Origin of the sequence: Arsenicibacter rosenii, assembly GCF_001870735.1 — a bacterium.
GTDB lineage: Bacteria > Bacteroidota > Bacteroidia > Cytophagales > Spirosomataceae > Arsenicibacter > Arsenicibacter rosenii.
Map to the genome: position 1 here is coordinate 1 of NZ_MORL01000017.1, position 57,671 is coordinate 57,671.

The following is a 57,671-nucleotide window of genomic DNA, read 5'->3' on the forward strand; positions in this document are numbered from 1 at the left end:
TCGTGTCCGGATTTTTAGGACCATATCAGCAGGCGCAGGTACGGCCGCTGCGGACCAATGTCCCACTCGATTCGATTGTGCTGAGCGATCCGGCTATCCTGGCCGACCGGCCGACCAATACGTACTACATGACCGGCACCGGTGGCCTGCTCTGGAAAAGCAAAAACCTCAGCCGGTGGGATGGGCCGTATAAGGTGACCCAAACCGACCCCGCTTCGTGGATGGGCCCGAATCCGATGATCTGGGCGGCCGAACTCCATGCCTACAAAAACAAGTATTATTACTTTGCCACGTTTACCAACCGCGCCGTAAAAATCGACACCGTCAAGGGGCGTGAAATCGAACGGCGGGCCAGCCATGTCCTCGTCAGCGATACACCCGACGGGCCGTATGTGCCGATGCAGGAGGCCACGTACCTGCCCGCGGATATACCGACGCTCGACGGCACGTTCTGGGTCGACAAGGACGGGAAACCATATATGGTCTATTGCTACGAATGGTTGCAGAACCTGAACGGCACCATCGAAAAAATCGAACTGAAACCCGACCTGAGCGGCTCTGTCGGCAAAGGTAAGGTCCTGTTCCGCGCCAGTGACTCGCCCTGGAGCCGCGAAAAAGACGAGGCCGGGAAGGACAAACCCAACAAGGTGACGGATGGGCCGTATCTGTTCAACACCGGCACCGGCCGGCTGGGCATGATCTGGACCAGCTGGATCTATGACGTCTATACGCAGGGGGTAGCCTACTCCGCCAGCGGGACGCTGGACGGACCGTGGCTACAGGACCCCGACCCGATTACACTCCCGAATTTCGGGCATGGCATGCTGTTCCGCACCTTCGGCGGCAAGTTGCTGATGTCGGTGCACAGCCATAAAAGCGTCAACGGCCGGACGGTCCGGGTGCCACACCTGTTCGAGGCCGATCTCTCCGGGGACAAACTGGTGATCGGTAAGCCGTATGTGCCGGTGGAGTAGGAGTTACCCCTTTATCCCCTCCGTCTGATAATACCGCTCGCGGTAAAAAAGCGTATAACCACCCACGAGTGCCAGCGTTCCGATTTCGGCCAGGGAGCGGGAGAGCCAGACGCCGGTCAGGCCCAGCCGGTCGGGCAATATCAGCAGACACAGACTGATCAGGACAATGCCTTTCAGCAGATTGATGAGGGTGGACACCGTTGAGTGGCCGGTACTCTGGAGGTAAGCCGCCAGCAGGTAATTGGGTCCCGCGGCCAGAAACAGCAGAAAATACAGCGAGATGGCCTGCGTGGCTACGTCACGGAAGGACGTCGTCTGGTCGCCGGAGAAAAGCCTGATGAACAGGTCTGGTATCAAAAAGCCAGCCAGGGTAATGACAACACCGAGCACGACCGTGAAGCTGATGGCAAACCGCAGTGTTTCCAGTACCCGCGCCGGTTGGTTGGCGCCGAGGTTGAACGACATAATGGGCATACTGGCAATCATGGCGGCAGTAAACAACCGGATCAGGATAAAACTCAGGTAGTTGACCAGTCCGAACGCCGACACGGCCAGCGGACCATAGCCGACGAGGGTACGGTTGATGAGCAGGAGACCCGTCGAAAAGGCCAGTTCGGAGGCGAATGACGGAATGCCGATGCGGAGGAGTTCTTTCCATGCGGCGAACCGGAGCGTAAACCGGAAGCCGGTAAGGCTGTAACGGGTTTTCCCGCGCAGCATGTAGCCAAAGAGATAGGCCGGGCCTGAAAACAGGGCGATACCCGTTGCAATGGCCGCGCCTGTAACGCCCATGTGCAGCCCGACAATGAGGACCAGATCAAGCACGATATTGACGGCCACGGCCAGCAATGATGCATTCCGCGATACGGTTGGTGCATTGTCGGCCCGTACAAAATTGCCCCAGATCATACCCAGAAAGAAAAAGGGCAGGCTCAGCAGTTGCCAGAATGCATACCCCGCCGTAAGCTGAACGAGGCGTGGATTGGCATCGCCCGCCAGAAAACGGGCTAATGGCTGGTGTATAAACGGGGCAGAGGCGGCAATGATCCCGCCGGTCAGCAGCACAAGCGTGGTGGCGAACTGAAATACCTGTTGGGCTTTGGCGGTATTATCCGCGCCGAAACTTTTGCCGATCAACACGCCGCCCCCGATCATGACCGGCAACGCCAGCGAAACAAAGACGATCAATACCGGGCCGTAGAGGCCGACGGCGGCCAGCCCTTCTTTCCCGACCTGCTGGCCCAGAATAAGGCCATTGATGATCTGATGCACTGCCGACGATAAAATGCTGATCAGAGCAGGGCCGTAATACCGGAAAAACAAAGACTTGATCGGGGCTTCACCCAATTGATTTGCAGCAGGCATAAGGAGGTGTATTTTGCGAAAGGGGCGCAAAAATAGGCTGAATATCTGAAACTTACAATAAATAAACAGAAATCGGTTTTATAGATACTAGTTGTACGGAAAATGCATACCTTCCTGTATCAATACAACCTGTTCCCTCCAACACGTTATGTTTCTGCATTATACCAGAATCGTTTTCCGGAATATCATCCGGCATAAAAGTTATACAGGCATTGTCGTCAGCGGGCTGGCCATTGCCATGACAGCGTATCTGCTCATCAGCGGTTATGTCGACGGGCAGCGGAGCTTTGACCGGATGCATGCGGATGGCGACCGGATGTACCGCGTCGAAACACTGTTCCGGAAAAACGGCGAAATCACCGAAAACTGGCCGACCAGTACAAACGGGATGGCACCGGCCATCAAAGCTACGTTCCCCGAATTGGAAGACTATACCCGGATCAACTGGCGGGGCTCCACACGGGTAGTACGCTACGAAGACGTGAAATTCCGGGAAGAACACGTCTGCTTTGCCGACTCAAACTTCTTTACGTTTTTCAGCTATCCGGTGATGAAAGGTGACCGGAACACGTTCCTGAAAGCACCGAATACCGTCGTTATTTCCGAAGCAGCGGCACAGCGCTACTTCAAAGGCGCTGACCCGATGGGCAAAATGCTGCACATCACCGCCGGTAGCCGGCAACTGGATTGCGAAGTGACCGGAGTATTTGCCAACCTGCCTGCCAACTCAACCATGCAGTTCGACATGCTGATGTCGTGGACAACGTCGAACAAACAGGTATGGGACTTCTGGTACCAGCACGAAAGCTACACCTTTGTCCGCCTGCATCCGTCGGCCGATCCGCATAAGATTGAAGCGCAGTTTCCGGCACTGGCCGAGAAGTACAAAACCGCCGAAACCATGCGCGACCACGAATGGGGCATTGAACTGGTACCACTGCATGACATTCACCTGAATCCGGCCAAGCCAAACGAAGTCGAAGTTAAAGGCAACCGGCAGGCTGTTACGTGGTTGTCGGCTATGGCGCTGGTGATTTTGCTGATGGGCTGGTTCAACTACATCAACCTGTCGACGGCCCGGGCGATGGACCGTACGCGGGAAATCGGGGTGCGGAAAGCGGTCGGAGCCGAAAAAAGTTATCTGCTCATTCAATTCCTGACCGAATCGCTGGTACTTAATGCCCTGGCCCTGGTGATTGCGCTGGCCGTAGCGGCCGTTGCCAGCTATACCTTACCGGCCTACCTGGACATATCCCTGCCGCTGATCGACTGGACCGATCCGGTGCGCTGGCTGACGATGCTGGCCATACTGCTGGTCGGTGTGCTGGTGTCGGGGCTGTATCCGGCGTTGGTGTTATCGAACGTAAAACCCGTGTTGGCGCTCAAAGGCCGGTACCGCTTCTCATCAACGGGCAGTTATTTGCGCCAGGGGCTGGTGGTGCTGCAATTCTGTGCGTCCATGATTCTGCTGGTCGGTACGGTGGTGGCTTATCGCCAGCTCTCGTTTATGACCAGCCAGAAACTGGGTGTTAATACCGATCAGATTCTGGTGCTCCACGCGCCGGTCAGTACGACGGGGAGTGCCGGAAAACTGGAAAGCTTCCGGAACGAAGTAAAGCGGCTGCCTGGTGTCGAGGCCGTAACCGGCTCTGGCTCCGTGCCGGGGCTGGAAGTGGGGCAAATGCTGGCCAACCGGCGCTTCGGGGCAAACGCCGGTACCAGCCGGTTGTATGAATCACTGACGGTCGATTACGACTTTATGTCGCTTTTCGGCCTGCAGCTGGTGGCCGGCCGAAATTTTGACCGGGGGCGTGCCGCCGATGTTTACGGACTGGTGCTGAACGAGGCGGCCGTTGCGCAGTTTGGCTTTAAATCTCCGCAGGAGGCTATCGGACAGCGGATTGCGCTGGAAGTGACCACCGACCGGCCGAACGAAATCATCGGTGTCGTTAAAAATTACCACCAGCAGGGGCTGCAGCGGTCGTTTACGCCCATTATCATGCTGATGGACCCCGATTATAAATGGCTGCCCACGGATTTTTATTCGGTAAAGGTATCGACAAAGGATGTTGACAAGGTTGTAAAAGGTGTGCAGGCTAACTGGACGGCCTTCTTTCCGGAATCGCCGATGAACTACTTCTTTCTGGATGAATTTTTTAATAACCAATACAAGCAGGATCAGCAGTTTGGCCGCAGTTTTATGTTGTTTGCGTCGCTGGCGATTCTGATTGCCTGTCTCGGTTTATTCGGCCTGACATCGTACAGTACGGCCCGCCGGACCAAGGAAATCGGCGTGCGGAAGTCGCTGGGAGCGTCGGTCAACAGCATTCTGGCGCTGCTGGCGTGGGATACGCTACGGTTAGTGCTGGTGGCAAGTGTACTGGCGGTGCCGTTGTCGTGGTATCTGGTTAATAAGTGGCTGGAAACCTACGCCTTCCGGATCGGCCTGGATATACTGGTCTGGTTTATTCCGATTCTGGTACTGGTACTCATTGCCCTGCTGACGATTGGTTATCAAACAACCAAAGCCGCGCTCGCCAATCCGGTGAAGGCGTTGAAATCGGAGTAGCGATTTACTACGGCGTTACCCGGATAGCTTTTCCGGGTAACGCCGTAGTAAATCGCTGGACAGCCCTTTCGTTGCTGAAGTGCGACGCTACAAATTCTCAGAAAAGACGCCTAACTAAACCAAGCCAGAATAGGCGGCCCCCAGTAGATTTTGGTGAAATAATAGGTGCCGAGACCGATGAAAAACGTTGCAAACAGGATGGCTAAGGTGGCTGTCAGCCGGAGGGCAGCTGATGTTTCAGGCTTACGGGCTCTGGCCAGTAATTCAACAACGAGCAGATTCGGAACGTAGAAGAAGAAGGCCATAAACTGGTCAAACGGGCCGGAAAAAGTCTGGTTATGTCCGGCCGCATCGGTCAGCATCACCCAGAAACCGTAATCCATGCGATAGAGCCAGGAGCCGATGGCCAGTGCATACAGCCGCAGGGCCCAGATCCGGTGGGTTTCCAGCCGGCCGGCTCTCGCGTGGCGGAACGTCTCCACCGCCGCAACGCCCATCAGTAGCCCGTAAAGGCCAAACCCGATGTTCATCACCGTACCGCCAATGGTGCCCTGTAACAGGATGAACGTCAGACCACCGATGGCTGCCGAAAGACATGCCAGCACATAAAATCGCCCGATCCACCGGTGCAGGGCCGGGTAGCGGAGCCGTACGCTGTCCAGTAGCTGAATACTGCCCAGAATCAGAATAATGCCGCCCGCTGCGAAGTGCAGACCCATACTGCCATTCGATGTTGATTCGCCCGGGGTGTAGAGCCGGGGGAGTACACCATTCCATCGCTGCATATCGTTCTGTAACAATGCGGTTGCATAGAAGGCAAGGATGTACAGGCCAAACAGGGCTGAACTGACCCAGACGCTGGTGCCGAGGATGGTCGTTGACCACTGTAAAAGTCTGGCGCTCCAGACAGAGAAAGAAGACGGTCGTCGGGTTACGGAAGGAGAATCGCTGATCATGTATATTTTTGACGGCTGACTTGTCAGGTTTTTACCTTTGTTATCAAAGATGTGAAACTTCTCGGAATATTAGTAACTTTTGTTTGCTCTATCTGCCATAATTTTGGCCTTTGTTTTACTGAACTAAACGTATTGGTTTGCTTGTAGAAAGGGTATGAGAGCACGCATCCGAAGACAGTACCGCATTGTCAGGTATGTCCTGTATCGGGAAACGATTGTATCACCGGCCGATCATTTCTGGACGTTTGCGGGGACGTTCATCGCTATTGCATCAATTGGCCTGTTGCAGCAGGCTGGTTTTACGCAGCAGGACGGTGTGTTTCTGATCGGGTCATTCGGCGCATCCTGCGTGTTGCTATTCGGGGCGACAAACAGTCCGCTGGCGCAGCCGAGGAATCTGATTGGCGGGCATGTGCTGGCTTCTTTAATCGGTGTGGCCGTGCACAAACTCCTGCCCGATCAGTTGTGGCTGGCGTCTGCACTGGCGGTCTCCACATCGATTGTGTGCATGCAGATTACGCGGACTATGCATCCACCGGCGGGAGCAACGGCGCTGATTGCCAATATCGGTTCTGCTAAAATACTCGGTCTGGGTTTCTGGTACACACTCACGCCGGTTCTTAGCGGGGTACTGATTTTATTCCTTACGGCGCTCGTTGTAAACAACATACCTGCCGGGCGGTCTTATCCGGTCAAACCGTTGGTATGGCCCCGGCAACTACGGGCTCGCGTGATCCGGTTTGTCCGGTTACGTTAACTGTTTTGAGGGCAGTACCGCTGCCTTTTAGCGCAAAACTATTTGGACGCGACATGGTTATGCTAGTAAAACCAGCAACGAATCATGATCATGGATAAAAAACAGACCACCGCGGTTGGCATTGCGTTAGGCGCAGCCGCCTTGCTTGCCGGAGCCGGCTACGGTATTTATACATACATCAAAAACAAGCGCCGTCAGGCCAACAGCGCGGGTATAGAGAGTAAAGAGGGGGGAGCAGGGACTATCGGGTTTGCCGGGCCTTTTGCCGGTGGATTTATCGGAAACAGCCTGGTAAAACACACGAATCTGTACGCTACCGGCGAAAATGGCCTTATTGGCGGCGGATTGACCCGGTCGGGTGTTCAGCTGGCGGGGTAGGGTATTTTATCGGTTAGTTATCGGTAAGCCCTGTATGGGGCTTTTTTTATGGATTATAAAATCCCGGTTGCCGTAAAAAGCAAAAAGTCAAACCCGGAAGAGTTTGACTTTTAAGTGCCGAAGGCGAGACTCGAACTCGCATGTCCGCGAAGACACACGCCCCTGAAACGTGCGTGTCTACCAATTTCACCACTTCGGCAGAACGTTTCCCCTGTGTTGGGAATGCAAATATACGGCGGCAAAAACGGCTTTTGCAAGCCCTGACACCATTTTTTTGATATTTTTTTTCGGCCCAACACAGGAAACGCCCCTATAAAGTTACCTTCTCGCGCATGTCGGGAATGGTAACATTTTTAAAACCAGCGGCTTCCAGCTTCTCTTTCCAGACCAGCTGCTCATCGTAATCGCCGTGTACCAGAAAAACTTTTTTGACCAGTTTAGGGTCCTGGCACCCTAAATAGTCGAGCATTTCGGCGTAATCGGCATGGGCACTGAATGAGTCCATAACGGCAATCCTGGCTTTTACCTCGTAGGTCTCGCCGAAAATCCGGACTTGCCTGTCGCCGCGTTTTAGAGCACCCCCTAAACTATTGGGCGAGCAGTAGCCTACGATCAGAATCGTATTCCGGTTGTCGTCGATATTGTTCTTGATGTGGTGTTTGATGCGCCCCGCTTCGGCCATACCCGACGACGAAATGATGATACACGGCCCCCGCCAGTTGTTGATGTCTTTCGATTCCTGTACGTCTGAAACGTAGTGCAGGTTCTTAAAATTAAAGGCATCGCCGTCTTTTTTGATATAAGCCAGGATCTCGGGGTTGAAACAGTCTTCGTTCTGCCGCATAACGTTGGTTGCCTTAACCGCCAGCGGGCTGTCGACAAAAACAGGAATAACCGGCAACCGGCCTTCGCTTTCGAGCTGGTCAAGGGCATAAATCAGCTCCTGCGTCCGGTCAACGGCAAAGGCAGGAATGATGACCTTGCCCTGCCGGCGTACACAGGTTTCTTCCACAATCCGGAGCAGGTGCGACCGCATGTCGGGCTCAGGCTCGTGCAACTGATTGCCGTAGGTCGATTCGCAGATGATGTAGTCGGCCTGCGGGAACGGCATCGGCATCGGCAGAATTTTGTCGTTTGGCCGGCCGATATCGCCGCTGAAAAAGACCTTTTTCGGCCCTTCTTTTTCGTGAATTGTCAGGTTGATGGCGGCGCTGCCCAGCAGGTGGGCTGTATCCGTAAACTGTACCTCAATTTCATCGGTAAGCCAGAAAATTTCGTTATAGCCAACAGTCTTGAAGCGGCTCAGCGTTTCCTGTACATCGTCGGCGTCGTAGAGCATATCCAGCTCCGCGCGTCCCTGCCGGTGTCGCCGTTCGTTGATACGTTCAAGGTCTTTTTGCTGGATGTGCGCACTGTCCATGAGCATGATTTCGCAGAGGTCGGCGGTGGCCGGTGTGCAGTAAATCGGTCCGGCAAACCCCTGACGAATCAGCCGTGGCACCAGCCCGGTATGGTCGATGTGGGCGTGAGACAGGATCAGATAATCGATGCTGGCTGGTTCAAAGCCAAATTCCTGGTTAAGTTCGTCGGTATTAATCCCCTGAAACAAACCGCAATCGAGCAGTATCCGGGTGCCTTTTTCGGTAGTGATGAGGTGTTTACTGCCCGTTACAGTGCGGGCAGCCCCAAAAAATTGTATGGTCATTTGTATGCCGGGTTTAGAAAAATACTCCGCCAACGCGTAGATTGGACCTTCTACGAAAAACGTCTCTACGGCAGGGGAGTTTCAGATACGTATTGATTTTGAGCGATTGGAGCGAATATTGGAAAAAATAATCAGCATCACCAAAAAACTGTGGCAACGGAAAATGGTTCGGCTGCTGCTGGCGGGTCTGTTGCTGGCAGTCATACTGGACCGGGTATTTCCGCCGGAAACCAATGTACCTTATTCAACCCTCATTACGGCACATGACGGGACGATTCTGCACGCCTTTCTGGCGCGGGACGACCGCTGGCGTATGCCGGCAACACTGGAGGAAATTACGCCGGCTTTACAGAAAACCATCCTGTTTAAGGAAGATAAGTACTTCTATTACCACCCTGGCGTGAATCCGGTAGCCTTGTTGCGTGCCTTCGCGCGGAATCTGCTGGCAGGCCGCCGGACGTCGGGAGCATCGACCATTACCATGCAGGTTGTCCGGTTGCTGGAACCCCGCGAGCGGACTTATGGCAGTAAACTGGTAGAATTGCTGCGGGCGGTTCAGCTGGAACTGCATTATTCAAAGGCCGAAATTCTGCAATTATACCTGAACCTGATTCCATACGGCAGTAATATCGAGGGACTCAAATCAGCGTCGCTCCTGTATTTCAACAAACCGCCCAAACTTCTGAGTCTGGCTGAAATTACAACCCTGACCATTATCCCGAACCGGCCGTCGAGTCTGCGGCTGGGGCGCAACAATACCTACATTTTGCAGGAGCGCAACCGATGGCTTACACGGCTGGAAAAGGCGGGCTTGTTTGACGCCGATGTGGTGGCCGATGCCGTGGGGGAACCCCTGACTGTGCGGCGTCGGGAAGCTCCTCAACAAGTCCCGCACCTGAGCCTGCGCCTGCGTTCTGAACAACCGGCAACGCCCATTATCCGGACTACCATCCGGCCGGCCATCCAGACAGCGGTTGAGCAATTGGCGGGAAATTACACCAACCGTGTACGGGCGGTTGGTGTTCAGAATGCGGCAGTGCTGGTCGTGGATAACCAGACCATGCAGGTGATGGCCTATGTCGGGTCGGCCGACTTCCGGAATACGCTGGATGGTGGTCAGGTCGATGGCGTTCGGGCGGTCCGGTCGCCGGGGAGTGCGCTGAAGCCGTTTTTATATGCTCTGGCCTTCGACGCGGGTCTGGTTACGCCGAAAAGTAAGCTCAATGACGTGCCGACAAACTTCGGCGGCTATGAGCCCGAAAATTATGACCGGCGGTTCAACGGAGCCGTAACCGTCGATTATGCCCTGGCCAATTCACTCAACATTCCGGCGGTGAAGCTGCTGAAAGACATCGGTACGCCGACATTTGTGCGAGCCCTGCAAAAAGCCGGATTTGCTACCATCCGCAAGCAGGCCAGGGACTTAGGGCTGTCTATGATTTTGGGTGGTTGCGGGGTGACGCTCGAAGAAATGACCCGGCTTTATACCGCATTGGCTAATCAGGGGAAAATCAAACCGCTGGTCTGGCAAACCGGCGTTCCCGCCGGAACCGGCAGCGACCTGATGTCGCCCGAGGCCGCTTTTCTGACCACCAATATCCTCACGCAGATTACGCGCCCCGACCTGCCGAACAATTTTGACAACAGCTACCACCTGCCCCGGATTGCCTGGAAAACCGGAACGTCGTACGGGCGGCGGGATGCCTGGAGCATTGGCTATAACCGCCGGTTTACGGTCGGGGTCTGGGTCGGTAACTTTTCGGGTGTCGGGGTGCCTGAACTTAGCGGGGCGAATACGGCCACTCCGTTGCTGTTCCAGATTTTTAATGCCATTGATTATAATTCGGGTAAGGGCTGGTTCAAGGCGCCGAAAGGGAATCTGGCGCTCCGGCAGATTTGCCCCGAGAGCGGGGATGTCCCGAATGAATTCTGCCATAGCCGGGCGGTTGATTATTACATTATGGGTGTGTCGCGCGCACAGCGTTGCCAGCATCTGAAACCGGTCTATACTAACCTCGCCGGCACCATTTCCTATTGTGTGCATTGCCTGCCCGAACCACGCGATTCGGTGCCGGGTTATGTGAAGCGTTTTTATCCTGCCTTATCGCCTGAGCTTATTGCCCACTATGAAAACCGGCACATTCCCTATGATCGTATTCCGCCCCACAATCCGGCCTGTGAGCGGGTGTTTGCCGCCGACGCAGCAGCCAATGCCTTGTTAATCAGTAGCCCGAACGATGGTAGTGAGTATTTTATTGATTCTGAAAATCCGTCCGATCTGCAACTGGCCTGTCAGGCTCCGAACGATGTGCAGGCGGTATATTGGTACCTGAATGATAAGTTGTACCGGAAGGCGAAACCTACTGAAGCGGTATTTTTTAAGCCGCGTCCCGGCGTCTGGAATATTGCCTGTGCCGATGATCGCGGGCGAAGTACAACGATCCGGATTATTGTTAAAAACCAGTAGGCTGCGGTGTCCTGAACCGGCTTCAGTACGGGGACGTACGTCCGCTGTACAACGTATATTGCCACTGGTGTATAATACCGGCGCGACGCCGGGACAAGCCATTATCTTACAGGGCATTGAGAACCATTTAACCGTTTACATAAAGGCTTATGTTTGGTAAGAAAACGATCGTGGCTGAAAAAAAGTCCCGTGCCCGCAAATCGCCGCTGCGCGAATGGGTTGATTCTGTACTGTTTGCCGTCATCGCGGCGACCCTGATCCGGTTTCTGGTCATGGAAGCATTTGCGATTCCGACGCCATCGATGGAAAGCAACCTGATGGTGGGCGACTATTTATTTGTCAGTAAACTGCATTACGGAAGCCGGACACCGCAGACACCGTTACAACTGCCGCTGACTCACCAGAAAATCTGGGGAACCAACATTCCGTCGTTTAGTACCGCCATTCAACTGCCAACCTTCCGGCTTCCTGGTTTTACCCACGTAAAAAACGGCGATGTGGTGGTATTTAACTACCCGCCCCTGCGTCCGAATGAGCCGGATTATCCGAAAGACCTCCGGACCAACTACATCAAGCGGTGTATCGGTATTGCGGGCGATGTGGTGCAGATTAAGCAGGAGCAGGTCTTCATCAACGGAAAAGCAACGGCCTTGCCGGAGCGGGCGCAAACCACCTGGTTTATCAAAACCACCGAAGTACTGGATGACCGTTTTTTCCGGCAGTATGACATTGTCAACGATTTTAACTCGCCGGAAGGGCCGTTTATCAACTGGCAGCCGGTCGAAGTGCAGAACGCAGCCACCAACGCCTCTGAGCTGATCGGTTACCGGATTAATACAACCCGCGCGATGCTGGATAAAATTAAGGCGCTCGACTGGGTAAAAGGCGTTGAACCGCTGACCGAACCGGCGGGACAGACCGGCCCCGGCATTTACGGCAGTTCCGTCTACGCCTGGAATCAGGATAATTTCGGGCCGCTGACCGTACCGAAAAAAGGCATGACGGTGCCGGTAAACCGGGAGACGATTGCCGTGTACGGGCCTGTCATCAGCCGCTATGAAGATAATGCCCGGGTTGTACAGACGCCTACAAGTATCACTATCGACGGCAAACCGGTGACGGAATATACCTTTAAGCAGGACTATTATTTTATGATGGGCGATAACCGCCACAACTCCGAAGATTCCCGTTATTGGGGTTTTGTACCGGAAGACCACGTGGTTGGTAAGGCAGTATTTGTCTGGATGTCAGCCGATCCGGCTCCCGAAAATATCTGGCACAAAATCCGCTGGAACCGGTTGTTCCGTGTGATCAATTAGTAATTATGCTGGCTGATTAAATAATATATTTTTAATATTTAATTGTTATTTTTTTTGATAAAATTGCCGGCCATAATTTATAAACCGTTTCATGAGATGAAAAAAGTAGTCTTTACAGCATTCGTTTTGGGGCTGGTCAATGTAGCATTCGGGCAAAGCAATGCGGCGAATAAATCCGTACCGGAGACAATGACAAATGTATTCTTTAAAGCCTTACAGGATGAGGATACCGGTACGATGAGTAAAATTCTGGCCAATAATTTTCAGATAACCAACGCTGATGGCCAGTCTGCCGATAAAGATCTGATTGGACAGGCATTAAGCGGAGGTCATTTAGTAGTTGATGCTGCCACAACGAGTGATGTCCAAAGCCGGCTTGTGGGCGCGAATACGGGCCTGGTAACCGGGAAGGTTAAATTCAAAGGGACGTTACAAAACCAGTCCTTTGATAACACGTTGGTTTTTACATTAATCTCTATTCAGGAAGGTGAATCCTGGAAGGTCTCGGATGTTCGTCTGATCAGTGCAAAGTAAGTTCAGATACGCTGTCAACTGCTTCATAATTTGCGCCCACCCCGGCAACGGGGTGGGCTTTTCTTTGGGAGTTTGCGTATTTTGCACAGCTATTGACGAAAATGATTCATGCGGCAGCAGATTACCTGGTTTCTGGTTATTGCTTTTGTAGTGTCTGGTTTCAGGGCCGTATATGCCCAGAATCAGCCCATTGGCCGTTTCCTGCAGGACACGGTCGTCATTGGTGAACCTTTTCAGTATGCGGTCAGCTACCGGCATACGCAGGCTCAGGATATAGTATTTCCGGACACCGCCCGCGCGTTTTCGCCGTTTGTTGTAAGGGGTATCAGTATTTTTCCTACCCGGACCGATCAGGGAACAAGCCGCGACAGTGCCGTCTATACCCTGGTTACGTTTGAAACGCAGCCGGCTCAGACCCTCCAGGTACCTGTGCTGATCATTGGCGAAACGGATAGTACGGCGCTCTACAGTGATCCGGATACTGTTTACCTGCGGTCGAGCCTACAGACAACCCGTCCTGATACGCTGGCATTAGCCACCGAAACCCGGATTTTGCCAGTCCGGCAGCAATTCAATTACCCGGCACTGCTGATGGTAATCGGTACCTTACTGGTGATTAGCGGAGCCGTATACCTGCTCTTCGGCAAAAGTATCCGGCGTCAGCTGCGGCTGTACCGGCTTCACCAGCGGCACCTTCGTTTTTTGCAGGAATACAATCGCCTGATTCGCAGTATTGACGCTGACAGCACGACCGACAACGCCAATAAAGCGATTGTGCAGTGGAAAATGTATCTGGAAAGCCTTCAGGGAGACCCGTTTACCTCGATGACGACGCGGGAGATTGCGGAGCGGATTACGGAGAACCAACTGGGCCGGATACGTCAGGGAACTGCCGAGCTGGTTGATGCCCTCAAACAGACCGACCGTATGATTTACGGAGGGGTATTCAGCCCGCAGTCGGCAGCCGCGCTGCGGTTATTGCGGGATGTCGCGATTCAGGTATATGACCGTCGGCGGGCGGCGATTCAGTATGTGTAGTCAATCAACGCGCTCACTACAGACAGATCGTGTGAGCTAAAGAAACGTAAATGGTAAGCCGTCCTTCATAAGCCGGCGTAGTAGTATATGGAGCCTTGGTATTCAATAGATTGGTTTACAATCGGGCAGTGGCAGCAGTTTCGCTTTGCCAACAGCTGGATCCTGTATACCATTCCGGCACTGCCATTGCTGTTTTTGTTTCGCTACTTACTGAGCCAGGGCCGTTCTCAAAAGCTAAACGTATCGACTGGTACCTATCTGTATGTGAATAGCTTACTTGGGTGGCTGCGGTTTATTACACCAATCGCTTTTTTTACCGGAATCAGCCTGATTCTGGTTGCACTGGCCCGTCCGCAGATTGTTAAAGAACAACGCATCGAACAATCAGATGGCATCGACATTATGCTGGCACTCGATGTTTCATCGTCCATGACGGAGACCGATCTGGCCCCGAACCGGCTGGCTGCTGCCCGTCAAATGGCACAGATGTTTGTGAAAGGACGCAAAAACGACCGGATCGGACTGGTTGTGTTTGCCGGAGAAGCCTTTTCGCTTTGCCCGCTCACAACCGATTATGCCCTGCTGGATCAGTACATTGCCGATCTGCGCGAAAATATGATTCCGACAACCGGGACGGCCATTGGCGACGCACTGGCGCGCTGTATCAACCGGATGCGGGAAACGGAGATGCCCGCCCTGGCTGATACAGCCAGTAAAAAGCGGACTAAAGTAGTGATCCTGCTCAGCGACGGAGAAAATACCGCCGGTAATCTGGATCCGGTAACGGCGGCAAAACTGGGTAGGGCGTTCGGGATCCGGATTTATACAATTGCGGTTGGTAAAGTGGAGCCGGTGGCTGCTGCCCGGCGCGATAGCTTGCCGGACACACCGGCCGTTGCCACGTCGGCGGTTGATGAGGGAGTACTTAAATCCATTGCCCGGATCGGCAACGGGAGTTACTTCCGGGCAACCGATGCCAAACGGCTGGAAACAGTTTTTAAAGAAATCGACCGGCTGGAAAAAGCCCCCGTACGAACGCAGGTATATGAACACGTACAGGATTTTTACCGCATTTATCTTTACTGGGCCATCTGCTTTCTGCTTTTCACGTTGTTTTTGAAAAACACCATTTTAGCCAATATTCTGGAAGATTAACCGACAGACCGGCGTGTGCCGGTACCGTTTTTTACGCATGCTGAGAGCCTTTTATAACGAAAATTATATTGAAGCAGGACTCGACGAAGTCGGGCGTGGGTGCCTGGCAGGACCTGTAGTCGCGGCTGCCGTTATTTTGCCCAAAGAGTATAGCCATCCTGTTTTAAACGATTCAAAGCAAGTGTCGCGCGCGCAGCGCGAACGGCTTCGGCTGGATATTGAACGGGACGCACTGGCGTGGGCCGTAGCCGAAGTATCAAACCAGGAGATCGACCGGATCAATATCCTGAAGGCGAGTTTTCTAGCCATGCACCGTGCCCTCGATACCATTATGGCCACAGCCGACGGCGTTAAGCCCGAACACCTGCTTGTGGACGGTAACCGGTTTATTCCCTACCCGATGATTCCGCACACCTGCATCGTTAAGGGCGATGCAACGTTTATGCCAATTGCAGCTGCTTCTATTCTGGCCAAATGCTACCGCGACGACCTGATGGAGCGCCTGGGCACTTTGTTTCCGCACTATGGCTGGGCCAACAATGCCGGTTATCCGACGCCGGTCCACCGCAAAGCCATTCAGGAGCATGGCCCCTGCGAATGGCACCGCATGAGCTTCCGGCTTATTTGACCCGAAAGTCCGGCCGGATTAATGTTTCGGACGTTTATAGAGCGGAACGGTACTACATGGTTCGCCAAACATCAGTGCCTGTACAACGGGTTTCAGCTTGCGGGTAATTTCGAGATAGGCCGCCGTTGGTACCGCAACTTTTGAGCAACCTTTCACCACAACCCGCAGATCGCGGTAATCGTCCGGATTAATGCCGGCGATGGCGTCGAAATAGAGTTTCTCTTCCAGATCCTGAAGCGAACCGAAAACAATGGTACTGGCATAGGGTTGCAGGTGCAGCGTCAGCAGCATATAGGCCCAGGTCGGGACGATGGCATCCTCCGTGCAGGTGACCGCTACATTTTTGCCTTCGTATTGGGTCCAGTCATGGGTTTTCAGAAATTCCCGATAGTCTTTTTCTTTCAGGATCAGGCCCATAAACAGGTTATCTTTCAGGTCATAGATAACCCGTTCGCCCGGGTGGTAATAGTCTTCGAGATCAAGTGTAATGAGGCCGCTTTTCGCAACCCGGTTAACAATTTCGGTTTCCATTTTTTATTGAGTGATTGAGGGCTGCCGCGCGGTGAATGGTCGGTTCAGAGGTTAGAACCAGACGCCCGGCCATCTACACATGCCCGGACCAACACCACGTAACTACTTTTTGATACAACAGTCGGGCGGGCCGATAAGGTTTCGCCAAAAACAGAAAAGCCCGGTCGGGGGGGACCAGGCTTTGGATTGGTATGCCGGAAAACTAAGCGCTCTGCTTAGCCGACTGATAGCGTTTTTCTGCGGCGTTCCAGTCAACAACATTCCAGAAAGAAGAAATGTAGTCCGGACGACGGTTCTGGTATTTCAGGTAATAAGCGTGTTCCCAAACGTCGAGGCCGATGATCGGGAAGCCTTTTGCGTCGGCGATATCCATTAACGGATTGTCCTGGTTCGGCGTAGACGTCACGGCTACGCTGCCGTCGGCTGTCACAATTAACCATGCCCAGCCAGAGCCGAAACGGGTTGTGGCTGCTTTGGTGAATTCTTCTTTGAATGCGTCAAATGAACCGAATTTCTGGTTAATCGCCTCAGCCAATTCGCCGGTTGGAGCACCGCCGCCATCGCCTGACAAAATGTTCCAGAACAAAGTATGGTTATAATGACCACCCCCGTTGTTACGCACTGCTACCGGATATTTGCTGATGTTAGCCAGCAGATCTTCCAGCGACTGGTTTTCCAGTTCGGTCCCGGCAATTGCGTTGTTCAGATTGGTAACATACGCATTGTGGTGCTTACCATGGTGAATTTCCATAGTCTGCTTGTCGATATGCGGCTCGAGTGCATCGCTCGAGTAGGGTAGTGGTTCTAATACAAAAGCCATTGTTTGTAAGATTTAGGTTGAAATTAATCTCATTCTGGTTAACACGAACTTATTCGTATAAGTTTTTGCTGATATGATTTTTTAAGTTTATTGACTGAAAAGCAAGGATTTAAACTTAAAAAATAGATTGTTTGGCCCGTTGCTTAGCTCCGTAACCGGCGGAAAAAGGCAGTTAATAACTCCTGACAGTCGTCGGCCAGCACGCCGGTAGTCAGCCTGGTTTTTGGGTGTAATAAAGAGGGTTGAAAACGGGCATAGCCTCGTTTTTCGTCAGGAGCACCGATGACAATCCGGCCGATCTGGGCCCAGAATAAAACACCGGCACACATGACGCAGGGTTCCAGGGTCACATACAATGTGCAGTCAGGCAGGTATTTGGAACCCAGGTAATGGGTAGCGGCGGTAACGGCCATCAACTCGGCATGGGCCGTAACATCGGTAAGTTGTTCGGTCAGGTTGTGGGCCTTTGCAATCACGCGGTTTTGACAAACGATGACCGCCCCGACCGGGATTTCGCCCTTGTCAGCGGCTATTTCAGCCTGTTGCAGGGCAAGGTTCATAAAATACTCGTCAGAGAACATGGGGGCCGGGAGCTTAGGGCAGAGGGCTTAGAGCCGGGTGCATAGGGCTTAACACTACGCACCCGGCTCTAAGCCCTGCGCTCCGTTACTGCTTGAGAATCCGGCGGAACGTTTTACGGTCGCCTACCTGAATTTTCAGAATATACATACCGGTTGGCTGACTGCTCAAGTCAAGCTGTGTTTGCCGGTTCCGGGTGGTTTGCTGCACAGCCGTCCGGCCTGTAAGATCAGTCAGTTCAATGACTGCCGGATTTTTCTGCAGCGCCACATCAATATCAATGGTAAGCCCCGAAGCGGTCGGTACCGGATAGGCGTTAACCGATGTCCCTAACAGATCATCCTCAACACCAAGCAACGGCAATACCTGCACGGTAATGGCCGTACCTGAGACCGTGCCCGTACCACAGTTATTGCTGACAGACAATAAGCGGTATGTTGTGGTTTTCAGTGGCCGGATATCAAGCCGGTGCGGGTTTGCATTGGTTTGAATAGTCTGGTTCCGCAGGCTGTCGTTATACACAAACGTCCACGGGCCGTCGCCGGTAAATGTTATGCTCAGGCTACCCGGACTGCCTTCATAGACACTGGTGGTGCCGGTCAGGGATGCTGTTGGGTAAGGACGAACATAGAGTACGGTCGGGCTGTTCTGGCCCAATACCGGGATAGACGGATTGGTACCGATAACGCGTACAAAATATACGCCTCCTGCCTGGGAGGCTGGTATGGTAGCGACAATCGGGCCGATGGTTGTTGCCGCCGAGATATCAACGAACTTCTTAGACGTGGTATCTGCCAGCTGCACTTTAAACGCGTTTCCGGTATTGAACTCGCCGGAGGTAGTGAAGGGTACCGAGAAGCTGAGGCCGGCACAAAGCGTAGTTGTCGTCAGATTGCTGGTTGTGATGGTCGGGATCTTGACCGTCACTGTAGCGGTAGCCGGGTTGCCTGGTAAGCCGCTGCCGCAGACATTAGAGACGCTGGCAACCTGAAAAATAGTTGTTTGCGCCGGGGTCACATTTACCGTCGTAATGGTATCCTGAGCCACCCCGAAAGTGCCGTCAGACAGCGTATAGCTAAACGGTGGTGCACCGGTAAACTTCAGTTGAAGCGGTGCACTGATGCCGAGGTTGACTGTGGTTGAACCCAGCAGCGAAAGCGTCGGGTTCGTGTTGACAATCAGCTTGATCGACGCCCTGGCGCTGGCGCAGCCATTCTGGCCGATCTGATAGACGTAGAATAACCGTCCGCCAGCCGGAGTAGCATTAAGCGTGAACGGGGTCGGTGCTTCGTTCGAAAGCGTGCCGTTCGGATCGATCCAGCGCAGACTGGCACCCGACGCCGCAACGGCTGTTAACGGAACTGCCGCATCATTCCGGCAATAGGTTACTGTCGGAATCGGAATACCCGGAACCGGTGTACTCTGAACGGTGACCTGTAATGTTGCCTTTGAGCTTTCGCAGTTATTCACGGTCTGGGTAACCTGATAGTTGATCACGGCTGCCTGATTAATTGGCGGAGTCGGTGCGTTCGGAAACTGGTTACCGTCGACGTTATACCAGCGCAGGTTAGCCCCTGCTGCACTTACCGGAACTACGCTTTGCGCAGGCTGGTCCTGCTGAATCTGACAATAGGCGACATTCGCGACATTCGGAGCGGGTGGCAACGCAATAATGTTGACCGGTAACGTTGACCGGGGGCTTTCGCAGCCATCCAGAGACTGACTTACCTGGTAGTTAAACGTGCCGACGTTGTTGGTCGGCGGTGCCGGTGAGCCGCTGATGCTATTACCGCTCGGATCAAACCATCTCAGGTTGGTGCCGGAGGCGATTAAAGGCTGCGAAGGAGCGTTGTTACAGATGTTGACCACCGTAACGCCGGGGGCTCCCGGTGTTGGTTTTACCCGGACACTAAGCGAGCCGCGAGCACTCTCACAGCCGTCGAGTGTCTGACTTACGTAGTAGGTATAGGTTACGTTTCCAACGTTGTTGGGCGGTACGGGTGCTGTAGCGGAGGCCGTACCACCTGAAGAGCTGCCGTACCAGTTGATACTTGCATTGGTAACCGGTGTCGCTGTCAGCGTTGGTGCCGGATAGTTCTGGCAGAATGTAGTTTCTGCAATGCCCGGGATACCCGGTGTTGTTTTAACCGTTACCGGGATGGCCAGGCGTGTGCTTTCGCAACCGCTGACGGTTTGGGTAACGTAATAGTTGGTGGTTCCCGGAGTGCCGGTTCCCGGACGGGGCGCCACTGAGCTTGCGGTACCGCCGTTTGCATCTGTACCATACCAACGCAGGTTCTGGCCGTTAGCCGACAGAATGGCCGCCGTTACGCCCTGACAATAAGGCGAAACGGCCGAAGCGGTCGGTGCAGCAGGTACCGCAGAGATATTGATGTTGATGGTAGCTTTCCCGCTCACGCAACCATCCCCGGTTGTTTGCGTGACGTAGTAAGTGATTGTTCCGGTGGTTGCCGTTGGGGGAGTCGGTGCCGCCGTCAGCACGTTATTGGAAGCGTCATACCAGGTGAGATTCTGACCACTGGCCGTCAGTTGCTGGGCAGGTACATTCTGGCAATATTGGGTTGAGCTTGTTACCGAAGGCGCAACCGGCGTGCCGTTCACACGGATGGCATAGAGCGAAGGGGCTCCCAAACACCCGTTGGCACCCACCTGACGGATGTAATAATTGTAGGGGGCCGAACGGGCAATATTCGGTGGGGTTGGCGTTGGTATCTGAATGCTTCCGTCCGGATCAATGTACCAGCGGATGATACTGCTGGTATTCACCGTCAGAGAGCCGGGGCGGTTCGTCTCACAATAAGCGATAGAAACCGGTGCCAGCTGCCCGGGTGATTCCAGCACGGTGTAGGTCATCGTTGCCCGTCCGCTCACACAGCCATTATTATTTTGTTCTACTCTATAGGTTGTAGTACCCGGTGTTGTAGCAGACACGGTAGGGGCCGCGCCGTTATTGGGTAGCAGGTTGTTATTGCCGTCATACCATCTGTAGGAGCTGCCATTAGGAGAAAGAAGCTGATCTGCCGAACCCTGACAAACGGTTTGGGAAGCCGGTGATGGCGTTGAGGGTGTAGTGGTAATGTTTACACTAACCAATGTATTATTGAGGCTAACACAACTACCGACTACCGCCTGGGCGGTATAAGTCCCGGCGGTTTGCGTTTGGAAAGACGGTCCGGAGCCGACTAATGTACTGCCTGAATACCACCGGATAGAAGAACCACTGGTACCAGAGGTTGCCGTCAGCGAAACGGTTTGTCCGCTACAGATCGGGCTGCTCGTCGGGCTGGCAATTCCCGCCGAAGGCTGTGTTGGCCGCGGATTGATAGTCATGACCACTGCACCAACACTACCCGTTATCGCAGGGGTTGTCGACACTACCCGTATCCGATATGCGGTACCCGCCGGCGTATTGAGCGGAATATTACTGCCGATGGCCGTAGTGACAATACTGCTTGTGAAGGTATTCGTGAGTGTACCAATAACGGTAGGTGAAGCGAAGCCTCCGGTTGCATCGGAAAGCTGCGCCTGAAAAACAGTACTGCTGTTGAACGTGCCGGTAAATGAGAAGGGAACCGATAGTGCATCACCTCCGCAAAAACTGTTAGTGCTTACAGATCCTGTGCTGATTGTCTGTGCAAAACTGCTGCCACTGCCGATCCAACACACGAACACAAGCAATCGAAATAACCAGTAAAGCTCTCTTTTTTTCATGTAAAATTACAAGAGGTAGTTTTGGGCTTAAAGTTAGTCAGGTTTTATGATAATCTGCTTTGAACCTACTATATACTATAGCGGATCATGGTCGGAACACCCCTGTTGAGGCGAAGAAATTTCCGGTAACCTGAAGAAAAAGATTTTTTTTTATGGAATGTTCAGGGCTGCTGCATCTGGTAAGTAAAGGCTTCCGGGCAGCCTTATAACAACGCATGGGAGCATTATCGGATGAACCTTAACAATTATTTTATGAACAAAGCACCCCCATAAAATCCAAATTATTTTGTGCTGAAGATACGCTCTTTGACATTTTGTTAAGCTGAAAAACAAGGGCTTATTGTCCAATATGTAACTAGACTAAGGGGCAAAATAAAGTTACTATTGTGCAACAACGGGCTGGCAAAGCAACGTATGAAGTAAAATTTTGACGGAAAGATTTGCATTAGATAATCTCCAAATTGATACTTTTGTAGTAATCTGAAAGGAAACCGCCCAAAATTTTATTTCAGGAATCACAACAAATTTAAAATTTTCACTTTTTTTGCCAGCAAAACCAAGTTTCAATTTAACCCTACAGTAAGTTCAATGAAAACACAAACTCCATCTTCAGCACCCGCCAAAGCAGCAGCTCCTAAGAAGAAATCAGGTGGCTTGAACCCAGCTTTTGTGCTTCCGGTTCTTTTAGCTATCGGTATTTTGACTTACATCTTTGTTTTTGGTGACGGAAGCCACTTCCAGGAAGGTGACAACACGAAAGAACCTCTGCCAGGCGATTACTTCGGTACCGTTTACAAAGGTGGTTTCATCGTACCTATCCTGTTTACGTGCTTCCTGACAGTATTGGTGTTCTCAATTGAGCGTTTCATCACAATCGGCCGTGCTAACGGTTCAGGTTCAATCGATGATTTCGTTCGTAAAGTGAAAAGCCAACTGGACAAAAATGAAGTTGCCGCTGCTATTCAGGAGTGTGACCGTCAGAAAGGTTCAATCGGTAACGTTGTGAAAACAGCCCTGTTGAAGTATCAGCAGCTGTCAACGGATCCTGAGCTGAACAAAGAGCAGAAGCTGGTAGCGCTGCAGAAAGAAGTAGAAGAAGCGACTACACTGGAGCTGCCAATGCTGGAGAAAAACCTGACAATCATCGCGACCCTGGCATCAGTATCTACCCTGATCGCCCTGTTAGGTACCGTACTTGGTATGATCCGTGCCTTCGCGGCTATGGGTGCTACCGGTCAGCCTGACACCGCCGCTCTGTCAACAGGTATCTCTGAGGCCCTTGTAAACACGGCTCTGGGTATCGGTACAGCTGCGATCGCGACGATCATGTACAGCTACTTCACTAGCCGTATCGACGTACTGACGTACAACATCGACGAAATTGGTCTGAGCATCCAGCAAAACTTTGCTGCTCACTATTAATCCTGAGCCTGTAAGGCAAATCAAACCGAAACGAACGCAATATGCCTAAGGTCAAAGTAAAACGCGCCAGTTCCGCGGTAGACATGACGGCGATGTGTGACGTGGCGTTCCTTCTGCTGACATTCTTTATCCTGACGGCCCAGTTCCGGGCACAGGATGCAGCAACGATCGAAACGCCATCATCGATCTCCGGCATTAAAGTGCCTGATAAGGATATCATGACCATTGCTCTTGATAAAGACGGTAAGGTCTACTTCGGTATCGACAATCAGCAACACCGCCTGGCTATGCTCGACAACATCGCTTCAGAAAAAGGAATCTCTTTTTCTGATAATGAGAAGAAAGAATTCATGCTGATGTCAAACTTCGGTTTGCCGATCAACCAGCTGAAATCGTTCCTGTCATTGCCAAAAGAGCAGAAGGCTAAAATCAAGCAGTCGGGTATTCCGACTGATTCGACTGGTGCAGGTCCGTCAAACGAACTGAAAGATTGGGTTTACAACGCCCGTAAAGCCAACAACGATCTCCGGATTGCGTTGAAAGGTGATAACCTGGCGAAGTTCCCGAACTTCAAAAACGTACTGGCAACACTCCAGGCACAGAATATTAATAAGTTTAACCTCATCACCGGTACTGAAGCCCCGCCAGCTGGCTGGAAATCAGACGAGGAATAAAAATTGAAGTCATAAGGTACAGTTTACAAACCTTGTAAGCTGAACACTTTTCGAAACTATGGCAGAAATAGACACCTCCGGTGGTGGTGGTAAGAAGGGTGGTGGTAAAGTCCGCAGTAAAAAGGCGTCAACCCGCGTGGATATGACCCCAATGGTGGACCTTGGCTTTTTGCTTATCACTTTCTTCATTCTTGCTACCACCTTAAGTAAGCCGTCGTCAATGACGCTTAACGTGCCGGACAAGACAAAAGAAGAGAAAACGGAGCCTATCAAGGCCTCCAACGTAATGACGATCTTCCTGGGAGACGATAATAAAGCCTACTCTATTTTCGGAAAAGCAGCCAATGAAGATCCGGAGATAAAGACAACAGGCTACGGCTATGAACTGCGTCAATTGATTCAGAACAATGCCCGTACTGTTCCGGGAGATAAGTTTGTTGTTGTAATTAAACCAACCAAACAGGCCAACTATCGTAACATGGTTGACGTGCTGGATGAAATGGCGATTACAAAAACAAAACGCTATGCACTTGTGGATGAGTTGACGGCAGACGAGAAGACTCTTCTCAAGGATAAAGCAAAATTAGACATCTAACCATGGCAGAAGCAGTAGCAATCGATCCAAAAGCAACGCTTGACGATATAGTCTTTGCGAACCGGAATAAGGCCTATGGTGCGTACTCGTTACGAAAAGAATATCCGAAAATTGTAACCCGTGCCCTCATTATTGGTGGTGTGCTGTTTACACTGGGCGTTCTTTCGCCAACGATCATCAGCGTTCTGACGCCTGAAGCCGAAGAACAAGCAATGGTAGAGGTGGACTTGATGAAGTTACCGCCGCCGCCAATCGATCCGAACGAACCACCACCACCGCCGCCACCGCCGGTAGAATTACCAAAGGTGAACACGGTGAAATTCCTTCCGCCGGAAGTAAAGCCGGATGAAGAGGTTCCGGAAGAAACACCGCCTCCGGCCGTTGAGGAACTGAAAGAAGCCGTTGCTGCGGAAAAAACGCAGGAAGGTGATCCTAACGCCGAAGAGGTGATCGTAGCACCGGAAGAAACCGCTGCCCCTACAAAAGTAGAAGCGGCCGTTGAAGCCCCTGCTCCGAAAGAAGAAGAAGTATTTACGATCGTAGAACAGCAGCCTGAATTCCCGGGCGGGATGAGCGCACTCGGCCAGTTCCTGAGCAAGAACATCCGCTACCCGGCCGCTGCACAGCGGGCTAACATCTCAGGCCGCGTATTCGTAAGCTTCGTTGTTAATACTGACGGTAGTATTCAGGATGTATCCGTGTTAAAGGGTTTAGGTTTCGGTACGGACGAAGAAGCCATGCGCGTTGTTAAGTCAATGCCAAAATGGCGCCCTGGTAAACAATCAGGTCGTGCGGTACGGGTAAAATATAACCTGCCTATCAACTTTACACTGGAATAAGCCGAATCTGATAACGATGAGGATTTTCCTCTGAATCAACAAAAAGGGTGATCGCTGTCATGGTGATCACCCTTTTTAACTCTCTGCCTTTCCGGCAATAAAGACTATGCAGCAAAGAAGCCGTATTCCGGAACGCCTTACCCTGATCATTGCCGTGCTTGCTTCGGTGACTTATCTGGGAACAGGCATTTTTTTGATTGTTACCACAGAGTCCTACTGGATATTACCGCCGCCCGGCGTACTGCGGTATGGCCTGGCGGTATTACTGATTGCCTATGGCGCCTTCCGCGCTTTCAGGGCGTATCAACGATTCCGGGAGGAATTTTAACTACAGAAGATACATTAAACCATTGAGGTATTTTCTGCTCTAACAGATAACATGTATCTAATGAAAAACGGACTTAAAGGTGCTTGCCTGGCACTGTTGATGGGCGGTATTTCGGGGTGTTCAGGCGATAAGCCGCTCGACTCGCCCTCACGCGGGACCATTACCGTAGCAGTTGATGAATCGTTTAAACCATTGGCCATGCAATTGACCGATGCGTATTCCGGAATCTATCCGGATACTCATTTTGAACTGAAATACCGGCCGGAACGGGAATCAATTGCCATGTTGCTCAAAGACAGCGCACGGCTGGCATTTACGACCAGACCCTTGACCAGGCAGGAACAAATTGCCTTTGACCAGCAAAAGATCATAGGCAAAGCCGAAAAGATCGGAACCGACGGCGTCGCACTGATTGTAAGTAAGAACAACCGCGACAGTCTGATTACAATGGCAGAACTGAAGGCTGTTTTCAGCGGGCAGCTTACTCAGTGGCAACAATTGAAAGGAGCTACTGAAACAGGCCCGATCACCCTGGTATTTGACAATAATAATTCAAGTAATCTGGACTTTGTCCTGCGTACATTTTCGATTACTGATGTGAGTAAACTACGGATATTCACGACGCATTCTAACAAAGAAGTCATCGAGTATGTCCGTAAAAATCCGACAGCGCTTGGCTTCATCGGCGTTAACTGGATTAGCGACGGTGACAGCCCTTTGTCAGGCGAATTATCGGCCGATATGCGTGTTCTGGGGGTTTCTGATAAGGATAACCCTACTTCGATTAAAGACTATTATCAGCCGTTCCAACGGAATCTTGGTCTGCAAACGTACCCGCTGCGGCGGCCTGTGTATATCCTGAGCCGGGAGACCCACCCCGGTCTGGGTGGTGGATTGATCAATTATATTGCAAGGGACGCCGGTAGTCTGCTAATCGAAAAATTGGGCCTGTGGCCTGTTAAGCCATATAACCGAGAGGTTTATATCAGAAAGTGAGTAAATTTTTTGGTTTGCCCGCAATTTTTTAGATTTGCTTAATGTTTCTTAGTAACACAACTTTTTTCCCAATTTCTCAACCTGAATTGCATGATGAAAATGCATAAAAAGTCGCTTTTGGCGGCTCTGGTTATTGGTGCTATGTTTACAGCACCCGTGTTTGCGCAGGATGTACAGTCTGGTTTGAAAGACCTGGAATCGGAGCGGTTAGCGAAAGCGGAGCAAACTTTTACCCAACTGGCAACAAGTGCTCCCACTGCTGAAAATCAGTTCTATTTAGGTTATTATTACTTGCGTACTAATCAGCCTGACAAAGCAAAAGCTGCTTTCGAAAAAGGCCTGTCGATTGATCCTAAAAACGAATTAAATAACATTGGTTTAGCCGGTGTTGCGCTTGCCAAAAAGGATGCTCCTGCGGCTATTGCCCTTACTGATAATGCAGTGAAGGCAACGAAAAGCAAAAACATGGACGTTTTGTTCCGCGCCGGAGAAGTTTACACGCTGTTTTATGACGACAATGGCGTAAACGACCCTGCCAAAGCGTTATCTTATCTGGAAACCGCTGCTAAGCTGGACAAGAAGAATACAAATGCCGATATCAAAATGGCGATGGGTGATGCATACTTCATCAAAAATGATGGTGGCAGCGCCGTTAGCCGTTATGAGGATGCGCTGATGATCAGCCCTAACCTGGCAGAAGCAAACTATAAAATCGGTCGTCTGTATCTGCGCGGTAAGCAATACAAACTGGCTCAGGAATATTTTGACAAGGCAATTGCCAATGACCCTGAGTTTGCGCTGACATACCGCTCGCTGGCAGATGCATTAGCCGGTGCCCGTGCCTACAAAGGTGCTGCTAAAAACATGGAACTGTACGTACAGAAAAGTGGTACAACAGATCCGGAATACCTGACCAACGTAGCGAAGTTCTACTTCCTGTCTAACGATTACCTGAAGGCGATCAGCTATCTGGATCAGCTGAAAGGAAAAGTAAATGACCCGATCATTGACCGGATGTATGGCTGGGCTTATTCGGCACTAGGCAAAACAAGCCAGTCGATCGAGGCACTGAACCGCTTTATTGCCGCTGCTCCGAAAAAAGTACTGTATGATGATTATGTGTATCTTGGCCGTGCGTATGGTCAGCAGGGGACACCGGAAGGCGACTCTCTGAGCGTAGTATACTTACTGAAAGCAGCTCCTGAAGATACGGTTGATAACCTGTACCGCGAAGCCGCTCAGAAGCTCTACAGCATGAAGAAGTATGAGAAAGCCGGTAATATGTACCTGAAGTCAATCAGTGCGAATCGGGCTCCGGCAAAAGCCGATTACATCTTCAGTGGTGTATCTTTCTACACAAACGGCCTGCAGGCTGCCCGTGCTTATGCAAGTGACACGGCGATGGCCCGGACAGTACGTAAGCAGAACATGATGCGTACCGACTCCGTGTTTGCGAAACTGTCGGAGATTGACTCGGCTTATGCGTCGTCGTACTACTATCGTGCACAGGCTAACTACTATGCTGCGCCGACATCGGCAGAAGCCCTGAGCAACCGTGCATTCGTTCCGTATGCTGAGAAGTTTATCGCGCTGGCCAACAAAGAAATTGCGGCAGATGCCAGCAAACAGCAGCAGTACTCGAAGAACATTATTGCTTCTTACCGCCTGCTGATCGCAGATGCAATTGCTCAGAAAGACGATGCGAAAGCGAAAAACTACGCAACGGAAATTCTGAAGCTGGACGCTAATGACAAAAATGCAAAGGAACTGGTAGAAGGGCCTGCCGCACCGGCAACGCCTGCTACACCGGGCGCACCTGCTAAGCCGGTTAAGAAAAGCTAAGGGATAACCATTACAGAATGAAATAATGAAGGCAACCTCACAAGGGTTGCTTTCATTGTTTTATCCAATAAATAAAAAGACTAAGGTGATAGGATTGACAACTATTATTTTCGCGCTGGTATCTTAACTTTGCGAAAAAAAAGTTACGGACCTTCACCCACTTTTAGTCTAATGCTCAATCTTGTACTTTTTGGCCCTCCGGGCGCAGGCAAAGGCACCCAAAGCGAAAAGTTAATTGAAAAATACAAGTTAGTACACTTGTCGACCGGTGATTTGCTACGATCACAGATTGCCGCCGGAACGGAATTAGGCCTTAAAGCAAAGTCGCTGATGGATCAGGGAATTTTAGTACCTGATGAAGTTGTTATCGGCATGATTGACAGCAAACTGAACGAAAACCAAGCCGCTGCCGGTTTTATTTTCGACGGTTTCCCTCGGACAGTACCACAGGCAGAAGCACTGGATGTACTGTTAAGCCAGTATAACACAGCTATTACTACCATGGTAGCACTGGTCGTGGAAGAAGAAGAATTAACAAAACGGTTATTGCTGCGCGGGCAGACATCAGGCCGTCCTGATGATCAGAACGAATCGCTGATTCGCCGGCGCGTAACGGAATATAACGAAAAAACAATGCCTGTCGCTGGCTATTACGAGCAGCAAGGTAAGTACGTTGCCATTAATGGTATCGGCGAAATTGAAGCCATCTTCGGCCAGATTTGCGATGCGATTGAAGCGGCAGCGCAGTCATAGGCGAATCGACGGTTAACATAATCGCGTTAATAAAAGGCTTTTGATCCGGCAACCGGGTTAAAAGCCTTTTGTTACTCCATTATAATGCCCTGATAGCGCTGAGGGACAGGCGAAACAGAAAGATGGCATCTTCAAATTTTATTGATTACGTAAAAATAAATTGTCGCTCCGGAGCTGGTGGCGCCGGCTCTGTGCATTTTCGCCGCGAAAAGTACGTTGACAAAGGGGGACCCGATGGTGGTGATGGCGGCCGTGGCGGCCATATTATCCTGAAAGGCAATGCACAGCACTGGACATTGCTACATTTGAAATATCAGAAGCACATTAAGGCCGAATCCGGCTACGGTGGTGAAGGCGGTCGCCGGACCGGCGCTCAGGGTGAGGATGTATTTATAGAGGTTCCTCTGGGAACAATTGCCCGCCATGCCGAAACCAACGAACTCATGGCCGAAATCACTGAAGACGGGCAGGAGGTAATTCTGTTGCCGGGCGGTCGTGGCGGTTTAGGAAACTCCCATTTTAAATCGTCGACAAAGCAGGCTCCTGATTACGCACAACCCGGCGAACCGAAGCAGGAGGCCTGGATTATTCTTGAATTAAAGCTGTTGGCAGATGTCGGGCTTGTCGGCTTTCCTAACGCAGGTAAATCAACCCTGTTGTCTGTTTTGTCGGCAGCACGTCCTGAAATCGGCGATTATCCGTTTACTACCCTTGTTCCTAATCTGGGTGTTGTCTCATACCGCGATTATAAGTCATTCGTGATGGCTGATATTCCGGGTATTATTGAGGGCGCTTCTCAAGGCAAAGGACTTGGCCTGCGCTTCCTGCGGCATATCGAGCGTAATGCCGTTTTGTTGTTTATGATTCCGGCTACAGTCGAAGATATCGCTGCTGAATACAAAATATTGCTGAATGAATTACAGCAGTACAATCCGGAACTAATGTATAAGAAACGTCTGCTGGCCGTTTCAAAAACGGACCTGGTGACAGACGAAGAGATTGCAGCTCTTAAAAAAACGCTCCCGTCTAACCTTACTTGTGTCTTTATTTCAGCGGTTTTACAGCAAGGTTTAACTGAACTGAAAGATGCCCTCTGGCAGACAATTACCGATGTGCCTGAACTATTGCCGACACGGTCTTAGTATAGGTTATTGCTTTTAACTGTTTCAATTTTCCTGGTTTATGATCAAAACCATGCTTGTCTGGCTGGTAGGAGTGCTTGCGGCTGCTCCGTTGCTACTTAACGCTCAACAGATTCAGGTTACTTTCCCAACTACACGCGCTGTATTTCAGCGCAACAACGCCAATGCAGCCACACTGCGTATCGCCGGTTTTTATACCGTTCCAATAACGCGCATTGAAGCAAAGGTGACAGCCCGCGACGGGCAGGGAACAAGTACTGACTGGCGGGTGATTGAAGCAAATCCAGGCAAGGGGGTTTTTACCAATGACCTCCCGGATATCAAAGGAGGCTGGTATAACCTCGAAGTCCGGGGAATGAACAACGACCAGCAAGTGGGCTATACAATCGTCGAACGGGTTGGCGTGGGAGAGGTGTTTGTTGTTTCCGGTCAGTCAAACGGGCAAGGTATCGAAACACAGTTAAAAACAGCCCCAACGGCGGGTGATGATCGTGTAAATTACGTGTCTGCTACTTCAGATAAGCAGGATACGGCAGATCCGGGGTATCCTGAGTTCCGGCAGCTGAATCAGGATAATATCAACGGCCAGCCGTTTATCAGCCCTCGTGGCTATGGTGCCTGGTGTTGGGGTCTTTTAGGAGATCGGCTGGTGCAGCGTCTTGGTGTTCCGGTACTGTTTATGAATACCGCATGGGGGGGGACGTCAATCGGAAACTGGCGGGAAACGGCTGCCGGAGGAATCACTTATAGTATTTATGTAAACGGGTTGCCCTATCCGCAAGGTCAGCCTTATGCCAACCTGCGTATTGCGTTGCAGTTTTATACAAATTTACTGGGGGTTAGGGCGGTATTGTGGCATCAGGGCGAAGCAGATACCTATCTCGGAACCAGTACGGATGAATATGTCAGGAGCCTGCGGTACGTTATTGATAAAAGCCGGCAGGACATCGGAAAAAACCTGGCCTGGGTAGTCTCACGGGCATCTTACGAAAAAGACGGAGGCATACCAGGTGGAAAAACGCGGTCAGAAATTATCAATGCCCAGAATCAGATTATCGCGCAGGGAGGGAATGTATTTGCCGGGCCATTTACCGACAATATTCAGGTCCCCCGCAGCCGCGCACCTTATTTCGACGAAACTCATTTTGATGCGAATGGCCTCGTTGACCTGGCAAATGCCTGGAGCGCTAGTCTGGACGATAATTTCTGGAATAATTCGCAGCCGCAGGCCCCTGGCGGGCTGGCAGGCGTGTCTATTGATTGTGCCGGCAACAACAGCCTTGGTATTACCGTCAATGGCTCATACAGTTCAATTCTTTGGGAGGGGCTGAATGAAAATGGTCAGGTAGTCAGTCTGGATGCCGGTCAGCGGCTGGTAAAAGGGGGCAGCAACATTCGGTATCGGGCGAAGCTAAAAGACGGTCTTGGTAACACAAGCTATTCGGCAGCCGTCCGGATTGCCGCACCGCCCGCAGTGGCCCTCTCAGGACCCGCTACGTTTTGTGAAGGGGGAACGGTTAGCCTTTCTTCCAGCTACAATGCCAACATTGCATGGGTCAACCAGCAGACCAATGCCACGGTTTCGACAGCTCAGGCATTTACGACCAGTACATCCGGTAGTTTTTATGTGCGCTACCGCGATGTCAGCGGCTGCGATTTTACCTCGGATGTGCAGACAATCCGTGTGAATCCGTTACCCGCCGCACCCGCCATTACCAGTGATCGTCCGGCAACATTCTGTCAGGGAGAAAGCACAGCCCTGCGCACAAACACAACCGATGTGCAGTATAACTGGAGTAACGGGGAGCGCAATCAGACGATTGAGGTACGGCAGTCAGGTAATTATTTCCTTACCGTCACCGATCAGAATGGGTGTACGTCCACTCGCTCCAACGGGATTAATGTAGTGGTTAACAACCTGCCTCAGACACCGGTTATTCAGGCCAGTGGTCCGACAACGTTCTGCGCCGATCAACGGGTAACCCTAACCTCAACCGAAGAAAATACCTATCAATGGAGTAACGGACAGTCGAGCCGGAGTATTACCGTAAGCCAGGCAGGAGGCTATTCGTTACGGACCCGGAATGTGTTCAACTGTTTGTCGGCACCATCCAATGAAATTACGGTCAATGTAAATCCGTTGCCGGATGCGCCGGTTATTTCAGCACGTGGCCGCACCACGTTTTGCGACGGCAATCAGGTTGTATTAACCGCTGCCAGCCCGTTGAATGCCATCTGGTCAAGTGGAGTAACTACTCAGGAGCTGACGGTAAAAACAAGCGGAACCTTCACGGCGCGGGTTCAGGATAACAATGGTTGTCTGTCGCCGTTCAGCAATGCGATTGCCGTTGATGTGAAGCCATTACCAGCCACCCCGCAGTTACAACAGACAGGGACTTATACCATTGACGTAATTAATAACGAGCCGAATACAGGCTACAACTGGCGGTACAATACTGATTCCCTGACGGTGAAGACCCCTTCGGTCAAAGCCAACCGCTCCGGTAACTATTCGGCACAGGCCTACCGCGTTTATGCGTCGGATCTGACGTGCTATTCAGCGTACTCGTCGCTGCTGCCGTTTATTCTGATTGAAAACAATCAGGGCCTCAGTATTTACCCGAATCCCAGTACAGACAAGAAAATTACCATTGAGACGTTAACGGATGTAAAGAACGCTAACATCCGGATTTACACATTGGCCGGCCAGGAAGTACAGCTGTACACGGTTACGGATTTCTCCGTACGGCGTCCGTTCGATTTAAGTAATCTGCGTTCCGGCTTTTATATTATTCAGGTACAGGCTGCCGGATTTAATGTAGCAAAGCGGGTCTTCCTCGGTTTTTAGTCAGAACAGATACATGCTTGTCTTTAGGCATGTTACTTGCTGGATTGGTTATTTCAGCGCAAATGGTGAATTTTGCCAAAAGTGTGGCATTACCGAGGTGAGCGGTAGGAAAGGCGAATCAGTATTGTCATCGTAACAAGCATGAAAAACACTACTACCCAGAAGATTACATTTATTTTCGGGCTCCTTTGTGCATGTCTGATCCCGGCGTTCGCACAGACAACTAACCCGGTTGTTAAGATTACCTACCCCGAAACCCGGGCGGTTTATCAGCGGAATAACGATCAGACCAGTACAATTTATGTCTCGGGAAGTTACTATCAACCGATAGACAGCGTACAGGCCAGACTCGTAACTGAGGTGGCCGGTCAGGGCATTGATACCGATTGGCAGACGATTCAGCGGTTACCCTCAGGCGGCGTCTTTCAGGGCCCGGTCAGAGGCCGTACCGGTTGGTATCGGCTGCAACTCCGCGTCATGGCGGGCGGGGCGATTATCGGTCAGGACGAGGTGCGTAAGGTAGGTATCGGCGAGGTATTTATCGTTACAGGCCAATCAAATGCACAGGGGTTTCAGGATCTCGGTGCGGTCGGCGCAACCGATGACCGGGTAAACTGCGTGGCCTACGATAACACCGTGGCCAACTCCCTGGCAGACCCGCCTGCACCCTCGTTTCAGCAACTGACCAGCACCGCCATTATCGGTCCCCGCGGTCAAAGTGCCTGGTGCTGGGGCGCGCTCGGTGATCTGATTGCCAGACAGTATAACTGCCCGGTTCTGTTTATCAACACGGCCTGGTTCGGAACAACCAGCCGCAACTGGCGGGAAAGTGCCGATGGTAAATCAACCGTCTACTGGTTTAATAACTCGTTGGCCCTGCCGGCCGGAATGCCGTATGCTAACCTGATCATCGCGCTCCGTTACTATAACTCGCTGCTGGGCTTACGGGCCATTCTTTGGCAGCAGGGTGAAAACGATAACTATCCGCTGAACATTACCCGTGAAGAATACCGCGACAACATGCAGTATATCATTAACAAAACGCGGGTAGACGTTGGCGCTGGTTTTATCAGTGACCGCTATCCGGCCTGGGTGCTCGCGCGTTCATCGTATAACACCGGCCGGGTGAGTTCGAATGTGATTAATGCCCAGAACGATGTTATCAACACCTATAATAACAACGTACAGCCCGGGCCAGTTACAGATAACATTCAGATTCCGCGGCCGGGTGAGGATGTACACTTTGGCGGGGATGGCCTGCGTCAGCTGGCACAGGCCTGGTATCAGAGCATGAGCCCGACATTTTTTGTGAGCGCCTTGCCGGTATTGCCGCTGCCGCAACCGACCGTTGCTGTGGGTTGCGGACCCAACAACAACAGTGTTACGCTGACGTTGCCGGACGGCTATTCATCGTATGTCTGGAATAACAGTATTTCTGGAAAAACACTTACAGTGAGCTTACCCGGTTCTTACCGTGCCACTATGAAAGACCGCTTCGGCAATACCTTCCTGTCGCCCCTGGTCGAAGTAAAGGCCCCGATACTGCCGGCGGCCCCGGCTATTGCTCTGGCAAAATCAGCGTCTGTGGCAGCAGCAACCGATCAGCAGATCTGTGCTGACTCGGTATTACAGCTAACCGGTATAACAGATGTGGCGAACCGCCTGCAATGGAATGGCGGTCCGGTAACCAAGGTCTTAAATGTGGCTAGTCCCGGGAGTTTCACCCTGCAGGCGCTAAGCCCGTATGGTTGTCGTTCCGCGGCCTCAGCGCCGGTCAACCTGGTTGTCCGGCCGCGCTTGCCGCAACCTACCATCCGTCAGGTTGGCCCATATTCGCTGGAGGCGACGGTTCCGTTCAGCGTAACGGGAACGACGCTGACCTATGACTGGCGGCAGAATAACGCCTCGTTTGTTGCCAATCAGAATCAGTCGGTGGCGAAAGTGGCCATCAGCGGGGTATATACCGCCCGCTCCAAAGGTATTTTTACGCTGTCGAACGGCAATAGCCTGACCTGCGTCTCGAACTATTCGAATTCGGTTGATTATGTGATTGATCCGAATAACCGTGGGCTGGTGGTATACCCGAATCCGGCGACCTCACATCAGATTTCCGTCGAAACCCTGGAGGATCTGAAAAATGCTGATCTTCACATCTATACGCTCGATGGTAAACTGGTCTACTCGGAGCATTTTGATCTGTTCAATGTGCGCCGGACAGTAAACATGCAGGGACTGGCCGGTGGGCAGTATGTGGTACGGGTCAGAGCCCCCGGCTTTAATGTGGCGAAACGCTTTATTCTCACAAATTAAGGCGACAATGCGGAACGCCGGTGTAAGCCATGTTCCGGCTTTCAGTCTAAAAAATGCCCTTCAGACCGAAGGGCATTTTTTGTTTGGCCTTAGGTAGCAACTTCCGGTTTATGGTTGATTAAAGCGTAAAAAAAGGGTATATTTGATAACAATTTTGCCAGGCTAAACCACTGGCAGAACATCTGTCCGTGTTTAAATTATCACTAACTTGCGACGTCTTTCGCAATAAGTTATTATGAACGCATCTTACTTGCCGTCGGATTATCTCCCCGTACTGATTCAGCTAGGGCTCGCACTGGGTTTTATTATCACGACGATGATCGTAACGCACTCGATTGGCCCTAAGCGGAAAAGCCAGAAAAAAGACGATCCGTTTGAGTGTGGTATTCCTGTAGAAGGGGATGCCCGGACGCCTATTTCCATCAAATACTTCCTGATCGCTATTCTTTTTGTACTGTTCGACGTTGAAGTTATCTTCCTGTATCCATGGGCGGTTAATTTCAAAGGTCTGGGCGTCACTGGCTTTATCGAAATGGTATTGTTTATGGGGCTACTGTTAGCCGGCTTCTACTATATCATCCGTAAAGGCGTGCTGAAGTGGGAATAACGATTTACCTGTAACCTGCAAAACACCAGCCGGTGTATTTGCTGTTTACATTGTTCATTATCCATTTTACATTAGCATCATGGCATCAGACATAAAATTAGCCGAAGCGCCCCCCAGCTATGACGGCCCGGGGTTTCAGGCAACTTCATTTGACAAAATTATTGGTCTGGCCCGGGCGAATTCGCTTTGGCCTTTACCTTTTGCAACCTCTTGCTGCGGTATCGAGTTCATGGCGACCATGGCTGCCCGTTATGACATTGCCCGTTTCGGGTCAGAACGGATCAGTTTCTCGCCACGTCAGGCAGATATGCTCTTAGTGGCTGGTACCATTGCCAAGAAAATGGCGCCGGTTGTTAAGCAGGTTTATCTGCAGATGGCTGAGCCCCGCTGGGTGATTGCGATCGGTGCCTGTGCATCGAGCGGTGGCATTTTCGATACATACAGTGTTTTACAGGGTATTGACCGTATTATCCCGGTCGATGTGTATGTGCCGGGCTGCCCGCCACGTCCGGAGCAAATCCTCGAAGCCGTTATGCAGGTTCAGGAACTGGCCCATAACGAATCACTCCGCCGGCGCAATTCCGACGAATACCAGAAACTGCTGGCCTCGTACAGTATTCAATAGCAAAAGCGCGGAAGCCCCGTTATACGGGTTGCTTCCGCGCTTTTACTCATTCACTAACTGACAATGCTTACCAACGAAGAAGTAGCACAAGATATAATCCGGAAGTATGAGAACGCCGTCAGTGAATTCGATGACCCGTTTGGTCTGCTGACGTTCACCACGAACCGGGAAACAATTATTTCTCTGCTGGAATACCTCAGGGACCACGCAGCATTCCGGATTAACTTCCTGACAGATATTACCGCTATTCACTATCCGGATAGCCCCGATCGGGAATATTGTGTGGTGTATCATGCACACAGCCTGGTGCAAAACTTCCGGGTGCGGATCAAAGTATACCTGACGGAAGCTGATCTGCATATCCCGACAGCAACGTCACTGTACGCATGTGCCAACTGGATGGAGCGCGAAACGTTTGACCTGTTCGGTGTTATCTTCGACGGCCATCCCAATCTTCGCCGGATCCTGAACATGGACGAAATGGATTATTTCCCGATGCGGAAAGAATATCCACTGGAAGACAGCACCCGCCAGGATAAAATTGATGCGTTGTTTGGACGATAATAATTGAGTGATTGAGCCAATGAGTGATTGAGCGACACCTGTCGGCTCTGGGTCACTCAATCACTCAATCACAATTCGCTCAATAGAAGCAGATGACTACTGAAGAACTTGATTTAGCAAATAAAGCGGGTGTTCCGGCCCGGACCGACGAAGGACCGGTACAATATGTCAACGAACTGACAACGCTGAACCTCGGTCCAACTCACCCGGCAACTCATGGCATTTTCCAGAACATCCTGCAGATGGATGGGGAAAAAATCGTGTCGGGCGAGCAAACTATCGGATACATTCACCGTGCCTTCGAAAAGATCGCCGAACGCCGGCCGTTTTACCAGATTACCACCCTGACCGACCGGATGAACTACTGTTCGTCGCCGATCAACAACATGGGCTGGCACATGACCGTGGAAAAGCTGCTTGGCATTGAGGTGCCCAAGCGCGCCCAGTACATCCGTGTCATCATGATGGAACTGGCCCGTATTGCCGACCACCTCGTGTGTAACGGGATTCTTGGCGTAGATACCGGCGCGCTGACCGGCTTCGTATACCTGTTTGAAGAGCGGGAAAAAATTTACGAAATCTACGAAGAAATGTGCGGGGCCCGTCTGACGACCAACATGGGCCGGATCGGTGGCATGGAACGCGATCTGTCGGCAGAAGCTATCCGGAAAATCAAGAAGTTTCTTGCCGAATTCCCGAAAGTCCTCCGCGAATTCGAAAGCCTGTTAAACCGCAACCGGATCTTTATGGACCGGATTGTCGGTGTTGGCGGTATCTCGGCCGAGCGGGCACTGAGCTACGGCTTTACAGGGCCGAATCTCCGCGCTGCCGGGGTTGACTACGACGTGCGGGTGATGAACCCATACTCGTCGTACGAAGACTTTGAATTCGACATTCCGGTAGGGCAGAGCGGCGATACCTTCGACCGGTATATGGTCCGTAACGAAGAAATCTGGCAGAGTCTCCGCATCATTGAGCAGGCTATCAATAACCTGCCGGAAGGTTCGCACTTCGCCGATGCGCCACAGTACTACCTGCCTCCGAAGCAGGAAGTATATAAAAACATGGAAGCCCTGATCTACCACTTTAAGATTGTAATGGGTGAGATCGATGCACCGGTTGGTGAGGTATACCACGCCGTAGAAGGCGGTAACGGTGAACTGGGTTTCTACCTGATCAGTGATGGCGGGCGGGCGCCTTACCGGCTGCATTTCCGTCGTCCATGCTTCATTTACTATCAGGCCTATCCTGAGATGTGCAAGGGAGCTACCCTGTCGGACGCCATCGTTATCATGAGTAGTATGAACGTTATTGCCGGCGAGCTGGATGCATAAACCATTGAGTGATTGAGTGATTGAGTGACTACTGTGCAAGTGACCACTCAATCACTCAATCGCGCAATCACTCATTAACTATGACAACTGAAACAAACGCAAAGATAGAATTCACTCCTGAACGGCAGGTTTTGGCGAAAGAGATCATTGCCCGCTATCCGGAAGGAAAACAAAAGTCGGCCTTACTGCCGCTGCTGCACCTGGCACAGGAGCAGTGGGGGTGGACAAGTCCGGAGGTGATGGACTATGTGGCCGGCTTGCTGAGTATTGAGCCGGTTGAGGTATATGAAGTGGCCACATTCTATACCATGTTCCATCTGGATCCGGTCGGCAAGCACGTGATTGAATATTGCCGTACGGGCCCTTGCTGCCTGATGGGTGCCGAAGATGTTTATGCGCACCTGAAACAAAAATTAGGTATTGACGCCGGTCAGACAACCCCCGACGGGAAATTTACCCTGAAAGAGGTTGAGTGTCTGGCAGCCTGCGGTATGGGGCCTGTTTTCCAGATCCGCGAGCAATACTATATGCACCTGACCAATCAGCGGGTCGATGAGATTATTGAAGAACTGTCGAAATAAGCTTTGACCGATGGGAAAGAAAATTCTGCTTGAACATATTGACGTCCCTGGTATCGATACCTACGACGTCTACCGCAAACAAGGGGGCTATACGGCCGTTGAGAAGGCGCTGAAAACAATGACGCCTGACTCAGTGGTGGAAGAAGTTAAAAAAGCAGGTGTCCGCGGACGGGGTGGTGCCGGCTTCCCGATGGGAATGAAGTGGAGCTTTCTGGCAAAACCGGAAGGCGTTCCCCGTTATCTGGTGTGTAACGCCGATGAATCGGAGCCGGGTACATTCAAAGACCACTATCTGATGAAGCATATCCCTCACCTGCTGATTGAGGGGATGATTATTTCCAGCTTTGCACTGGGTGCCAATAAGTCGTTCATCTACGTACGTGGTGAGCTGATGTACGTCATCCGGATTCTGGAGAAAGCCATTGCCGAAGCGAAGGCTGCCGGTTTCCTGGGTAAAAATATCATGGGCAGCGGCTACGACCTTGAACTGGTTGTTCAGCCGGGCGGCGGTGCCTACATCTGTGGTGAAGAAACGGCGCTGCTGGAATCACTGGAGGGCAAACGCGGTAACCCGCGCAACAAACCTCCGTTCCCTGCCGTGAAGGGTCTTTATCAGTGCCCGACGGTAGTCAACAACGTTGAGTCGATCTCAACAACACCGTGGATTGTCAACAACGGCGGAGATGCCTATGCGGCAATCGGTATTGGCCGGTCAACGGGTACCAAACTGATTTCGGCTTCAGGGCATATCAATAAGCCGGGTGTTTACGAAATCGAACTGGGCGTTTCGGTAGAAGACTTCATTTATGCGGATGAGTGGTGCGGCGGTATCCGTCCGGGACATAAGCTGAAGGCTGTTGTGGCCGGTGGTTCATCGGTTCCGATTCTGCCTGCCAACCTGATTCTGAATCTGGCCAACGGCGATAAACGGCTGATGACCTACGAATCGCTGTCGGACGGTGGCTTTGCGACTGGTACGATGCTGGGTTCGGGTGGCTTCATCGTCATGGACGAAACGGCTTGTGTTGTCCGGAACACCTGGAACTTTTCCCGCTTCTACCACCATGAATCGTGTGGCCAATGCAGCCCATGTCGGGAAGGAACCGGCTGGATGGAGAAAGTACTGCACCGGATCGAGCACGGCCACGGCAGCCTGCACGACATTGACCTGCTGGTAGACGTAGCCAAAAAGATCGAAGGCAATACCATTTGTCCGTTGGGTGATGCGGCAGCATGGCCGGTAGGCAGTGCAATCCGCCATTTCCGCGACGAGTTCGAATGGCATATCAAGCATCCGGTTGAAGCGACGCAGCCGGGAGCCGTTTACCGGGGCGAAATGGCGCTGGTGTAACCGGTAAAGTGGTTCAGCCGATCGCTGTACATTTAAGTTGTATCAATTATAGGTCAGTTGACCGGACGGATCTGACCATCCGTTTTACATAATTATGGAAGATAACAAACCGCAACTAGTCAAAGTCACTGTCGATGGGATCGAGGTAGAGGTGGAACCGGGAACAACCATCCTGCAGGCCGCCCGTAAAATCGGTCCGGAAGTGGCGCCACCGGCAATGTGCTACTATCAGCCGCTTAAAGGCAGTGGTGGTAAGTGCCGTGCCTGTCTGGTGAAAGTCGCAGCCGGTTCGGCCAAAGATCCGCGTCCGATGCCGAAACTGGTCGCCTCCTGCATCACACCCGTTCAGGATGGTATGGTGGTTGAAAATACAACAAGTCCGCAGGTACTTGAAGCCCGTAAAGGGGTTGTTGAGTTTTTGCTCATTAATCACCCGCTCGATTGCCCGGTATGTGATCAGGCCGGCGAGTGCGACCTGCAGAACTTCGCGTTTGAGCACGGAGCGGCTAAAACGCGCTATGAAGAAGAGCGCCGTACGTTCGATAAACATGACCTTGGCCCCTATATCCAGCTGCACATGACGCGTTGCATTCTGTGCTACCGCTGCGTGTTTACGGCCGATCAGATTACCAACAAGCGGGTCCATGGCGTAATGAACCGGGGCGACCATGCCGAAATCAGCACGTACATCGAGAAGGCAATCGACAACGATTTCTCGGGCAACGTGATTGATGTATGTCCGGTAGGGGCCCTGACCGATAAAACGTATCGTTTCAAAAACCGCGTATGGTTCTCGCGTCCGGTAGATGCGCACCGCGATTGCCCGACCTGTTCGGGTAACGTAACGCTGTGGTATCGTGGCGAAGAAGTAATCCGCGTAACGGCCCGCAAAAACGAATGGAACGAAGTAAAAGAGTTTATCTGTAACACATGCCGCTTCGAAACGAAGAAAACCAGTGACTGGGTTATTGAGGGACCAACCAAAATTGCCCGCAGCTCGGTCATAACGGCTAACAAATACCGTGCTGATACGGTCAAGCCGGATTTTGTGTCGCGGATAGCAGCCGCTAACTACAAGCCGATCGACGATGCCCGGGATACCTCGCAACTGTCGATTCAGCAATTACCCCCTGAGCGGTTTGCCAACTCAAACTAACCTGTTGCCGGTTTATAATTTACAGACATGGACTTAACCATATTTATAGTAAAAAGCATCATTATCCTGGCTGTTTTCGGGATATCGCTGTTGATTGCTACGTACTCAACTTACGTAGAGCGGAAGGTCGCCGCCTTCATGCAGGACCGGATCGGGCCTGACCGGGCAGGCCCCTGGGGATTGCTTCAGCCGATTGCCGACGCCGGTAAAATGTTTTTCAAGGAAGACTTTATTCCGGCCCAGGCCAGTAAGTGGCTGTTTATCCTGGGACCTGCGCTGGCAATGTTAACGGCGCTGATGTCGAGTGCGGTTATTCCGTTCGGCGACAGCATCCGGTTCGACAACTACGACATTCCGGTACAGGGGATCGAAATCAACATCGGTGTTCTTTATATCTTCGGCGTTGTGTCGCTGGGGGTATACGGGATCATGGTCGGTGGCTGGGCCTCGAACAATAAATTCTCCCTGCTGGGTGCTATCCGGGCGGCTTCGCAGAACATCAGTTATGAAGTGGCACTGGGTCTGTCAATCATCGCGATTCTGATGATGTCGGGCTCTCTGTCTGTCCGCGCTATCGTAGAGCAGCAGGCCGAAGCCGGCTTTCTGGGCTGGAACGTGTTTACGCAACCGCTGGGCTTTATTATTTTCCTGACCTGTGCGTTTGCCGAATGTAACCGGACACCGTTCGACTTACCCGAGTGTGAAACCGAACTCGTTGGCGGGTATCATACCGAATACAGCTCCATGAAACTGGGTTTCTACCTGTTTGCGGAGTATATCAACATGTTCGTTTCGTCGGCATTTATTTCGTCGCTGTACTTCGGTGGGTATCACTATCCGTTTATGGAGCAGATCAGCAATGCTCTGACCAATTCACTGGGTGCGGTAACGGGCCATAACGTAGCTACGGCGATCGGAACGGCAGCGTTCTTCGGCAAGATTTTCTTCTTTATTTTCTTCTTCATGTGGGTGCGCTGGACTGTTCCGCGTTTCCGTTATGACCAGTTGATGAACCTGGGCTGGAAAATCCTGATTCCTTTATCGGTACTGAACATCATTGTCTCTGCCAGCGGGTTATTGTTCAACGGCATGAAGTACGCCTCATGGCTGATCGTTATTGTTGCAACGGTGCTGGCCATTATGTCGAACTCACGTGCTCCTAAAGGACAGGTTTCTCCGCAACGATCTTAAACGAGCCGGTCGGACACCTTCGGGTGTCTGACCCTAATCACTCATTAAAGTATGCAACTGACGAATCGTTCAAAGCAGGTTAGCAATAAAGAAATGACGCTGGCAGAGAAAATGTATCTGCCTGCGATTACGAAGGGTCTCGGCATCACGTTAAAGCACTTTTTCCTGAAGAAAGCCACGAAGCCTTACCCGGACGTTAAAACGTATCTGGGACCGGTGTTCCGCGGGCATCACGTTCTGAAACGCGATGAGCAGGGGCGTGAGCGGTGTACAGCCTGCGGTCTGTGTGCCGTGGCTTGTCCGGCCGAAGCCATTTCAATGGTTGCGGCCGAGCGTACAAAAGGCGAGGAAGCGCTCTACCGTGAAGAAAAATACGCAGCCGTTTACGAGATTAATATGCTGCGCTGTATTTTCTGCGGGCTTTGCGAAGAAGCTTGTCCGAAGCAGGCTATCTACCTCCGTCATGACCGGTTTGTTCCTGTCTTCTCGGACCGTGACGAAGTTATTTACGGGAAAGATAAACTGGTTGAAAAGTCAGATGACCGGTATGTCCGTACCAATCCGAACGTTCAGGCAACCCCAACGGAGCCAAGTCTTTCCCGTTCTGTTAGTTAAAAACAGGCGCGTGCAGACGGAGCCGGGTACCTCCCGGCTTTATTTGCATCGGGCTGAATAGATACGCTTTAAGAAATGAAACCTATCGAAATAGTTTTTTACGTACTCACCGGAATTACCCTGTTAAGTGCCATCACGGTTGTAACAGCGCGTAACCCGATCCACAGTGTACTGGCGCTGATCGCAACGTTCTTCTGCCTGTCGGGACATTATATTCTGATGAACGCGCAGTTTCTGGCTGCGGTAAACATCATCGTTTATGCCGGTGCGATCATGGTCTTGTTCCTCTTTACGATCATGTTCCTGAACCTGCGTAGAGAAGACGAAGAGTCAAAAACCAACCTCACGAAAATGGCGGCCGTTGTGGTCGGCGGTATTCTGATGGTTACGATGTTGCTGGTATTCCGCGCGGTTCAGCTGCCGGCGGTTAACGAAGGTAATTTCGATGCCAGAACCGGCCTGGTTGAGCAGCTCGGTATTATGCTCTACAGTGATTACCTGCTGCCGTTTGAGTTAGCATCAGTGCTGTTGCTTGTTGCGATGGTCGGGGCAGTCATGCTCGGCAAACGGGAAGCCGGCGATCGTCACTTCTGATATGCTGAACCGCCCGCAAGGCGGTTCACTTGTTTCTGGGGGTAACCAATCGGCCCGGAAAATAGTTGAGTTAAAAGTTGCCATTTGCTTTTATGCTCAACGTCGTTAAATATCTTCTGTTCACTATCTTCTGCTGCGTTTCCGGATGGGCTACGGCTCAGTCAACGGGACGTATCGAATTGCCTGTTGCCCCCGAAGATACCATGAAGGCAGGGCAAAATCTGCACCCCGTCGAACCCAAACTCATTGCCGAAACCGACCAGCGTTTTTTTGTCTTTAAGAGTCACCTGTTTCCCGGTCCCGAACGGCTGGTAACGCGCGTCTACGGAGTACGGGCCGGTGTTTTCTTTCCGTTTAATGTCAAGATCGGAGCAGGTGCCTACATATCTAATCAGCGCTTGTCAAGCTTCTGGGACGGGTACATATTGCAACGCCGGCAACTGGAGTATTTGACGCTGTTTGTAGAACCGTATTATTTCCGGCGCAAGTACTGGGAACTCAGTACGCCGCTTGAACTGGGTATAGGCCGCACACGCTATGAGCTTTATAAAGTAGCGGATTTGCAGCCGGAAGAAAAACGGAGTGTTGCCTATCCGATGGGAATCGGAGTAACCGTTGCGCTGAAGTCACAGGCATTCCATCGGTTCCGGCCGTTCCGGTGGCTAGGTTTCAATGCCGAAGTCGGCTACCGGCTGACCTTACAGCCGGATATTCCGAAAGCACCGATTTCATACAACGGATTTTATTACTCAGCCGGCCCGACGTTGCTTGTCAGCCGGATGTATGCCGACTATAAGGCATGGCGCGCAAAGAAACAGCGGCTAAAGAAAAAGAAATAAGACTTACCACCACTTCTGGTACCCATCTGCCGGTTTCCAGTCCGATTTAGGCTCATAGTAGTGCCAGAGCAGTGCCCCTACTTTCCGGAGCAGGGTAGCGCCTTCATTGGTCCGTTCCCAGCGCTCATCCTGCTGGTTTTTGGTCATGATGCAGTACACGTATTCGCCGTGGGGCGCATGCACCAGCACCACTTCCGATCGTGACCGGTTGACGGCTCCGTTCTTTGTCGCCACCTTAATCCCCTCAGGAAGCTGCGACAACCCATCGCCATCCCAGAATTGCCGGCCCAGGTTGCGGTACATCCGGTCGCTGGCATCGGGGCTAATCGCTTTGCCTTGCCGGATATACAGCAACAATTCGGCAAGCTCATGCGGTGTGGTTTGGCCCCAGCCATACGTTGGCCGGAAGGCTTCGCGGCCCGGCGTGCGGGAGTTGACGCGGGTTTTGCTGAAGCCGTTGGCGTCGAGCCAGCTGTTGATCGCCGTGCCACCGCCGGCCAGCGCCTGGCACCAGAGGCTTCCGGTATTATCACTGATTGTTTCCATCAGCATCACGATCTGGCTTAGCGGAAATTTGGCGCCGTCTTTAAGCGACCCCACAATGCCGTCGTCATAATGGAGAGAATCTTTATACACGATTTCCTGCTGGTACTTTAATTCACCCTTGTTGATTTTATCAAACAAGCCGCACATAATCGGAATCTTGATAGTACTGGCGGTCGGAAAGGTTGTATCGGCATTGATACTAACCGTTTTACCGGATTTGATATGATGAACATACACCCCCACATCGCCCCTGAAGCCCGCCAGCGCGTCGCGTAGCAGGCGTTCCAGTTTCGGATCATTTTTCCGGGCAAAAACCTGTGGGCCGGTGATTAAGGCAAGGAGAAGTAAAAAAGAACGGAGAGAATGCGTCATGAGAAACAATGTTTGTTGGCTGATACTATCGGGACAGGATTGGTTCAGCGGGAAAGCCCGTAATCCCGTCAGAACTACAGTTGTTTTACAAATTTGATATGGGTGGGCGAAAAGCCGGTTTGTTCGTAAAAGCGTTGGGTGTCGAGCCGTTTTTTATTGGTCGTCACTTCCAGATTAACCCATCCTTCGGCCGCCGCCAGCTGGAGGAGCCGGTCAACCAGTTGCCGGCCAATGCGCTGATTGCGGCAGGCCGGCAACACATACAGCTCCTGAATTTCGCCGACCCGCCCGACATGATGAAGCAGCAACTGGGTATGGCAACTGATGTAGCCAACCACTGCCTGGCCGGTTTCGGCCACCAGATAGTGATAGTCCGGATGCTGTAGATTCGTTTGAAAAACGGTATCAAACCGCTCCCGATCCAGGATTTCCTCTTCCAGATCGCAGAGAAAGGTATAGATCACCGTACCATCGGCGGGCGTCGCAGGGCGTATGTGCATAAAAAGTTGAGTACTGTTAATGGAGGGCGACAAGTTCAAGGCTTTTCCAGACAATGTCGCCCATGGTCTGACAGGTCAGGAAACCATTATTGCGGTAATGCCGGGCAAGGGCTTGCTTGAGTTGCTCCGTGTGGGCCGGTGTTGAAATAACATCTTTCCGCATAGCGCTCATCAGATCGCCAAGCCGTACCTGTTCAACACGCAGGCGGCCGGCAATCAGCGAGCGTTCTTCGATCTCATACTGCCGCACGCTTTCCGGCGTCATGTATTGCATGCCTAACTCAATAATGGCCTGATTCTGTTTGTAATACTGTGGCATATAGACCGACTTCCGCCCTTCGTACGACTGCTGATCAAAGTCAATGGCCCGAATCCGGTAATACACCTCGTCAAAATCCGGTGTGATGTCGACCACAAAATTACTGGAATGCATATCACCCAGCAGCCGTACAAAACAGCGTTCGTTAAATTTGACAAACTCCTTACACAAACGGGTCGGGTTCAGGTTCGGATCAAGCATCTGGTTTTTGAAAAACGCATCACCCGGAATACCGGCAATGTGTTCTTCTATCAGCGTATGGTCGTTGGTGAGGTAACTGATGCGGTTGGGCGACAGAATGTGTTCCAGTTCGAGGCCATAGATACGGGACGCATCGGCGTTTTTAACGTAAAAGTAATCAAACAGATCGTTGACTTTGTTCCGGACGCGCACGCGGAACGGCTTGGTGTTGCCGTAGCTGCACAGATCAACGCGATCGATGGTCAGGTGGCCCATAACCGACATATCGCCGTCTGCCTTCAACTGAGCATAGATGGTTTTCAGGGCCATCAGAATATCATTCACATCTGAGCCCGGGTACAGCATCGTCTCCCAAAGCGTGTCATTCCCTTTGTTATCGTAGAGGGTGATGGCATCTTCGTAGCGAAGCAGGTCGGCATACTGAACCGGCAGCGATTGCTCCCGACTATACTTTGTGAGATAGTCGCGGAGCGGTTCGCCGATGCGGTAAATCTGTTTTTTTTTCGTGATGATGGGCACGCGGATGAGCTTTTGGCTGAAACCTGAATTTCGGCCAATTCAGGCAGATATGCAATTCCGGACGCGGGTTTGTCACACATCCTGAGCAGAATCAGTAACGTTGTAATACGTCTGACTCAAAAACGTGCTTACCCGTCAGGCCCTCCTGGGCCGTGCGGAACATGGCATTGGCGACTTTGGCCGCTTCAATGCCTTTATACCTGGCCGGAATCAGCGGGGCCATCAACCGCATAAAACCCGCACCAATACGTTCGCCAAGCCGGAATTCACCCCGGTTACCTAACAGCAGAGACGGACGGAAAATAAGCAGGGCCCGGTACCCAAGTGCTGCCAGATCGCGCTCAAGGTCGCCTTTAACGCGGTTGTAAAAAAAAGAAGACGTACTGTCTGCACCCATTGAGCTGACCAGCGCAAACTGCCGGGCACCCTGCTCAAGACCAAGCCGGGCAATGTCGAGCGGGTATTGGTAATCGACTTTCCGGAAGGCGTCTTTTGAACCTGCTTTTTTGATCGTTGTTCCCAGACAGCAAAATATATCGTCGGCTTGGGTGAGCAGCCCGTTCGGATGGTCAAAGTCAAAGGAAATCTCCTGCAGGCGGGGGTGTTGCCAGCTGAGCGGCCGCCGTGTCAGGACTTTTACTTTATCATATTCCATTGAGTCAATGAGCCGGTGGGTCAGTTGATCACCAACTAATCCGGTTGCACCGAGCACTAACGCAACTTTTGATGGAGAACTTGTCATCTCTGGTAAGGTTTTTCGCTAATTTATGGCCTGATTATAATCTATCAATCTTTTCCACAAAAACCTATTTTATGCTCAAGTCCCCTCACCGTGTGATTTGGTTTGCAGGTCTGGCAATTGCAGTAACGTTGGTGGCCTTTAAAGTGACTGATGATTCATTTATTGAACATCTTGCCGGGAAACTAGTGGCGTATAACCAACAACTACCGCGCGAAAAAGTCTATCTGCACACAGACCGTGAAACTTACATGCCGGGCGAAACCATCTGGATGAAAGGGTATCTCGTTAACGGCGCCCTCCACACAACCGATTCGACCAGCCGGGTGTTGTATGTCGACCTGATCGACATGAATACCCGCAAACAGTGGATGCGTCTAAACCTGAAGGCGGATTATGGCTATGCACCGGGCTATATGGCGCTGCCGGATTCGTTACCCGCCGGTACGTACCAACTGCGGGCCTATACGGGCTGGATGCGAAACTTCCCTAATGAGGTATACACCAAAACACTGACGCTTTTTCAGGCAAATGAAGAGATTAAGCAGGCTGCTCAGCCCAACGCCGTTGATATTCAGTTTCTGCCCGAAGGAGGTAACCTGATCGCTGGTTTAGCAGGGCGGGTTGGGTTCAAAGCCGTTGACGAAACCGGCAAGGGAGCTGACATTGCCGGTTTTGTACTCGATGCTAAAAAAGATACCATTGTCGGGTTTGAGGCGATGCACCTGGGAATGGGCTATTTCAGCCTGACACCGGAGGCCGGGCAGAGCTACACCGCCTATGTGAAGCGCAAGGGCGAAGCCTATAAAGCGTTTCCGTTGCCGGCTGTTCAGACAGACGGGTACGTAATGATGGTGGATAATCTGAGTAATAAAGATAATATCCGCGTGCTTATTGCCCATACGAAACCGCTTTCCGCGCAGACCAACGCATCACTCATTTTCCAGTCGCGGGGATTGCTGGTGCAGGCCTCGAAACTGCCGCTGACTAAACGCTCGTTCTGGGTGCAGATTCCGCGGGAGAAGTTTCCGGAGGGCGTCGGACAGATTACGCTGTTTGATGAGACCAATAAGCAGGTGGCCGAACGGTTATTTTTTGTCGATCATAAAGAACGACTGAACGTGACCGTAAAAGCAGATAAAGCCAGTTACAAACCCCGTGAAGAGGTGAAGCTGGATATTACGGTTACAGATAATGAAGGAAAGCCCGCAAAAGGTAATTTCTCGCTGGCGGTAACGGATACCAAACTGGCACCGGAAGCCGAAGCCGCACCGCAAACAATAGCCTCGTACCTGTTACTGGAATCTGACCTTAAAGGCGAGATTGAGCAGCCCGGGTATTATTTTGATGAAAAGAACGATACCCGCAACATTAAACTCGACCTGCTGATGATGATTCAGGGATGGCGGCGGTTTACGTGGCCCGAAGTACTTTCGGGCGACTATCCGACGCTGGCCTATGATGTGGAAACCGGGCTGACGCTGTCTGGTCAGGCTGTGAAACCCGGCCGGCCGGTGGCCAGAACCAGGCGGAAACCGGGTGAGGGCGAAATCGCGCCCGGCCTGCTGATTCCGGATAAAGCAGCTTCGGCGAAAGCATCGCCTAATAAAGTAAAACTAACAGTCGTAGCGACAAGCAAAGACAGTACCCGGAGTTTTATGATGGGTGAAACGGACGACGAAGGCCATTTTGCCTTATTCGGCCTCGCCATGACTGATACCACTAACGTATTTATTCAGGCCACGTCGCTGAAAGGTAACAACCGGAATTACAACGTAACACTGGATGCGTTTGAGCCGGCGAAAGTGATGTTTACCAAAGTGCCGTTTAATCCGATAGTAGTCCGTCGGGAAGAATGGGGCGATTTTGTACGCCGGACAAACGAGTATCTGGAACTGGAAGAACAGCTCCGGAAAAATAACGAACGGATGCTGAAAGAGGTGACGGTAAAAGCAAAGAAGCTGGAACCGACCGATACACGCCGGATGATGTACGGTGCGGCCGATGCATCGGTTAAGTTTGATCAGATGAATACGGCCGGGGCTATGACAATCCTGGATGTCATCCGGAGCCGTGTGGCCGGGGTAATGGTGACGGGTTCGGGTACCAGCGCTACGGTTCAGATTCGCGGGGCGGCTAACTTTCAGGGGGCTATTGAGCCCTTGTTTCTGATGGATGGTATGCCGGTCGACAAAGAAACGGCCCTGACGATTTCGGTGCAGGATGTAGAAGCCGTAGATGTGATCAAAGGCGCTTCGACCGCGATGTATGGTTCCCGCGGGGCCGGTGGTGTTATTGCCATTCTGCTGAAGCGGGGAGGCAGTGGTACCGTCAACACAAACTATACGCCAATGGGTACGTTGCTGGCCAAAATTCCGGGTTTCCAGCCACGGCGGGAGTTTTATGCGCCCCGTTACGATGTCAGTAAGCCGGAGCACGTCCGGCCTGATCACCGCGCAACCCTGCACTGGCAGCCGATGATTACAGTCGGTGAAAGCGGCAAATCGTCGGTTTCGTTCTTTGCCTCAGATGCACTGACCCGGTTGCGGATCGTGACCGAAGGGGCAGCGGTCAATGGGATGCCGGGCAGCAGCCGTGAGTTTGTGGAAGTTAAGCGATAGGACTATAGTGGTGGCACCACCAGGTGTTCCTGTTCAGTCGAGTTGGTGAGTGGTGGCACGACCGCCAGGCGGCCCTGTTAAAGTCGTGCCACCACTTTACGTTAAAACTGCTTCAGATAGCTCAGTTTGGCAATGACATTTTGCTCCTGCTGGCGGGTAAGGTTGTTGAAGCCCCGGCGGTTGAACACCAGGTAGAGGAATGAAAGCGGACGATACTCCCACGCTAACCGGATGTTGTACGTGTCCCGAAGCCCTCCGTTCGGATTGGCTGTGCTGTTTTTCTGGTAAAACCCGATTAACTGCAACCGCGGATTGAGTGCCATCCGGCCTTCAATCGAGTACAGGTCGACGGTTGTGGTTGTCTTTGATTCGCCTACATCGCGGAAGCGGTTTGAGACATAACGGCCCGTCAGGGCAATGTTCGGAATCGGGGAGTAACGCACCGAGAAATCGTAGGTACCCAGGGCACCATTGTAATAACGTCCACCCTCATAATTCAGCGACGACGACACCTTGCGGGACGGATTGGTGGCGGCATAAACCTGATAGCGGGTATAGCGGTAGGTACCCGGCTGAATGATTACCCCGAGCGGGTCAAACACTTCCGTCAGGTACTGATAGGTCGGGTTGACCAGAATCCCGAAATAGCCGCCGCGCTGGAAATTAAACCAGATCGGGTTGATGCTGATTACGCTTTCAATCAGCCGGCCGGTCGAGGCCTGGTGATAAAACTCCGTCATAATGCCCGGTTCAAACGCGCGGATTACTTTCTTAAAGGGTATCCACTTCCCACGGTTATAAAAGAAAACGCCGGGAGTCGTGGCTATCACATCGCTCCGCGACACAAAGCCGACAGAGGGATTAAAATCCTTTGTGACAACAGACTGCGTCCACCAGAATTTCCACTGGTTTGAGGTATAGTAATACTGTGCATAACCGGCCATACCGCGCTGTTTCCCGTCGGTTGAGGCCGATTGAATGAGCATGGTGCTTAGGGAATGAGATTCGTTGAAGCGGAAAAAACCATCGACCGCGCCCACTACCGACGTAGTGCCTTGCCGGATGGAATCTTTGCCAACAGCCAGGTCTGTTTCCTGACGAATGGTGAACAAAGCCCCTAGCCGGTTCTGGGCTCCGAAGTTCTGCGAATAGCGGCCGACGGCAAAGTTGGTAGCCGGGGATGAGCCGTTTGCCCGCTGGCGCATCACAATACCCCCGACGTTCCGTTTCAGCGACCGGTATACCAGCCGGGCACCGGCATCAATCGGGATGGGGTTGCCAAAATCATCGAGACCAATACGGCGGCTGAAAAACGGCTGAATCCGCATTGACCCGCCCGACATATCTTCGGTTGGCCCTACGCCGGTGCCGAACAAACTTGCATTCTCCAGAAAAAACTGGCGGCGTTCGGGGAAAAAGACCGAAAACCGGGTCACATTATTGACCTGCCGGTCGGCGTCGGCCTGTGCAAAATCGGTATTGAAGGTAAGATCGAGGACCGTATTCGGATTGATCGCCCATTTTGCCTCACCGCCGAGTTTGACCGAGCTACCCGACACATCGGGCGAGCCTTCCTGGGTTTTGTGGTTAAACGACGTCAGGATATACGGCTGAAACCGGATGTTTGCCGTTGGGGGCGGCGGTTGCAGACCGGTAATCCGGCCGGCATAGTCCATACGGTAAGCGGAGAACGACCGGGGATACCGCGACCAGCTGGTCAGTTCGTTGGTCATGCGCCGGTTCCGGAAAAAATTGATACCCCACGACTGGGTGCTATCCGCTGATTTCGGATACCGCAGCGTTTGCCACGGAATGGCCATTTCGGCCACCCAGCCGGAGTCGGTGCGGCTTGTCCGGACGCGCCAGAGCCCGTCCCAGTCGGTGTCATAAAGCAGATCGTCGAACGAGAGCAGATCGCGCTGGGTGCCGTAAGGATTCGTTGCCATGATCATGGCGTTGCGGCGGTCGTTGAAACCGTCGATGGCAATGCCGAAGTGATCGTGGGTCCGGACGTTAAAATCGCGTTTGAAATCCGTAATCCGCAGGCTTTTCCGGCCCAGCGAATCCCGGCAGAACGCACCGATGTACAGAAAATGCCGGTTGAACAGCACGCGGACCTCTGTATCGTGGGTCGCAGTGTTTCCCTGAAACGGCTCAATCATGATAAAGTTGCGCACGGGCGCGGCCTGCTGCCAGGCCCCTTCATCCAGCTTACCGTCGATACGGAGGTTGGTACTGATGCCCTGCGCGGTCAGCGTGCGTTTTACCGAGTCTGGTTTAAATATGGTGGCATCCTGAGCGAACACGCTTACACCAGTCAGTAAAACAAAGAGAAAGGTGGTAAGTAAACGAAAATGCATGGTAGGTTAACGAATAACCCGCAAATTTACAGTCAGATACGTGCCTTCGAAAATAATACTTGATGAGTGGTTATAGAAAGTTTATGAGCAGGTAATGCCTGAATGCGCCGGAATGCTATATTCGTTTCAGGAAAAATGGCATCGTTTTTATTTCTGTTTTCCGGATAACGTTTATAAGCATAGCGTATGAAACCGAGTGTCTTATTGATCACTTTATTGGGGCTCCTTTTAGGAGGAGGTGCTGTACGGGGGCAGAATTTTACCGCTCCGGCTTCTTTTAGCTTCTCGCATACGGGCGGTAATCCGGCCTATACAACCCGGTATATACTGGTTAATACGCAGACAAATATCATTTCCTACGCATCTGTCCAGCCCGGTTTCAGTAACGTGGCTGCCGGAACGTACCTTTTATATGGGATCAGTTATGACCAGGCTGGTGTAGCGCCTGTCCTGACTCCGGCTGCCAGTTTCAGCACTATTGGCGGCACCTGTGTTGGGTTCTCTTCCTCGCTGCTCGTACGGGTCAGTCCCGGAAACGGCTGCTCCATGATGTACACGCTGAAGTCAGGCAACTGGAATGACATCAGTGTGTGGTCGTGCGGGCGGCTGCCGACAGCAACGGACATTGTGACCATTAAGCCCGGACATGCCATTCTGCTGAACGTTAACGGAACGGCCAAAGGCGTGGTATACGAAGGAGGGAAGCTTACCATACCGGTAAATACAAAGTTAACGATCAACGGCTAGCCCTTGTTTGCCGACACAAACCACCCGTTTGCCGACTAAATTTTTGCAGGATGTACGGCTTTTGTACATTACTTCAAATCATATAGCCGATGAAGCAACGGGCTCGTTTTATCATATCACACATTGGGTTTGGCCTGGCGTTTCTGGCGTTGCCCTACATTTTTGCCCCCAATGGTTTGGGACAGCTCGGGCAGATCGTATCCAATCCGCACGAACTGACAAACTTTCTGTCGTACCTGTTGATGCTGGCCTTTTTTTATGGACATTACTACGTGCTGATTCCGCGGTTTTACTTTCAGGAGCGGCTACTGACGTATGGGCTCAGCATCGCTACCTGCTTTATCATCATCTTTGGCTTATTGTTCTGGGTAGACCGGCGAACGGTTTTTTCACCGATGATGGAAATTACCCGCGGGCCCCGGCAAGAACACCCGCCGGGGCACCCGTATCCGGAAATGCCGCCGCCCCGGCCTGAGAACGAGAAACAGAAGCCACCGGTCGGATTCGAATTAAGCCACTCGCTGTTTCTGTTTCTGGTAGGCGTATTCGGGTCACTCGCCCTGCAGGTGAACAATCGTCTGCGAAGAACCCAACAGGAAAAGCTGAATGCCGAACTGTCGTACCTGAAAGCGCAGATTAACCCCCATTTTCTGTTTAATACCCTGAATACTATTTATGCCCTGGCCATCGAAAAGTCGGACAGCACGCCCGAAGCCATTGTGGAGTTATCGGCGCTGATGCGGTATGTGATCCGCGATGCTCAGGGCGAGCAGGTACCGCTGGCCAGAGAACTGGAATACATCAATCATTATATTGCCCTGCAAAAGCTGCGGCTTGGCGAAACCGTGCAGATTGAGGCTTCGGTTACCGGTACGCCTAACGGCCGGAAAATTACGCCGCTGATCCTGATATCCTTCATCGAAAATGCGTTTAAATATGGAGTCAACCCGCAGGAACGGTCACTGATCAGGATTGTGATCAATGTCGGGCAGGATAAACTGAGTATGAACGTCGCGAATAAAAAGTTACGGTTGTTTTACGAAGAAGAAATGCCGGGCGGCATCGGTGTGAAAAATACAAAAGCGCGTTTAGACCTGCTTTATCCGAACAAACATCTGCTGGTCATTACGGACACCGATACGGACTATACCGTTGATTTAACGATTTATCTTTCATGATACGTGCCATTGCCCTTGATGACGAACCACCTGCCCTTCGTCTGCTGACCCATTTCTGTAGCCTGACCGATACCATTGAGCTGGTAGAGACGTTTACCCGGACAGACGACGCACTGGCTTACCTGCGGGCGCATCCGGTCGACTTGCTGTTTCTGGACATCAACATGCCGGCCATGTCAGGTATTGATTTCCATCAGGCGGCCCGGCAGCAGGAGGGGCTTAGTCAGCTGATGGTCATTTTTACCACTGCCTACGCCGAATATGCCGTAGAAGGCTTTAACCTCAATGCCGTGGATTACCTGCTGAAACCGTTCACCCGCGACCGTTTTCTACAGGCCGTACAAAAAGCCGTCGACTACCATGAACTGATTCACCGTGCGGCGTCACCGAAAACGGCTTACCTCTACATACGTGCTGATTACCGGATGCACAAAATCCCGCTTGATGAAATTCTGTTCATTGAAGGGCTCGACGACTACCTGAAGGTGCACCTTCAGGGCAGCCGGCCGATTGTCGCCCGGATGACCATGAAAGCAATGACGCAGAAACTGGAAGAGACAGAAGGGGCTGAAGGACAGTTTATCCGGGTACACCGGTCGTATATCGTACCTTTTCACCGGATCGACGGTGTCCGCAACCGGATTATTAGCCTGGGTGGTGAAGAAATACCAATCGGAGCGAGTTACGAAACCGAATTTTTTAAACGCTTTTCCTGATTTTTACGACAGCAGTACCAGATTAACCGGATTTTCCGAATATTGCGCCTGACGCGAATTAATCGTTTAATTCTGTACATCCTGTCTATGAACCCACGTGTTAAAATCTGCTGTATCAGCAGTATCGATGAAGCCGGAACGGCCGTGTCGCATGGAGCTGCGGCACTGGGGCTGGTCGGCCATATGCCAAGCGGCCCGGGCGTCATTGACGATGACCTGATCCGGGACATCGTCCGGACCGTGCCGCCCCCCATCGCCACTTTTCTGCTGACCAGTGAAGTTTCGGCTCCTGCCATTATTGCGCACCACCGGAAAGTGCAGACCAATACCATCCAGCTTGTGGATGCCCTCAGCGAAGGGACGTATGCAGACATACGCGCGGCACTCCCGACAGTCAAGCTCGTACAGGTAATTCACGTGCTGGATGAGGCGACAATCGACGAGGCACTGGCCGCTGCTGACCATGTCGACGCCTTGCTGCTCGACTCCGGCAACCCGAATCTGGCCGTCAAAGTACTTGGAGGAACCGGCCGGGCACACGACTGGAGCATTAGCCGGCGGATTGTGGCACAGAGCCGCGTGCCGGTGTTTCTGGCTGGTGGCCTGAACGCCGGTAATGTTCGTGCGGCCATAGAGAGCGTTCAGCCGTTTGGCCTTGATTTGTGCAGCAGTGTCCGGACAAACGGTAAACTGGACCCGGAAAAACTGGAGCACTTCTTCCGGGCCGTGGAGGGGTAGGTCAGGGTTTCACCAGACCGCCTGCCAGCTGGCTCAGCGGAATCGGGATCTGGATTTCGCCCATAGCATACGGCCCGATTTCGTAGGGCGTATAGCAGAACGTCAGCGTGGTACCGGTCAGGTAAAAATTGCTGTTAGGCTTAATCGAATTATCGAAGAGACCGGCCTGCTGCAAGGTCTCCGACGATTTTACAGCGTACTGCTTCCTGAAATTAGCGGCCAGCAGTGCCGGTAATTTCTGCCTGCCAACCGGTGTCAGAATATCTGCGAGCGAAACAACCTTACCGGTTTTGAGGTCAACGGTTGTGTAATCGGTACCATAGTTGCCGTGCGCTCCACCGGTGTATTCATACGAAGACAAGGCCAGTACCGCATACTGATCCGACCAGTAGACCAGCTGCAGGTTCGACTGCGACGACAGGCTGTATTGTCCGACTGATTCAAGCAATTCCTTCTGTGAGACACCTGCGTTTTCTTTGACGTAGGCGGCCAGATATGCCTTCCGGCGTTGCAGAAACACATTACCCGGCGTTGCTCCTGCGGGTATTTTTAATTTTTTACGGATCACACCGGTCAGTGCCTCCTGACCGGTAGCCATGCGTTCGGTAGGCCAGATCGTTCCTTCCAGATAATCGGCGGCGGGCACTTCGGCCTTGCCTTTGTTTTCAATGAGCTTCTTCGAGCCTTCGGTAAAAATATAGACAAACTGATCGGATTTGGCGGCATTAGCCTGGAGGGTAAAGGAAAGCCCCGACTGTTTGGCGTTGTTAGTCCATTTGCCCTGAAACTGTCCGGCTTTCCAGATACCGTCAAACGCTTCATCGATGGCGGTTCCCAGATACGCGTCCAGATGCAGAGAGTCTTTACTCACCGTTCCGCGGCAGGAGATAGGCTGTTGTTGCTTCTGATAATAATAATAGCCCGATACCTTATCCCCATATTGGTGCAGGTGCATAATGATGGGCACCGTTCCGATAGTGCCGCTGAAATAGGTATACCGGCTGGCGGCAGGCTGGGCTACAAGTGAACGAAACAGGCCCGCAATAAAGAGACACGCAACTAAATGACAGGTTTTACGAGTGAATAAACCGCGCATAAATTGATACGAGAGATCTGAAAGGTGAACAAAGCTAGCGGTAATCCGGGAAAAAGATACAGGTAGTACGCCGTTAGCTGATTGTTAACGTACAGATAACAAAAAATGGTTTGCTATACCCGATAGTATACATACATGAGTGTCCATTTATTAGAAGAATATTTTGCCAGATATACTTCTTGTATAATACTATTCGATTTGTGTCTACTTTTTAGAAGATTATATGTCAAAATTAAAATTTTTAAAAATTAGCTTCATTTATTAAATTTTTTTAAATTCATGATATATTTGCGCATATTAACCCAA

50 protein-coding genes and 1 tRNA gene are annotated in these 57,671 nt (G+C 51.8%); 37 read left to right on the top strand and 14 right to left on the bottom strand.

The annotated features are described in order from the left end of the window. The first annotated feature begins 2 nt into the window (after window positions 1–2). Window positions 3–974: a glycoside hydrolase family 43 protein gene (locus BLX24_RS22180; RefSeq protein ID WP_071505406.1), complete on the top strand. Its 972-nt coding sequence runs from the start codon at window positions 3–5 to the stop codon at window positions 972–974. 3 nt (window positions 975–977) lie between these two features. Here the strand turns inward: BLX24_RS22180 and BLX24_RS22185 are convergent, their stop codons facing one another. Next, window positions 978–2,339: an MATE family efflux transporter gene (locus BLX24_RS22185; protein ID WP_071505407.1), complete on the bottom strand. Its 1,362-nt coding sequence runs from the start codon at window positions 2,337–2,339 to the stop codon at window positions 978–980. 148 nt (window positions 2,340–2,487) lie between these two features. Here BLX24_RS22185 and BLX24_RS22190 point away from each other — a divergent pair, with 148 nt between their 5' ends. Beyond that, the gene (locus tag BLX24_RS22190) at window positions 2,488–4,908 is read left to right on the top strand and encodes an ABC transporter permease (protein WP_071505408.1); all 2,421 of its coding nucleotides are present in this window, start codon (window positions 2,488–2,490) and stop codon (window positions 4,906–4,908) included. Window positions 4,909–5,018: 110 nt separating this feature from the next. Here the strand turns inward: BLX24_RS22190 and BLX24_RS22195 are convergent, their stop codons facing one another. Next, complete coding sequence (locus tag BLX24_RS22195) at window positions 5,019–5,864, bottom strand: DUF2306 domain-containing protein (RefSeq protein ID WP_071505409.1); 846 nt, start codon at window positions 5,862–5,864, stop codon at window positions 5,019–5,021. Between the two features lie 154 nt (window positions 5,865–6,018). Between BLX24_RS22195 and BLX24_RS22200 the strand changes: the two genes are divergently transcribed. Then, the gene (locus BLX24_RS22200; RefSeq protein ID WP_071505410.1) at window positions 6,019–6,621 is read left to right on the top strand and encodes an HPP family protein; all 603 of its coding nucleotides are present in this window, start codon (window positions 6,019–6,021) and stop codon (window positions 6,619–6,621) included. Window positions 6,622–6,711: 90 nt separating this feature from the next. Beyond that, window positions 6,712–6,999 (top strand): hypothetical protein, encoded by a 288-nt coding sequence (locus BLX24_RS22205; protein WP_143092755.1) that lies wholly within the window; start codon window positions 6,712–6,714, stop codon window positions 6,997–6,999. 115 nt (window positions 7,000–7,114) lie between these two features. Here the strand turns inward: BLX24_RS22205 and BLX24_RS22210 are convergent. After that, window positions 7,115–7,198 (bottom strand) — tRNA-Leu (locus tag BLX24_RS22210). 111 nt (window positions 7,199–7,309) lie between these two features. Then, window positions 7,310–8,704, bottom strand: coding sequence for an MBL fold metallo-hydrolase RNA specificity domain-containing protein (locus BLX24_RS22215; RefSeq protein ID WP_071505412.1), 1,395 nt, complete (start codon window positions 8,702–8,704; stop codon window positions 7,310–7,312). Between the two features lie 163 nt (window positions 8,705–8,867). Here BLX24_RS22215 and pbpC point away from each other — a divergent pair, with 163 nt between their 5' ends. The 6 genes from pbpC (at window position 8,868) to rnhB (ending at window position 15,845) form a co-directional block, all read left to right on the top strand. Further along, complete coding sequence (pbpC, locus tag BLX24_RS22220; protein ID WP_071505488.1) at window positions 8,868–11,171, top strand: penicillin-binding protein 1C; 2,304 nt, start codon at window positions 8,868–8,870, stop codon at window positions 11,169–11,171. A 149-nt stretch (window positions 11,172–11,320) separates the two neighbouring features. Then, complete coding sequence (gene lepB / locus BLX24_RS22225) at window positions 11,321–12,490, top strand: signal peptidase I (RefSeq protein WP_071505413.1); 1,170 nt, start codon at window positions 11,321–11,323, stop codon at window positions 12,488–12,490. A gap of 96 nt (window positions 12,491–12,586) precedes the next feature. Beyond that, window positions 12,587–13,024 carry a nuclear transport factor 2 family protein gene (locus BLX24_RS22230; RefSeq protein ID WP_071505489.1) on the top strand — a complete coding sequence of 146 codons (438 nt, stop codon included), beginning with the start codon at window positions 12,587–12,589 and terminating at the stop codon, window positions 13,022–13,024. Window positions 13,025–13,132: 108 nt separating this feature from the next. Beyond that, window positions 13,133–14,062, top strand: a complete 930-nt coding sequence (locus tag BLX24_RS22235) for a hypothetical protein (RefSeq protein ID WP_143092756.1) — start codon at window positions 13,133–13,135, stop codon at window positions 14,060–14,062. A gap of 87 nt (window positions 14,063–14,149) precedes the next feature. Next, window positions 14,150–15,217 carry a VWA domain-containing protein gene (locus tag BLX24_RS22240; protein ID WP_071505414.1) on the top strand — a complete coding sequence of 356 codons (1,068 nt, stop codon included), beginning with the start codon at window positions 14,150–14,152 and terminating at the stop codon, window positions 15,215–15,217. A 37-nt stretch (window positions 15,218–15,254) separates the two neighbouring features. Beyond that, window positions 15,255–15,845: a ribonuclease HII gene (gene rnhB, locus BLX24_RS22245; protein ID WP_071505415.1), complete on the top strand. Its 591-nt coding sequence runs from the start codon at window positions 15,255–15,257 to the stop codon at window positions 15,843–15,845. 18 nt (window positions 15,846–15,863) lie between these two features. Here the strand turns inward: rnhB and BLX24_RS22250 are convergent, their stop codons facing one another. From BLX24_RS22250 to BLX24_RS22265, 4 genes are all read right to left on the bottom strand, one after another. Then, a complete protein-coding gene (locus BLX24_RS22250) occupies window positions 15,864–16,376 on the bottom strand; it encodes a DUF2480 family protein (RefSeq protein WP_071505416.1) in 513 nt (170 codons plus the stop codon). Window positions 16,377–16,578: 202 nt separating this feature from the next. Then, window positions 16,579–17,196: a superoxide dismutase gene (locus tag BLX24_RS22255; protein WP_071505417.1), complete on the bottom strand. Its 618-nt coding sequence runs from the start codon at window positions 17,194–17,196 to the stop codon at window positions 16,579–16,581. A gap of 143 nt (window positions 17,197–17,339) precedes the next feature. Beyond that, window positions 17,340–17,777, bottom strand: coding sequence for a nucleoside deaminase (locus BLX24_RS22260; RefSeq protein WP_071505418.1), 438 nt, complete (start codon window positions 17,775–17,777; stop codon window positions 17,340–17,342). An 85-nt stretch (window positions 17,778–17,862) separates the two neighbouring features. Then, complete coding sequence (locus BLX24_RS22265; RefSeq protein WP_071505419.1) at window positions 17,863–21,507, bottom strand: T9SS type A sorting domain-containing protein; 3,645 nt, start codon at window positions 21,505–21,507, stop codon at window positions 17,863–17,865. Between the two features lie 588 nt (window positions 21,508–22,095). On the opposite strand from BLX24_RS22265, the gene BLX24_RS22270 reads away from it, so the two are divergent. The 22 genes from BLX24_RS22270 to BLX24_RS22375 all read left to right on the top strand — a co-directional run bounded on the left by BLX24_RS22270 (window position 22,096) and on the right by BLX24_RS22375 (window position 44,713). Next, the gene (locus tag BLX24_RS22270) at window positions 22,096–22,929 is read left to right on the top strand and encodes a MotA/TolQ/ExbB proton channel family protein (protein WP_071505420.1); all 834 of its coding nucleotides are present in this window, start codon (window positions 22,096–22,098) and stop codon (window positions 22,927–22,929) included. Window positions 22,930–22,970: 41 nt separating this feature from the next. Next, window positions 22,971–23,603, top strand: a complete 633-nt coding sequence (locus BLX24_RS22275) for an ExbD/TolR family protein (RefSeq protein WP_071505421.1) — start codon at window positions 22,971–22,973, stop codon at window positions 23,601–23,603. A 58-nt stretch (window positions 23,604–23,661) separates the two neighbouring features. Beyond that, window positions 23,662–24,198 carry an ExbD/TolR family protein gene (locus BLX24_RS22280; protein WP_071505422.1) on the top strand — a complete coding sequence of 179 codons (537 nt, stop codon included), beginning with the start codon at window positions 23,662–23,664 and terminating at the stop codon, window positions 24,196–24,198. Window positions 24,199–24,200: 2 nt separating this feature from the next. Continuing rightward, window positions 24,201–25,037 carry an energy transducer TonB gene (locus BLX24_RS22285; protein ID WP_071505423.1) on the top strand — a complete coding sequence of 279 codons (837 nt, stop codon included), beginning with the start codon at window positions 24,201–24,203 and terminating at the stop codon, window positions 25,035–25,037. A 106-nt stretch (window positions 25,038–25,143) separates the two neighbouring features. Beyond that, on the top strand, window positions 25,144–25,365 hold the full coding sequence (locus tag BLX24_RS22290) for a hypothetical protein (protein WP_071505424.1): 222 nt from the start codon (window positions 25,144–25,146) through the stop codon (window positions 25,363–25,365). 60 nt (window positions 25,366–25,425) lie between these two features. Then, window positions 25,426–26,361: a PstS family phosphate ABC transporter substrate-binding protein gene (locus BLX24_RS22295; protein ID WP_071505425.1), complete on the top strand. Its 936-nt coding sequence runs from the start codon at window positions 25,426–25,428 to the stop codon at window positions 26,359–26,361. Window positions 26,362–26,451: 90 nt separating this feature from the next. After that, a complete protein-coding gene (locus BLX24_RS22300) occupies window positions 26,452–28,203 on the top strand; it encodes a tetratricopeptide repeat protein (protein WP_071505426.1) in 1,752 nt (583 codons plus the stop codon). 171 nt (window positions 28,204–28,374) lie between these two features. After that, complete coding sequence (locus BLX24_RS22305) at window positions 28,375–28,956, top strand: adenylate kinase (RefSeq protein WP_071505427.1); 582 nt, start codon at window positions 28,375–28,377, stop codon at window positions 28,954–28,956. A 122-nt stretch (window positions 28,957–29,078) separates the two neighbouring features. Continuing rightward, window positions 29,079–30,098, top strand: coding sequence for a GTPase ObgE (gene obgE / locus BLX24_RS22310; RefSeq protein WP_071505428.1), 1,020 nt, complete (start codon window positions 29,079–29,081; stop codon window positions 30,096–30,098). A gap of 40 nt (window positions 30,099–30,138) precedes the next feature. Then, the gene (locus BLX24_RS22315) at window positions 30,139–32,946 is read left to right on the top strand and encodes a T9SS type A sorting domain-containing protein (RefSeq protein WP_229201872.1); all 2,808 of its coding nucleotides are present in this window, start codon (window positions 30,139–30,141) and stop codon (window positions 32,944–32,946) included. A 141-nt stretch (window positions 32,947–33,087) separates the two neighbouring features. Continuing rightward, window positions 33,088–35,256 (top strand): sialate O-acetylesterase, encoded by a 2,169-nt coding sequence (locus BLX24_RS22320; RefSeq protein ID WP_071505429.1) that lies wholly within the window; start codon window positions 33,088–33,090, stop codon window positions 35,254–35,256. 235 nt (window positions 35,257–35,491) lie between these two features. Beyond that, window positions 35,492–35,863 carry an NADH-quinone oxidoreductase subunit A gene (locus BLX24_RS22325; protein ID WP_071505430.1) on the top strand — a complete coding sequence of 124 codons (372 nt, stop codon included), beginning with the start codon at window positions 35,492–35,494 and terminating at the stop codon, window positions 35,861–35,863. Between the two features lie 79 nt (window positions 35,864–35,942). Continuing rightward, entirely contained in the window at window positions 35,943–36,488 is a 546-nt protein-coding gene (locus BLX24_RS22330; protein WP_071505431.1) for an NADH-quinone oxidoreductase subunit B, read from the top strand. A 63-nt stretch (window positions 36,489–36,551) separates the two neighbouring features. Next, entirely contained in the window at window positions 36,552–37,052 is a 501-nt protein-coding gene (locus tag BLX24_RS22335; protein WP_071505432.1) for an NADH-quinone oxidoreductase subunit C, read from the top strand. A 92-nt stretch (window positions 37,053–37,144) separates the two neighbouring features. Next, window positions 37,145–38,386 (top strand): NADH-quinone oxidoreductase subunit D, encoded by a 1,242-nt coding sequence (locus BLX24_RS22340; protein WP_071505433.1) that lies wholly within the window; start codon window positions 37,145–37,147, stop codon window positions 38,384–38,386. 80 nt (window positions 38,387–38,466) lie between these two features. Next, window positions 38,467–38,967, top strand: coding sequence for an NADH-quinone oxidoreductase subunit NuoE family protein (locus BLX24_RS22345; protein WP_071505434.1), 501 nt, complete (start codon window positions 38,467–38,469; stop codon window positions 38,965–38,967). Between the two features lie 10 nt (window positions 38,968–38,977). Continuing rightward, the gene (nuoF, locus tag BLX24_RS22350; RefSeq protein ID WP_071505435.1) at window positions 38,978–40,318 is read left to right on the top strand and encodes an NADH-quinone oxidoreductase subunit NuoF; all 1,341 of its coding nucleotides are present in this window, start codon (window positions 38,978–38,980) and stop codon (window positions 40,316–40,318) included. Between the two features lie 94 nt (window positions 40,319–40,412). Next, entirely contained in the window at window positions 40,413–41,474 is a 1,062-nt protein-coding gene (locus BLX24_RS22355; RefSeq protein ID WP_071505436.1) for an NADH-quinone oxidoreductase subunit G, read from the top strand. 27 nt (window positions 41,475–41,501) lie between these two features. Further along, window positions 41,502–42,665 (top strand): NADH-quinone oxidoreductase subunit NuoH, encoded by a 1,164-nt coding sequence (gene nuoH, locus BLX24_RS22360; protein WP_071505437.1) that lies wholly within the window; start codon window positions 41,502–41,504, stop codon window positions 42,663–42,665. A gap of 51 nt (window positions 42,666–42,716) precedes the next feature. Next, on the top strand, window positions 42,717–43,280 hold the full coding sequence (locus tag BLX24_RS22365) for a NuoI/complex I 23 kDa subunit family protein (RefSeq protein WP_071505438.1): 564 nt from the start codon (window positions 42,717–42,719) through the stop codon (window positions 43,278–43,280). Window positions 43,281–43,355: 75 nt separating this feature from the next. Continuing rightward, window positions 43,356–43,874 (top strand): NADH-quinone oxidoreductase subunit J family protein, encoded by a 519-nt coding sequence (locus tag BLX24_RS22370; RefSeq protein WP_071505439.1) that lies wholly within the window; start codon window positions 43,356–43,358, stop codon window positions 43,872–43,874. A gap of 92 nt (window positions 43,875–43,966) precedes the next feature. After that, the gene (locus tag BLX24_RS22375) at window positions 43,967–44,713 is read left to right on the top strand and encodes a hypothetical protein (RefSeq protein ID WP_071505440.1); all 747 of its coding nucleotides are present in this window, start codon (window positions 43,967–43,969) and stop codon (window positions 44,711–44,713) included. Window positions 44,714–44,716: 3 nt separating this feature from the next. Here BLX24_RS22375 and BLX24_RS22380 read toward each other — a convergent pair whose 3' ends face one another. The 4 genes from BLX24_RS22380 to BLX24_RS22395 all read right to left on the bottom strand — a co-directional run bounded on the left by BLX24_RS22380 (window position 44,717) and on the right by BLX24_RS22395 (window position 47,912). After that, window positions 44,717–45,631, bottom strand: coding sequence for a serine hydrolase (locus BLX24_RS22380; RefSeq protein WP_071505441.1), 915 nt, complete (start codon window positions 45,629–45,631; stop codon window positions 44,717–44,719). Window positions 45,632–45,705: 74 nt separating this feature from the next. Further along, window positions 45,706–46,131: a GNAT family N-acetyltransferase gene (locus BLX24_RS22385; protein WP_071505442.1), complete on the bottom strand. Its 426-nt coding sequence runs from the start codon at window positions 46,129–46,131 to the stop codon at window positions 45,706–45,708. Between the two features lie 16 nt (window positions 46,132–46,147). Continuing rightward, entirely contained in the window at window positions 46,148–47,170 is a 1,023-nt protein-coding gene (locus tag BLX24_RS22390) for a hypothetical protein (RefSeq protein WP_071505443.1), read from the bottom strand. A 91-nt stretch (window positions 47,171–47,261) separates the two neighbouring features. Then, window positions 47,262–47,912: an oxidoreductase gene (locus BLX24_RS22395; protein ID WP_071505444.1), complete on the bottom strand. Its 651-nt coding sequence runs from the start codon at window positions 47,910–47,912 to the stop codon at window positions 47,262–47,264. Window positions 47,913–48,004: 92 nt separating this feature from the next. Here BLX24_RS22395 and BLX24_RS22400 point away from each other — a divergent pair, with 92 nt between their 5' ends. Further along, window positions 48,005–50,530: a TonB-dependent receptor plug domain-containing protein gene (locus BLX24_RS22400; RefSeq protein ID WP_229201873.1), complete on the top strand. Its 2,526-nt coding sequence runs from the start codon at window positions 48,005–48,007 to the stop codon at window positions 50,528–50,530. Window positions 50,531–50,631: 101 nt separating this feature from the next. On the opposite strand, the gene BLX24_RS22405 is transcribed toward BLX24_RS22400, so the two are convergent. Continuing rightward, on the bottom strand, window positions 50,632–52,890 hold the full coding sequence (locus tag BLX24_RS22405; protein ID WP_071505446.1) for a carbohydrate binding family 9 domain-containing protein: 2,259 nt from the start codon (window positions 52,888–52,890) through the stop codon (window positions 50,632–50,634). A gap of 186 nt (window positions 52,891–53,076) precedes the next feature. Between BLX24_RS22405 and BLX24_RS22410 the strand changes: the two genes are divergently transcribed. From BLX24_RS22410 to BLX24_RS22425, 4 genes are all read left to right on the top strand, one after another. Further along, complete coding sequence (locus BLX24_RS22410; protein WP_071505447.1) at window positions 53,077–53,637, top strand: hypothetical protein; 561 nt, start codon at window positions 53,077–53,079, stop codon at window positions 53,635–53,637. An 89-nt stretch (window positions 53,638–53,726) separates the two neighbouring features. Then, window positions 53,727–54,815, top strand: a complete 1,089-nt coding sequence (locus tag BLX24_RS22415; protein ID WP_071505448.1) for a sensor histidine kinase — start codon at window positions 53,727–53,729, stop codon at window positions 54,813–54,815. Further along, a complete protein-coding gene (locus tag BLX24_RS22420; protein ID WP_071505449.1) occupies window positions 54,812–55,531 on the top strand; it encodes a LytR/AlgR family response regulator transcription factor in 720 nt (239 codons plus the stop codon). Before BLX24_RS22415 ends, BLX24_RS22420 begins: the two co-directional genes overlap by 4 nt. 87 nt (window positions 55,532–55,618) lie before the next feature. Next, window positions 55,619–56,269 carry a phosphoribosylanthranilate isomerase gene (locus BLX24_RS22425; RefSeq protein ID WP_071505492.1) on the top strand — a complete coding sequence of 217 codons (651 nt, stop codon included), beginning with the start codon at window positions 55,619–55,621 and terminating at the stop codon, window positions 56,267–56,269. Window position 56,270: 1 nt separating this feature from the next. On the opposite strand, the gene BLX24_RS22430 is transcribed toward BLX24_RS22425, so the two are convergent. Further along, window positions 56,271–57,365, bottom strand: coding sequence for a PdaC/RsiV family protein (locus BLX24_RS22430; RefSeq protein ID WP_071505450.1), 1,095 nt, complete (start codon window positions 57,363–57,365; stop codon window positions 56,271–56,273). Window positions 57,366–57,671: the final 306 nt, after the last annotated feature.

Excerpts from the sequence above, each read along its gene's own strand:
- BLX24_RS22200 (WP_071505410.1), top strand. The coding sequence starts at position 6,019 with ATGAGAGCACGCATCCGAAGACAGTACCGCATTGTCAGGTATGTCCTG.
- BLX24_RS22340 (WP_071505433.1), top strand. The coding sequence starts at position 37,145 with ATGACTACTGAAGAACTTGATTTAGCAAATAAAGCGGGTGTTCCGGCC.
- BLX24_RS22255 (WP_071505417.1), bottom strand. The coding sequence starts at position 17,196 with ATGGCTTTTGTATTAGAACCACTACCCTACTCGAGCGATGCACTCGAG.
- obgE (WP_071505428.1), top strand. The coding sequence starts at position 29,079 with ATGGCATCTTCAAATTTTATTGATTACGTAAAAATAAATTGTCGCTCC.
- BLX24_RS22415 (WP_071505448.1), top strand. The coding sequence starts at position 53,727 with ATGAAGCAACGGGCTCGTTTTATCATATCACACATTGGGTTTGGCCTG.
- BLX24_RS22420 (WP_071505449.1), top strand. The coding sequence starts at position 54,812 with ATGATACGTGCCATTGCCCTTGATGACGAACCACCTGCCCTTCGTCTG.
- BLX24_RS22290 (WP_071505424.1), top strand. The coding sequence starts at position 25,144 with ATGCAGCAAAGAAGCCGTATTCCGGAACGCCTTACCCTGATCATTGCC.
- BLX24_RS22370 (WP_071505439.1), top strand. The coding sequence starts at position 43,356 with ATGAAACCTATCGAAATAGTTTTTTACGTACTCACCGGAATTACCCTG.
- pbpC (WP_071505488.1), top strand. The coding sequence starts at position 8,868 with ATGGTTCGGCTGCTGCTGGCGGGTCTGTTGCTGGCAGTCATACTGGAC.
- BLX24_RS22325 (WP_071505430.1), top strand. The coding sequence starts at position 35,492 with ATGAACGCATCTTACTTGCCGTCGGATTATCTCCCCGTACTGATTCAG.
- BLX24_RS22260 (WP_071505418.1), bottom strand. The coding sequence starts at position 17,777 with ATGTTCTCTGACGAGTATTTTATGAACCTTGCCCTGCAACAGGCTGAA.
- BLX24_RS22315 (WP_229201872.1), top strand. The coding sequence starts at position 30,139 with ATGATCAAAACCATGCTTGTCTGGCTGGTAGGAGTGCTTGCGGCTGCT.
- BLX24_RS22395 (WP_071505444.1), bottom strand. The coding sequence starts at position 47,912 with ATGACAAGTTCTCCATCAAAAGTTGCGTTAGTGCTCGGTGCAACCGGA.
- BLX24_RS22265 (WP_071505419.1), bottom strand. The coding sequence starts at position 21,507 with ATGAAAAAAAGAGAGCTTTACTGGTTATTTCGATTGCTTGTGTTCGTG.
- BLX24_RS22285 (WP_071505423.1), top strand. The coding sequence starts at position 24,201 with ATGGCAGAAGCAGTAGCAATCGATCCAAAAGCAACGCTTGACGATATA.
- BLX24_RS22335 (WP_071505432.1), top strand. The coding sequence starts at position 36,552 with ATGCTTACCAACGAAGAAGTAGCACAAGATATAATCCGGAAGTATGAG.
- BLX24_RS22410 (WP_071505447.1), top strand. The coding sequence starts at position 53,077 with ATGAAACCGAGTGTCTTATTGATCACTTTATTGGGGCTCCTTTTAGGA.
- nuoH (WP_071505437.1), top strand. The coding sequence starts at position 41,502 with ATGGACTTAACCATATTTATAGTAAAAAGCATCATTATCCTGGCTGTT.
- BLX24_RS22375 (WP_071505440.1), top strand. The coding sequence starts at position 43,967 with ATGCTCAACGTCGTTAAATATCTTCTGTTCACTATCTTCTGCTGCGTT.
- rnhB (WP_071505415.1), top strand. The coding sequence starts at position 15,255 with ATGCTGAGAGCCTTTTATAACGAAAATTATATTGAAGCAGGACTCGAC.
- BLX24_RS22425 (WP_071505492.1), top strand. The coding sequence starts at position 55,619 with ATGAACCCACGTGTTAAAATCTGCTGTATCAGCAGTATCGATGAAGCC.
- BLX24_RS22330 (WP_071505431.1), top strand. The coding sequence starts at position 35,943 with ATGGCATCAGACATAAAATTAGCCGAAGCGCCCCCCAGCTATGACGGC.
- BLX24_RS22190 (WP_071505408.1), top strand. The coding sequence starts at position 2,488 with ATGTTTCTGCATTATACCAGAATCGTTTTCCGGAATATCATCCGGCAT.
- BLX24_RS22230 (WP_071505489.1), top strand. The coding sequence starts at position 12,587 with ATGAAAAAAGTAGTCTTTACAGCATTCGTTTTGGGGCTGGTCAATGTA.
- BLX24_RS22215 (WP_071505412.1), bottom strand. The coding sequence starts at position 8,704 with ATGACCATACAATTTTTTGGGGCTGCCCGCACTGTAACGGGCAGTAAA.
- BLX24_RS22345 (WP_071505434.1), top strand. The coding sequence starts at position 38,467 with ATGACAACTGAAACAAACGCAAAGATAGAATTCACTCCTGAACGGCAG.
- BLX24_RS22380 (WP_071505441.1), bottom strand. The coding sequence starts at position 45,631 with ATGACGCATTCTCTCCGTTCTTTTTTACTTCTCCTTGCCTTAATCACC.
- BLX24_RS22300 (WP_071505426.1), top strand. The coding sequence starts at position 26,452 with ATGATGAAAATGCATAAAAAGTCGCTTTTGGCGGCTCTGGTTATTGGT.
- nuoF (WP_071505435.1), top strand. The coding sequence starts at position 38,978 with ATGGGAAAGAAAATTCTGCTTGAACATATTGACGTCCCTGGTATCGAT.
- BLX24_RS22355 (WP_071505436.1), top strand. The coding sequence starts at position 40,413 with ATGGAAGATAACAAACCGCAACTAGTCAAAGTCACTGTCGATGGGATC.
- BLX24_RS22240 (WP_071505414.1), top strand. The coding sequence starts at position 14,150 with ATGGAGCCTTGGTATTCAATAGATTGGTTTACAATCGGGCAGTGGCAG.
- BLX24_RS22295 (WP_071505425.1), top strand. The coding sequence starts at position 25,426 with ATGAAAAACGGACTTAAAGGTGCTTGCCTGGCACTGTTGATGGGCGGT.
- BLX24_RS22430 (WP_071505450.1), bottom strand. The coding sequence starts at position 57,365 with ATGCGCGGTTTATTCACTCGTAAAACCTGTCATTTAGTTGCGTGTCTC.
- BLX24_RS22270 (WP_071505420.1), top strand. The coding sequence starts at position 22,096 with ATGAAAACACAAACTCCATCTTCAGCACCCGCCAAAGCAGCAGCTCCT.
- BLX24_RS22185 (WP_071505407.1), bottom strand. The coding sequence starts at position 2,339 with ATGCCTGCTGCAAATCAATTGGGTGAAGCCCCGATCAAGTCTTTGTTT.
- BLX24_RS22365 (WP_071505438.1), top strand. The coding sequence starts at position 42,717 with ATGCAACTGACGAATCGTTCAAAGCAGGTTAGCAATAAAGAAATGACG.
- BLX24_RS22275 (WP_071505421.1), top strand. The coding sequence starts at position 22,971 with ATGCCTAAGGTCAAAGTAAAACGCGCCAGTTCCGCGGTAGACATGACG.
- lepB (WP_071505413.1), top strand. The coding sequence starts at position 11,321 with ATGTTTGGTAAGAAAACGATCGTGGCTGAAAAAAAGTCCCGTGCCCGC.
- BLX24_RS22320 (WP_071505429.1), top strand. The coding sequence starts at position 33,088 with ATGAAAAACACTACTACCCAGAAGATTACATTTATTTTCGGGCTCCTT.
- BLX24_RS22305 (WP_071505427.1), top strand. The coding sequence starts at position 28,375 with ATGCTCAATCTTGTACTTTTTGGCCCTCCGGGCGCAGGCAAAGGCACC.
- BLX24_RS22205 (WP_143092755.1), top strand. The coding sequence starts at position 6,712 with ATGGATAAAAAACAGACCACCGCGGTTGGCATTGCGTTAGGCGCAGCC.
- BLX24_RS22250 (WP_071505416.1), bottom strand. The coding sequence starts at position 16,376 with ATGGAAACCGAAATTGTTAACCGGGTTGCGAAAAGCGGCCTCATTACA.
- BLX24_RS22235 (WP_143092756.1), top strand. The coding sequence starts at position 13,133 with ATGCGGCAGCAGATTACCTGGTTTCTGGTTATTGCTTTTGTAGTGTCT.
- BLX24_RS22280 (WP_071505422.1), top strand. The coding sequence starts at position 23,662 with ATGGCAGAAATAGACACCTCCGGTGGTGGTGGTAAGAAGGGTGGTGGT.
- BLX24_RS22405 (WP_071505446.1), bottom strand. The coding sequence starts at position 52,890 with ATGCATTTTCGTTTACTTACCACCTTTCTCTTTGTTTTACTGACTGGT.
- BLX24_RS22385 (WP_071505442.1), bottom strand. The coding sequence starts at position 46,131 with ATGCACATACGCCCTGCGACGCCCGCCGATGGTACGGTGATCTATACC.
- BLX24_RS22195 (WP_071505409.1), bottom strand. The coding sequence starts at position 5,864 with ATGATCAGCGATTCTCCTTCCGTAACCCGACGACCGTCTTCTTTCTCT.